The 57671-nt window shown below is 73.8% G+C and carries 30 protein-coding genes (1 of these 30 running past the window's edge); 13 read left to right on the forward strand and 17 right to left on the reverse strand.

Going from position 1 to position 57671, the window contains the following annotated elements; genetic code table 11:
- Window positions 1-112: 112 nt before the first annotated feature.
- From ACFY6U_RS05010 to ACFY6U_RS05025, 4 genes are all read right to left on the reverse strand, one after another.
- Complete coding sequence (locus ACFY6U_RS05010) at window positions 113-2107, reverse strand: ATP-dependent DNA helicase (protein ID WP_390035102.1); 1995 nt, start codon at window positions 2105-2107, stop codon at window positions 113-115.
- Window positions 2108-2309: 202 nt separating this feature from the next.
- Window positions 2310-3116: a GNAT family N-acetyltransferase gene (locus ACFY6U_RS05015; protein ID WP_390035103.1), complete on the reverse strand. Its 807-nt coding sequence runs from the start codon at window positions 3114-3116 to the stop codon at window positions 2310-2312.
- A 160-nt stretch (window positions 3117-3276) separates the two neighbouring features.
- The gene (locus tag ACFY6U_RS05020; protein WP_390035104.1) at window positions 3277-5421 is read right to left on the reverse strand and encodes an IucA/IucC family protein; all 2145 of its coding nucleotides are present in this window, start codon (window positions 5419-5421) and stop codon (window positions 3277-3279) included.
- A gap of 465 nt (window positions 5422-5886) precedes the next feature.
- The gene (locus ACFY6U_RS05025) at window positions 5887-7434 is read right to left on the reverse strand and encodes a diaminobutyrate--2-oxoglutarate transaminase family protein (RefSeq protein WP_390035105.1); all 1548 of its coding nucleotides are present in this window, start codon (window positions 7432-7434) and stop codon (window positions 5887-5889) included.
- A gap of 338 nt (window positions 7435-7772) precedes the next feature.
- On the opposite strand from ACFY6U_RS05025, the gene ACFY6U_RS05030 reads away from it, so the two are divergent.
- Window positions 7773-8996, forward strand: coding sequence for a trypsin-like serine peptidase (locus ACFY6U_RS05030; RefSeq protein WP_390035106.1), 1224 nt, complete (start codon window positions 7773-7775; stop codon window positions 8994-8996).
- A gap of 144 nt (window positions 8997-9140) precedes the next feature.
- Here the strand turns inward: ACFY6U_RS05030 and hflX are convergent, their stop codons facing one another.
- The 6 genes from hflX to miaA form a co-directional block, all read right to left on the reverse strand.
- A complete protein-coding gene (gene hflX, locus ACFY6U_RS05035) occupies window positions 9141-10634 on the reverse strand; it encodes a GTPase HflX (RefSeq protein WP_390035107.1) in 1494 nt (497 codons plus the stop codon).
- A 158-nt stretch (window positions 10635-10792) separates the two neighbouring features.
- Window positions 10793-12298 (reverse strand): M1 family metallopeptidase, encoded by a 1506-nt coding sequence (locus tag ACFY6U_RS05040; RefSeq protein WP_390035108.1) that lies wholly within the window; start codon window positions 12296-12298, stop codon window positions 10793-10795.
- A gap of 69 nt (window positions 12299-12367) precedes the next feature.
- Window positions 12368-14509: a RelA/SpoT family protein gene (locus ACFY6U_RS05045; protein WP_390035109.1), complete on the reverse strand. Its 2142-nt coding sequence runs from the start codon at window positions 14507-14509 to the stop codon at window positions 12368-12370.
- A gap of 295 nt (window positions 14510-14804) precedes the next feature.
- The gene (gene dapF / locus ACFY6U_RS05050) at window positions 14805-15668 is read right to left on the reverse strand and encodes a diaminopimelate epimerase (protein ID WP_390035110.1); all 864 of its coding nucleotides are present in this window, start codon (window positions 15666-15668) and stop codon (window positions 14805-14807) included.
- A gap of 151 nt (window positions 15669-15819) precedes the next feature.
- Window positions 15820-16335, reverse strand: coding sequence for a hypothetical protein (locus tag ACFY6U_RS05055; RefSeq protein WP_390035206.1), 516 nt, complete (start codon window positions 16333-16335; stop codon window positions 15820-15822).
- Between the two features lie 107 nt (window positions 16336-16442).
- Complete coding sequence (gene miaA, locus ACFY6U_RS05060) at window positions 16443-17381, reverse strand: tRNA (adenosine(37)-N6)-dimethylallyltransferase MiaA (protein WP_351484870.1); 939 nt, start codon at window positions 17379-17381, stop codon at window positions 16443-16445.
- Between the two features lie 183 nt (window positions 17382-17564).
- On the opposite strand from miaA, the gene ACFY6U_RS05065 reads away from it, so the two are divergent.
- Together ACFY6U_RS05065 and ACFY6U_RS05070 are read left to right on the forward strand one after the other, a co-directional pair.
- Entirely contained in the window at window positions 17565-17870 is a 306-nt protein-coding gene (locus ACFY6U_RS05065) for a hypothetical protein (protein ID WP_390035111.1), read from the forward strand.
- A 33-nt stretch (window positions 17871-17903) separates the two neighbouring features.
- Window positions 17904-18191 carry an antitoxin gene (locus ACFY6U_RS05070; protein WP_390035112.1) on the forward strand — a complete coding sequence of 96 codons (288 nt, stop codon included), beginning with the start codon at window positions 17904-17906 and terminating at the stop codon, window positions 18189-18191.
- 118 nt (window positions 18192-18309) lie between these two features.
- Here the strand turns inward: ACFY6U_RS05070 and ACFY6U_RS05075 are convergent, their stop codons facing one another.
- From ACFY6U_RS05075 to ACFY6U_RS05090, 4 genes are all read right to left on the reverse strand, one after another.
- The gene (locus ACFY6U_RS05075) at window positions 18310-19035 is read right to left on the reverse strand and encodes a class III extradiol dioxygenase subunit B-like domain-containing protein (protein ID WP_390035113.1); all 726 of its coding nucleotides are present in this window, start codon (window positions 19033-19035) and stop codon (window positions 18310-18312) included.
- 10 nt (window positions 19036-19045) lie between these two features.
- On the reverse strand, window positions 19046-19336 hold the full coding sequence (locus ACFY6U_RS05080) for a hypothetical protein (RefSeq protein ID WP_390035114.1): 291 nt from the start codon (window positions 19334-19336) through the stop codon (window positions 19046-19048).
- 47 nt (window positions 19337-19383) lie between these two features.
- The gene (gene miaB, locus ACFY6U_RS05085; RefSeq protein WP_390035115.1) at window positions 19384-20910 is read right to left on the reverse strand and encodes a tRNA (N6-isopentenyl adenosine(37)-C2)-methylthiotransferase MiaB; all 1527 of its coding nucleotides are present in this window, start codon (window positions 20908-20910) and stop codon (window positions 19384-19386) included.
- A 61-nt stretch (window positions 20911-20971) separates the two neighbouring features.
- On the reverse strand, window positions 20972-22021 hold the full coding sequence (locus ACFY6U_RS05090) for a serine hydrolase domain-containing protein (RefSeq protein ID WP_390035116.1): 1050 nt from the start codon (window positions 22019-22021) through the stop codon (window positions 20972-20974).
- 267 nt (window positions 22022-22288) lie between these two features.
- Here ACFY6U_RS05090 and ACFY6U_RS05095 point away from each other — a divergent pair, with 267 nt between their 5' ends.
- The 6 genes from ACFY6U_RS05095 (at window position 22289) to ACFY6U_RS05120 (ending at window position 29986) form a co-directional block, all read left to right on the forward strand.
- Window positions 22289-22957 carry a response regulator gene (locus ACFY6U_RS05095; RefSeq protein ID WP_390035117.1) on the forward strand — a complete coding sequence of 223 codons (669 nt, stop codon included), beginning with the start codon at window positions 22289-22291 and terminating at the stop codon, window positions 22955-22957.
- Window positions 22954-24066, forward strand: a complete 1113-nt coding sequence (locus tag ACFY6U_RS05100) for a sensor histidine kinase (RefSeq protein WP_390035118.1) — start codon at window positions 22954-22956, stop codon at window positions 24064-24066. The genes ACFY6U_RS05095 and ACFY6U_RS05100 overlap by 4 nt, the downstream gene beginning before the upstream one ends.
- 186 nt (window positions 24067-24252) lie before the next feature.
- Window positions 24253-24951 carry a histidine phosphatase family protein gene (locus tag ACFY6U_RS05105; RefSeq protein WP_390035119.1) on the forward strand — a complete coding sequence of 233 codons (699 nt, stop codon included), beginning with the start codon at window positions 24253-24255 and terminating at the stop codon, window positions 24949-24951.
- A gap of 340 nt (window positions 24952-25291) precedes the next feature.
- Complete coding sequence (locus tag ACFY6U_RS05110; RefSeq protein WP_390035120.1) at window positions 25292-26989, forward strand: ABC transporter ATP-binding protein; 1698 nt, start codon at window positions 25292-25294, stop codon at window positions 26987-26989.
- A complete protein-coding gene (locus ACFY6U_RS05115) occupies window positions 26986-28782 on the forward strand; it encodes an ABC transporter ATP-binding protein (RefSeq protein WP_390035121.1) in 1797 nt (598 codons plus the stop codon). Before ACFY6U_RS05110 ends, ACFY6U_RS05115 begins: the two co-directional genes overlap by 4 nt.
- An 85-nt stretch (window positions 28783-28867) precedes the next feature.
- On the forward strand, window positions 28868-29986 hold the full coding sequence (locus tag ACFY6U_RS05120) for an iron-siderophore ABC transporter substrate-binding protein (protein ID WP_390035122.1): 1119 nt from the start codon (window positions 28868-28870) through the stop codon (window positions 29984-29986).
- A 57-nt stretch (window positions 29987-30043) separates the two neighbouring features.
- Here ACFY6U_RS05120 and ACFY6U_RS05125 read toward each other — a convergent pair whose 3' ends face one another.
- The gene (locus ACFY6U_RS05125; protein ID WP_390035123.1) at window positions 30044-30247 is read right to left on the reverse strand and encodes an MbtH family protein; all 204 of its coding nucleotides are present in this window, start codon (window positions 30245-30247) and stop codon (window positions 30044-30046) included.
- A 52-nt stretch (window positions 30248-30299) separates the two neighbouring features.
- A complete protein-coding gene (locus ACFY6U_RS05130; protein ID WP_390035207.1) occupies window positions 30300-52139 on the reverse strand; it encodes a non-ribosomal peptide synthase/polyketide synthase in 21840 nt (7279 codons plus the stop codon).
- A gap of 323 nt (window positions 52140-52462) precedes the next feature.
- Here ACFY6U_RS05130 and ACFY6U_RS05135 point away from each other — a divergent pair, with 323 nt between their 5' ends.
- Genes ACFY6U_RS05135 through ACFY6U_RS05145 form a run of 3 tightly spaced genes read left to right on the forward strand, consistent with a single transcriptional unit; the run spans window position 52463 to window position 55495 of the window.
- Entirely contained in the window at window positions 52463-53488 is a 1026-nt protein-coding gene (locus ACFY6U_RS05135) for a FecCD family ABC transporter permease (RefSeq protein ID WP_390035124.1), read from the forward strand.
- 2 nt (window positions 53489-53490) lie between these two features.
- Window positions 53491-54582, forward strand: coding sequence for a FecCD family ABC transporter permease (locus ACFY6U_RS05140; RefSeq protein ID WP_390035125.1), 1092 nt, complete (start codon window positions 53491-53493; stop codon window positions 54580-54582).
- A gap of 4 nt (window positions 54583-54586) precedes the next feature.
- Complete coding sequence (locus tag ACFY6U_RS05145; protein WP_390035126.1) at window positions 54587-55495, forward strand: ABC transporter ATP-binding protein; 909 nt, start codon at window positions 54587-54589, stop codon at window positions 55493-55495.
- 43 nt (window positions 55496-55538) lie between these two features.
- Here the strand turns inward: ACFY6U_RS05145 and ACFY6U_RS05150 are convergent, their stop codons facing one another.
- The gene (locus tag ACFY6U_RS05150) at window positions 55539-56492 is read right to left on the reverse strand and encodes a methionyl-tRNA formyltransferase (RefSeq protein ID WP_390035127.1); all 954 of its coding nucleotides are present in this window, start codon (window positions 56490-56492) and stop codon (window positions 55539-55541) included.
- Between the two features lie 84 nt (window positions 56493-56576).
- Between ACFY6U_RS05150 and ACFY6U_RS05155 the strand changes: the two genes are divergently transcribed.
- A protein-coding gene (locus tag ACFY6U_RS05155; RefSeq protein WP_390035208.1) for a lysine N(6)-hydroxylase/L-ornithine N(5)-oxygenase family protein crosses the window boundary here: on the forward strand, window positions 56577-57671 show its 5' portion. Its footprint extends 249 nt past the window's final position; only the first 1095 of its 1344 coding nucleotides appear in the window; the start codon lies at window positions 56577-56579; its stop codon lies beyond the right edge, outside the window.

The raw sequence follows: 57671 nt of genomic DNA on the forward strand, positions 1-57671 counted from the left end.
GGCCCCGGGCCCCCGGGCCCGGGGGCCGGGGCCCGCCGCTGGCCGCCCCCGGGCACCCCCCGCCCCGGGCGGGGGGGGGGCCGGCCCGGCGCCGGGCCCCCCCAACCCCCGATCACTCCGCCTCCGCCTCCGCCTCCGCCTCCGCCTGCCGTGCCGCCGCGTCGATCGCCGCCAGCGACCTGCGGACCTGGTTGCGGTCCGTGGTGTACCAGAAGTCGGGCAGTGAGGACTTGAGATATCCGCCGTACCGCGCGGTGGCCAGCCGCTGGTCGAGTACGGCGACCACGCCGCGGTCGCCCGACGCGCGTACGAGGCGGCCGGCCCCCTGGGCCATCAGGAGCGCGGCGTGGGTGGCGGCGACCGCCATGAAGCCGTTGCCGCCGGCGTCCTCGACGGCCTTCTGCCGGGCGCTCATCAGCGGGTCGTCCGGGCGCGGGAACGGGATCTTGTCCATGACGACCAGCTGGCAGCTGGGGCCGGGGACGTCGACGCCCTGCCAGAGCGACAGCGTGCCGAAGAGACAGGTCCTGGGGTCTGCGGCGAAGTTCTTGATCAGCTCGCCGAGGGTCTCCTCACCCTGCAGGAGGACCGGGAACTCGGGAATCCGGACGCGCAGTTCCTCGGCGGCCTGCTGCGCGGCCCGCATCGAGGAGAAGAGGCCGAGCGTACGGCCGCCGGCGGCCTGGATCAGCTCGGTCAGTTCGTCGAGCATGTCGGCGCGGTCGCCGTCCCGTGCGGGGCGTGACAGGTGCTTGGCGACGTAGAGGATGCCCTGCTTCGGATAGTCGAAGGGCGAGCCGACGTCGACGCCCTTCCACTGCGGGAGGTCCTCGCCCTCCGTGCCCTCCGGGGCCAGGCCCAGGGATGCGCCGACTCCGTTGAAGTCACCGCCGAGCTTGAGGGTCGCCGAGGTGAGGACGACCGAGCGGTCCGCGAAGAGCTTCTCCCTGAGCAGGCCGGACACCGACATCGGGGCGACCCGCAGGGAGGCGCCGAAGCGGTCGTGGCGTTCGTACCAGACGACGTCCCACTCGGAGCCGTTCACGATCCGCTCCGCCACGTCGTGCACGGTCTCCACGGAGGCCAGCGCCTGCTTGCGGACGGCGTCCTCGTCCTGGACCGACTTGTCACGGGTGGTACCCAGCGCGGAGATCACGGTGCGGGCGGCGTCCCTGAGCGCCGCCAGGGCGTAACCGAGATCCTCCGGGATCTCCTCCAGGCGGCCCGGCAGGGCCAGCTCCATCAGCCGCTCGAAGCCCTCGGCGGCGGTCTGGAGCTGGTCGGCGGCCTTCTCGTCGACCAGTTTGGCGGCGCGCCGGACCGCGCGGTTGACCTGACCCGGGGTGAGTTCGCCGGTGGCGACGCCGGTGACGCGGGAGACCAGTTCGTGCGCCTCGTCCACGATCAGCACCTCGTGCTGCGGGAGCACCGGGGCGCCCTCGATGGCGTCGATCGCGAGCAGGGCGTGGTTGGTGACGACCACCTCGGCGAGCTTCGCACGCTCACGGGCCATCTCGGCGAAGCACTCGGCGCCGTAGGCGCACTTGGACGCGCCGAGGCACTCCCGGGAGGAGACCGAGACCTGGGCCCAGGCCTTGTCGGAGACGCCCGGCGTGAGGTCGTCGCGGTCGCCGTTCTCGGTCTCGTCGGCCCAGTCGCGCAGGCGCAGCAGGTCCTGACCGAGCTTGCTGGTGGGCGCGGCCGCCTCGAACTGGTCGAAGAGGCCCTCCTCCTCGTCCTGCGGCATGCCCTCGTGCAGCCGGTGCAGGCACAGATAGTTCGACCTGCCCTTGAGCATGGCGAACTCCGGGCGCCGGCGCAGCAGCGGGTGCAGGGCGTCGACGGTGCGCGGCAGATCGCGCTCGACGAGCTGTCTCTGCAGGGCGAGGGTCGCCGTCGCGACGACGACCCGCTCTCCGTGGGCGAGCGCGGGCACCAGGTAGCCGAGCGACTTTCCGGTGCCGGTGCCGGCCTGGACCAGCAGATGGGATCCGTCGTCGATCGCTTCGGCGACCGATTCGGCCATGGTCACCTGGCCGGGGCGCTCCGTACCGCCGACAGCTGTGACAGCGGCATGCAGGAGTTCAGGGAGTGAGGGCTTCGTCATAGCGCGACCACCCTACGACCCGGCACTGACAACCGGGCGATCAATGCGGGGACGAGGGGTGGGATCACGCCGAGGGCTCCTGGGCGGGCAGGCCAAGGGGGAAGGCCGGATCCGGGACCGGGCCGCCCGGATTTTTTCCGGACCACCGGGAACTCGACAGATCGCCGCTTCGTACTACATGTGTACACGCAATCACTCAGCGCTACATCAGATGACGTAGGGACCGGTCCCGGATCATGAGGGCGGCCCGTTTGGCAGGCAGGTCGACCTCGGAGGCGTAGCGGAAGCCCGCGTTGAGGAAGGCGGCCACGGAGGGGGTGTTATGGAGATCGGGTTCCGCGACGACGCGGGCGCAGGCGGGGCGGTGATCGAGTACGTGGTCGGCCACGGCTCTGAGCAGGGCGGACCCCAGTCCTCGTCCTCGGTCGGCGACATCGCCGACGAGAAGATGGACACCGGTGTCGTGCGGGCGGGCCGGATAGTGGCGGGCGAGCGGGTCCAGGTCGGCTCGATAGATCTCCCAGTAGCTCATCGGGGTGCCGTCGAGCACGCCCAGACACGGCACGCTGCGTCCGTCTCCCGCGAGCTGGGCGCGCAGATGGTCCTCCGTCTGCGCCCGTGAGCCGGCCAGCTGCCAGAACGCGGCCACGGCAGGGTCGTTCATCCAGTCGCTGATGACCGGCAGGTCACGTTCGACCTGGACCGGCAGCAGGTGGAAGACGCCGACCGGCGTCTCGGTCGGGCCCCAGGTGCCGACCTGGTCGAGCAGGTCGGGCGACCCCGGCGGGTATAGGGGGCCGCGTCTCTCGTGAACGAGCCCGGGGGCTCGTTCGTCGGTCTCGGGAGTCGTCCCGGCGATGAGGGCGAGGAGTTCGCCGGGCAAGCGGAGGTCCAGGGTGTCCTCGCAGTCCCTGATGTCCTCGGCGGTTCCGGAACGGCCTGGGTGGCCGGTGGGTCCGGGGCGGACCGGGACGGGGCCTGTGTCGGCGCTCGCGTCGGTGGGAGGCATGGTGCGCTCCTCTCAGGAGACGAGGTGGGTCATGTTCCTCGGTCGGTGGACGAAGGGCGGTGAATGCGGCTCGGTGAATGCGGCTCGGCGAATGCGGCTCGGCGAATGCAGTCGGTCGGCGAAGGGCGGTGCACGAAGGCCGGAGGCAGTGTCGATGGGGTCAGCAGGGCGCGGAGTGGAGGGGGTTGGCGATGGTGACGTAGACGGACTGGGTGTCGACCGGGCCCACGAGTTCATCGAGGCCGTGCAGCCGGGTCAGCAGGTTGGCCTTGCAGCGCAGGACGGGTGAGTCGAGCAGGCGGCCGGGCAGGGGGCTGCGCAGCCGGGCGGGACCGGTGGCCGCGTCGGTGAGGAACCGGCGGAACGCCGCGAGCAGCAGCCGCTCGTCGGCGAGCCGCTGGGAGCCGAACGCGCCGATCAGGCCGAGCACGTTGTTGATGCCGAGGTAGTAGGCGAAGCGTTCGTCGGTGACCTCGTCGGAGACGAAGGTGTCGCTGTGCTCGCCGACACCGGGCAGCCTGGCGTCGAGGTCGGCCCGTCGGGACTCGCGGAAGTAGTAGCCCTGGTTGTCGCGGTAGAGCCCGCCGGCCGGCCAGCCGTCGGTGTCCAGCAGGAGGAGGGTGTTCTGCTGGTGCGCCTCCAGGGCGATGCCGACCTCGCCGTCCAGCCAGAGCACCGGGCGGACGACCTGCTCCAGGTAGCGCAGGAACCACTCGGCGCTGACGGCGCCCACGGGTCGGCCGGTGCGTTCGGCGAGCCGGGAGACCACCCGGGCCAGCCGGGAGCGGTACGGGCGGGGCCTGCCGTTCGCCGCCGGGACGTCGAGGGGCCGGGGCGTGACCAGCCCGGCGACGCAGGACACGTCGTCGGTGGGGGCGAACGGGTTGTGCCGGATCACCACGTCGAGTCCGGTGACGGGCCGGCCGTCCAGGCCGTCGACGGCCAGCCAGGCGGGGTCGCGCACGATGTCGAAGCCGGGGTGGGCGGCCTGCCACTGCTTGGCGAGGCCGGTACGGAGCAGGCGGTGCACCTCGACGCCTCGGTGGAGTTCCTTGCGGAGGTTCTCCCGGCGGGAGTTGGTGATGCGCAGGCCGAGCGACAGCTTGAGCATGGCGGGGGCGCCGGTGCGGTGGACGGTTCGTACGGAGGAGGTGGGACACCAGGGGGCGCCGAGTGGGCCCAGGTCGCGCAGGAGCCCGGCGTCGAGGAGGGCGGCGGTCTCCTCGCGGTGACCGATCTCGCGGGCCTGCCACGGATGCAGGGGTAGGGCGGCGGCACAGCCCTCGGGCAGGGGCAGGGCCGTGCCGGCCAGGCGTTCCATGAGGTCGGGTGCGGGGACGGGACGGCCTCGCTCGGTCCAGGCCGAGTCGGTGGCGAGCAGGGAGGAGGCGACCGCGATCCAGTGCAGGGGGAAGGAGCCGCGCAGCTCCGGTGAGTAGAGCCGGGCTTCGGACTCGGTCAGGCCCTCGCGGCTCTTCGGGGTCGGGTGCAGCGGGTGCCCGAGGAGGAGTGCCTGCTCGGCGGCGAGGAAGCGGTCGGGGCCGTCGGCGGGGTGGGCGCGCCGGTCCGCGATGAAGGTGACGGTGCGACGCAGGGAGTCGGCGACCCGGGCCACGAGGTCGGCGGTGTCCGGGGTGGCCCGGGCGCTGCCGGGAGCCTTGTCGGCAGCGTGGCCGACCGTGCCTCCGGTGTGGGTCGCTGCCGTGCCTCCGGTGTGGGTCGCTGCCGTGCCTCCGGTGTGGGTGGCCGCCCTGCCTTCGCCGTGGGCCGCCGTGCTCCTGGTGCGGCCGGTGCTGCCTCCGGCGGGGCCGGTGCCGTTCTCGGCATGGCCCGGGTCGACCTCGGCGTGGCCTGTGTCGACCCCGGCCCGGTCGGCGGTGCCCGCCGGTCCCGTGGGCGTCTCGCGGGTGAGCAGGGCGGCGAGGGCGACCGCGTCCACGGGTGGGGCGGTGTCGGGGGCGCCGGCCAGGCGGGGCTGGCCGAAGCGGTGCCAGCCGGTCGGGGACCAGTGGCGGATCGGGGTGACCAGCGCCGTACCGCTGGCGGGGAGGGGGATGCGGAGGGCGCCGGTGTCGGGCGTGGGCAGGTCCGTCTCGCGTACCCAGCAGCGAAGCAGGTTCTCCACGGCGGCGGCCTGGGCGGCGATGTACGGGTCGGGGTGTTCGAGGAGGTCACCCGTGTCGTCGCGTGGCCGCTCGGGCTGGGAGGTACGGCCTCGTTGCTGGGGGACCGACTCGGCGAGCGGAAGGGGGCGTCCCTGTGGGCCTTGTTCTCCGTTGTCGTCGGGCGCGGGGGTGGCGTTCAAGGCGGGTTCCTCGGGGCTCGGGCGGTGCGGTGTTCGGCGTCGTGGCGGCGAACCGGGCTGGTCGGTTGGTGGGTCGGGTGCTGAGTGTCCTGATGAGAGGGGTGCGGATGATGTGGGGTGGTTCGTTTCGTGGGGCGGTCGGTGCGCTCCGGGGCCATCGGCCGGCCAGTTCGTCCGAGGTGCTCCGGCCGGGCGAGGTGTGCCGGCCGGCCGGGCTGCCGTCGGCGGTTCGGCGGACAGGTGCCGTCCGGATGGTCCGGACGGTCCGGACCATCCGAGCGGTGCGGGTGATCACCGGTCCGGACGGCACTGGCTGTCCGAGCCGCCCCGGCGGTCTGGACGGCACTGGCTGTCCGAGCGGCCCCGGCGGTCCGGACGGCCGCGGCGACGGATCCGCTCCGGACGGCTCGGGCGGCGGGTTCGTGTCGGGGGTGCCGGCCGACCGGGGCTTTCCCGGGGCGACGGTCAGCCGTCCGGTTCCTTGCGGCCCTCGGGGCGTCGGGGCCGGGCACCGTGGGCGGCCGGGTCGCGGGCCACGGCCGTCACGGCGTCGGCGAGGCGGTCCAGTACGGCGGCCGCCTGTTCGTCGGTGATGGTCAGGGGCGGCAGCAGTCGTACGACACCGCCGTGCCGGCCGCCGAGTTCGACGATCAGGCCCCGTTCCAGGCAGGCGCGCTGCACGGCCGAGGCCAGTTCGGGAGCGGCGGGGCTCGGCCCGGGCCGGGCTTCACCGTCCCGCCCCCTCGCCGCAGCGCCCGTAGCCGCAGCGCCCGTAGCCGCAGCGCTCCGCGCCGCCGCGACCGCATCACCGCCCTCCTGAGCCCGCGCCTCCCTCGCGCGGTCCTCGGTCTTCTCCGTGGGCTCCTCCCCCTCCGGGTCCACCAGCTCCACCCCGATCATCAGGCCCCGCCCCCGCACGTCTCCGACGCACGCGAAGTCGTCCTGGAGTCGGCGGAGTTGGGAGAGCATCCGGGCGCCGAGCCGGCCGGCTCGTTCGGCGAGGGCGTTCTCGCGGACGTGGGCGAGGGTGGCGGTACCGGCGGCCATGGCGAGTTGGTTGCCGCGGAAGGTGCCGGCGTGGGCGCCGGGCTCCCAGACGTCGAGGTCGTCGCGGTAGACGACGACGGCGAGGGGAAGGCTGCCGCCGATGGCCTTGGACAGGACCATCACGTCGGGGGTGACGCCGCTGTGTTCGACGGCCCAGAAGGCGCCGGTCCTGCCCACCCCGGTCTGGATCTCGTCGGCGATCAGCGGGATGGAGCGGTCGGAGGTGAGCCGGCGCATCCGGCGGAGCCAGTCGTCCGGCGCGGGGATCACCCCGCCCTCGCCCTGCACGGGTTCGAGGATCATGCCGGCGGGGAGGGGGACGCCGGACTTGGGGTCGTCGAGGACGGTCTCGGTCCAGCGGGCGGCGAGTTCGGCGCCGCGGGGGCCGCCGACGCCGAACGGGCAGCGGTAGTCCTGGGGGTAGGGCAGCCGGGCGACGCGGACGTCGCCGGCTCCGCCGGAGGCGGCCAGGGCACCGGTGGTCATCCCGTGGTAGGCGCCGGTGAAGGCGAGGATGCCGGTGCGGCCGGTCGCGGCCCGGACGAGTTTGAAGGCGGCCTCGACGGCGTCCGTGCCGGCGGGCCCGCAGAACTGGACGCGGGCGCGGTCGGCGAGGCCCGGCGGCAGGGTGCGGAACAGTTCGGTGATGAAGGCGTCCTTGACGGGGGTCGCCAGGTCCAGGACGGAGAGCGGGGCACCGGAGTCGAGGACCTTGCGGATCGCTTCCAGCACGACGGGGTGGTTGTGGCCGAGGGCGAGGGTGCCGGCGCCGGAGAGGCAGTCCAGGTAGCGGCGTCCGTCGGCGCCCTCGATGGTCAGGCCACGGGCCCGCACCGGCACGATGGGCAGGGCGCGCGCGTAGGTACGTGCCCGCGACTCACGCGCCGACTGGCGCCTCAGGATCCCCTCCTGTGCCTCGCGCGCTCCCCCGAACGTATCCCCGGTCACCGGTTCCGTCACGGCCACGGCTCGCTGTCCTCCCCGCTGTCCAGAGGCGAGTTGATCGGCGGGCACCGGGCACAGGCAGCCGGACCCCCACCGCTACCAACCCCGGACCGCCCGGCGGGTTACGGGTCACTTCAAGATCATTGCCGTGAGCTTGCCGTTCCCGGCCCGGCCGACGTCCGACCCGTCGGACGGGGATTCACCCGGGTCACCTGCGACGCACCGATCCCACCGGCGAACCGGGGTTGCCTCGCTGGTGGGGCCCGTAGCAAAACCGTTGCCCGTCCATCGGGAGCGCCGCACAGCGAGCGCATAGTGTGTGGCGCTGAAGTTCCTTATCAACAGGGGGAGTCACCACCATGCGATCCATCCGGCCGTCGTTCGCCCTTCGAGGTGGAGGGGGCGCGCCGCGTGCGCTGGCGGCCGTCTCCCTCGCCTCGGTGCTGGCGCTGACCGCCACCGCCTGCAGCGGCTCCGGGGACGACAACGCCGGCGGCCCGGCGTCCGCGTCCGCCACGGCCGACACCGGTGACGGCAAGATCAAGATCCCGGACGACATCAAGAAGAGGCTCAAAGAGCACGGGATCGACATCGACAAGTGGAAGAACGGCGCCTGGCAGAACTGGGACAAGGACGACTGGCTGCGCGAGGCCAACGACTTCATCAATCCCATCATCAAGGGCCTGTGGGACCCGAACCGGATGCGGGACGCCAACGACCCCGACAAGGACAAGGGCGTCGACGACAACGACCTCTCCGGTGACCAGGGGGTGACCGACCCCACGCCGGAGCCGGTCCAGGCGAAGGCGGTGCGGCCTGCGTACCACGCGAGCGCGGCCACGGCCGGGAAGGTCTTCTTCGACTCCCCCGAAGGCACGATGGTCTGTTCGGCGACGGTCGTCGAGGACCCGGCGCACCCGGGCAAGTCCAACCTGGTGTGGACGGCGGGGCACTGTGTGCACGCCGGAAAGAAGGGCGGCTGGTACCGCAACATCGCGTTCGTGCCGTCGTACAACGACAAGGGGCTGACGGGTTCGGCGCTGGCGGCGGCGACCCGTTCGGAGGTCGCGCCGTACGGCGTCTGGTGGGGCGACGGGGCCCAGACCTCGCAGCAGTGGATCGACCAGGGCGGCGAGACGGGCGGCGACGGGGCGTCGTACGACTACGCCGTGATCCATGTGACGCCAGAACAGGGCAACGGCGGCAAGTCGCTCGAGGAGACGGTGGGTTCGGCGTTGCCGGTGAACTTCGACGCGCCTGCGGTGCCGAAGGTGTCGAGCATGACCGCCACCGGGTACCCGGCGGCGAAGCCGTACGACGGGTCGCTGTTGTATCAGTGCGCGGACAGGCCGGGGCGGCTGTCGGTGGATGCGTCGGCGCCGACGATGTACCGGATCGGCTGCACGATGACCGGCGGCGCGTCGGGCGGCGGCTGGGTGGAGACGGGTGCCGACGGCAAGCCGGCGCTGGTGTCCAACACGTCGATCGGGCCGGTCGGTTCGGGGTGGCTGGCGGGGCCGCGGTTCGGTGATGTGGCCAAGGGGGTTTATGAGGGGGTCAGCAAGGAGTTTGCTGACCAGTGAGGGGTGAGATTCGCCTTCGCGCCATGGTTCGACAGGTGCGTGGGCGGGTGACTCGCCGTCGTGGTTGATCGCGCAGTTCCCCGCGCCCCCAAGACATGAAGGCCCGCCCCCGCAGAAAGGGGGCGGGCCTTCACTTGCGCGGTGTCACGCGGCCGGAGCCGGGGCGTACGGCGTCAGTTCTGCCGCCAGTTCCTCGTGGACGCGGACCTTGAGGAGGGTGCCCTCGGCGGTGTGCTCCTCCGAGAGGACCTCGCCCTCGTTGTGGGCGCGGGCGACCAGCTTGCCGTGGGTGTACGGGACCAGGGCCTCGATCTCGACCGACGGGCGGGGCAGCTCGTTGTCGATCAGGGCGAGGAGTTCCTGGATGCCCTGGCCGGTGCGGGCCGAGACCGCGAGCGAGCGCTTCTCGTTGCGCAGCAGCCGCTGGAGGACCAGCGGGTCGGCCGCGTCGGCCTTGTTGATCACGACGATCTCGGGTACGTCGGTGGCACCGACGTCCCTGATCACCTCGCGCACGGCGGCCAGCTGCTCCTCCGGGGCCGGGTGCGCGCCGTCGACCACGTGGAGGATCAGGTCGGAGTCGCCGACCTCCTCCATGGTGGAGCGGAACGCCTCGACCAGGTGGTGGGGCAGGTGGCGGACGAAGCCGACGGTGTCCGCGAGGGTGTAGAGGCGGCCACTGGGCGTCTCCGCGCGGCGGACGGTCGGGTCCAGGGTCGCGAACAGCGCGTTCTCGACCAGGACGCCGGCGCCCGTGAGGCGGTTGAGCAGGGAGGACTTGCCGGCGTTGGTGTAGCCCGCGATGGCGACGGACGGCACCTTGTTGCGGCGGCGCTCCTGGCGCTTGATCTCGCGGCCGGTCTTCATCTCCGCGATCTCCCGGCGCATCTTCGCCATCTTCTCGCGGATCCGCCGCCGGTCCGTCTCGATCTTGGTCTCACCGGGACCACGGGTGGCGAGGCCGCCGCCCTTGCCGCCGCCCATCTGGCGGGACAGCGACTGACCCCAGCCTCGCAGCCTCGGCAGCATGTACTGCATCTGCGCGAGCGAGACCTGCGCCTTGCCCTCGCGGGACTTGGCGTGCTGGGCGAAGATGTCCAGGATCAGGGCGGTCCGGTCGATGACCTTGACCTTGACGACGTCCTCCAGCTGGATCAGCTGGCCCGGGCTGAGCTCACCGTCGCAGATGACGGTGTCCGCGCCCGTTTCGACGACGATGTCGCGGAGCTCCAGGGCCTTGCCGGAGCCGATGTAGGTGGCCGCGTCGGGCTTGTCCCGACGCTGGATGACGCCGTCGAGGACGAGCGCGCCCGCGGTCTCGGCGAGGGCGGCCAGCTCCGCGAGGGAGTTGTCCGCGTCCTGCACGGTGCCCGAGGTCCACACCCCGACCAGCACGACCCGCTCCAGGCGGAGCTGTCGGTACTCGACCTCGGTGACGTCCTCGAGCTCCGTGGAGAGGCCCACGACGCGGCGCAGGGCCGCGCGCTCGGAGCGGTCGAACTGGTCGCCGTCCCGGTCTCCGTCGATCTCGTGGCTCCAGGCGACGTCCTCTTCCATCAGGGCATCGGCCCGAAGACCGTCGGGGTAGTCCTGCGCGAGGCGCCTGGTGTCCTGGGAAGGGGAAGAAGAGGAGGTCATTGGGTCCTTACGTCGATGGGAGTGCCGAAGCCGGCCTTCGACTTCTCAACGTACGAGTACCCCGGGAGATTCCCCGCGACCCGTACCGTGCCGGCCTCACGATGGTCGCACGGTACGCCCCGTCCCGGCACCGTGTTATTCCGGGGGCCGCCCCGCCGTCACTTCTTGGTGTGCTTCTTCGGGGCAGCGGCCTGCTTCCAGTCGGGGTGGCCGGGCATCGGCGGGGTCTTCGCGCCGTACAGCCAGGCGTCGAAGAAACCGGTCAGGTCGCGGCCCGCGACCGCGGAGGCGAGGCGGACGAAGTCGGCGGTCGTGGCGGTGGCGTCCCTGTGCCGCTGGACCCAGATCCGCTCCAGGCGCTCGAAGGCGGGCTTGCCGATCTCCTGGCGCAGGGCGTAGAGGGCGAGGGCGGCACCGTCGTAGATGTTGGGGCGGAAGATGCTGATCTTCTGGCCGGGCTCGGGTGCCTTGGGCAGGGCGGGCGGCCCGCCTTCGGCGCGCCAGCGGTCGGAGGCGCCGTACGCGGCCTTCATCCGGTCGATCATGGGCTGGTGGCCCTTCTCCTGCGCGTACAGCTCCTCGTACCAGGTGGCGTGGCCCTCGTTCAGCCAGACGTCGGACCAGACGCGGGGGCTGACGCTGTCGCCGAACCACTGGTGGGACAGCTCGTGCACCATGACCGACTCGATGTACCACTTGGGGTACGCGGGCTCGGTGAACAGGTTCTTCTCGAAGAGGGAGAGGGTCTGGGTCTCCAGCTCGAACCCGGTGGACGCCTGTGCCATGAGCACGCCGTACGTCTCGAACGGGTAGGTCCCGACCTTGCTCTCCAGCCAGGCGATCTGGTCCGGGGTCTTGGCCAGCCAGGGTTCGAGCTTCTTGGCGTCGGCGCTCGGGACGACGTCCCGGACGGGCAGGCCGTGCGGGCCGGTGCGGTGCAGCACGGCGGAGCGGCCGATGGAGACCTGGGCCAGCTCGGTGGCCATGGGGTGCTGGGTGCGGTAGGTCCAGGTGGTCTGGCCGCCGACCCGGGCGGAGTCGGTGGGCAGGCCGTTGGCGACGACGGTGTAGCCGTTCGGGGCGGTGATGTGGAAGGTGAACATCGCCTTGTCGGACGGGTGGTCGTTGCACGGGAAGACCAGGTGGGCGGCGTCGGCCTGGTTGGCCATGGCGAGCCCGTCGGTGGTGCGCACCCACCCGCCGTCCTGGCCCTTGGCGGAGACCGGGTCGCTGGTGTGCTTCACCGTGATCCGCGTCCAGTCGCCCCGCCGCAGCGGCTGGTCCGGCGTGACGACCAGGTCCTCGCCGGCGCCGGCGAAGGCGGCCGGCCGGCCGTCGACCTCGACGGACTCGACCTTGCCGTGCGCGAAGTCGAGGTTGAGGCGGTCCAGGTCCGCGGTGGCCCAGGCGTCGATGGTGGTCACGGCCTGCAGCGGCTTGTCGTTGCTGCCCGGATAGGTGAAGGAGAGGTCGTACGACGCCACGTCGTACCCCGGGTTGCCGAGGTACGGGAAGAGCCGGTCGCCGACGCCGAGCGGGGCCGGCGGGGCGCTCGCGCCGAGGAGGGCGACGGAGACGGCGGAGGCGAGGAGGGCGGCGGCCCGCCGGTGCCGGAGCGGTCGGCTGGCGCGCCGTGACGGGCGGGTGCGGAGGGTGAGCGGCATGGACCACCGCTACCAGCCCACTCCGCGCTCACGGCGCCGACGCGCGACCAAACCACTCGATCGGGTAGGTCATTGGTGTTGCGCTCGGCCGACGTCGTACACACCGGGCACGTTGCGCATCGCGCGCATCAGGGCGGGCAGGTGGGCCGCGTCCGGGAGCTCCACGGTGTACGTGTGCCGGACCCGCTGCTGGCTGGGAGGTTCCACGGTCGCCGAGACGATCTCGGCGCCCTCCTGGGCCATCGCCTCGGTGAGGTCGGCGAGCAGATGGGGCCGCCCGAACGATTCGGCGACCAGGGTGACCCGGCAGGCGGTGCTGTCGCCCCAGGTCACGGCCACCTCGGGGCGCCCAGTGCCCTTCATGTGCGCCACCGAGGCGCACTCCACGCGGTGCACGGTGACCACTCCGCCGCGCACGGCGAAGCCGGTGACCTCGTCGGGCGGTACGGGGGTGCAGCAGCCGGCGAGGCGTACGGTCGCGCCGGGCCGGTCGGGGATCACCGCATTCGCGGTCCTGGGGGCGGTGCTGGGGGCGGTGCCGGAGACCAGGGGGTCGGGTACGGGACGGCTGGGGGCCGGGGCCGGCGGCTCCCCGGTGCTGTCCGGGTGGGCGGCCAGCCAGCGCTGGATGGCGATCCGCGCCGCCGGGGTGTGGGCGTGCTCCAGCCACTCCCGGGAGGGCTCGGAGGCCGGGTCCTGGCCCATCAGGAGCTGGACGGTGTCGCCGTCCTTGAGGACCGTGCTGAGGGTCGCGAGGCGGCCGTTGACGCGGGCGCCGATGCAGGCATGGGCGTCCTCGCCGTACTGGGCGTAGGCGGCGTCGACGCAGGTGGCTCCCTCGGGGAGGCCCAGGGTGCCGCCGTCGGGGCGGAAGACGGTGATCTCGCGGTCCTGGGCGAGGTCCTCGCGCAGGGTGGACCAGAAGGTGTCGGTGTCCGGCGCGGCCTTCTGCCAGTCGAGGAGGCGGGAGAGCCAGCCTGGGCGGGTGGGGTCGGCGCGCTCGCCGTCGGCCGGGGCGTCGGCGGTCTCCGCCGCGGCGACGTCTGCGGCCGGGGCGTAGGGGTTGCCGAGGGCGACGACGCCGGCCTCGGCGACCTTGTGCATCTGGTGGGTGCGGATGAGGACTTCGGCGACCTGTCCGTCGGCGCGGGCGACCGCCGTGTGCAGCGACTGGTACAGGTTGAACTTCGGTACCGCGATGAAGTCCTTGAACTCCGAGACCACCGGGGTCATGCACGTGTGCAGTTCACCGAGGACGGCGTAACAGTCCGCGTCCTCGTTGACCAGCACCAGGAGCCGGCCGAAGTCGGCGCCGCGCAGTTCGCCGCGTTTGCGGCTGACGCGGTGGACGGAGACGAAGTGCCGGGGCCGGATGAGGACTTCGGCCGGGATGTCGGCCTCGCGCAGCACGCCGCGCACCTCGTCGGCGATCCCCGCGAGGGGGTCGTCGGCGCGGGCCGCGTTCTCGGCGATCAGCTCCCGGGTGTGCTCGTACTCCTCGGGGTGCAGGATGGCGAAGACCAGGTCCTCCAGCTCGGTCTTGAGCGCCTGCACGCCGAGCCGTTCGGCGAGCGGGATGAGGACGTCACGGGTGACCTTGGCGATGCGTTCCTGTTTCTCGCGGCGCATCACGCCGAGGGTGCGCATGTTGTGCAGACGGTCGGCGAGCTTGATCGACATCACCCGGACGTCGCTGCCGGTGGCGACGAGCATCTTCCGGAACGTCTCGGGTTCGGCGGCGGCCCCGTAGTCGACCTTCTCGAGTTTCGTCACCCCGTCGACCAGATAACGGACCTCCTCGCCGAACTGTTCCCGCACCTGGTCGAGCGTCACGTCGGTGTCCTCGACGGTGTCGTGGAGCAGAGACGCCGTCAGGGTCGTGGTCTCGGCGCCGAGTTCGGCGAGGATCAGGGTGACCGCGAGGGGGTGGGTGATGTACGGCTCCCCGCTCTTGCGCATCTGGCCGCGGTGCGAGGACTCGGCCAGCACGTACGCGCGGCGCAGGGGTTCGAGGTCGGCGTCGGGGTAGTGGGCGCGGTGCGCCTCGGCGACATGCCCGATGGCGTCGGGGAGTCTGCCGCGGGCGGCGTTGCCGAGCAACGCGGCCCGGCCGAGCCGGCGCAGGTCGATCCGGGGGCGGGCCTTCCTGCGGACCGCCGCCGCGGGCGCTGCGGGACCGGGCGTCGCAGGGTTCGTGGCCTCCGCACTCATGGGCACCTCCGGCTCGTGGACCGGCGGACGGGGCCCCAGGGCATACGAGGCTCAGGGATTGGCGACGTTCCCCCGTCCGTGCCGGTGCTTGATGCTATCGAGCCCATCACCCCCGATTGACCGGCTCCCGCCGAGCGTGAAACGGATCACCCAATCGAGCGACGATTTCGAGGTTTACGATTTTGCGCCACCTGTTCGGGGGGTGGCCGACGTTTCTCGCCACTCACGGCAACGCGGGCCGTGGATCCGGGTGTTGGAGCACCTCCCGGACCACGGTTTACGACCCGCAGTCAGCTCAACGGCCAGCGTTTTCCAGCCACTCGGCGTCGATCTCGCCCGTGGCGACAATCACTGCGGGGCCGGTCATCTCGATCTCGCCGTCGGGCCGCTCGGTGATGACGAGCCGTCCGCCGGGCACGTCCACGGTGTACGTCGCCGGGGCGCCGGTGACCGAGGGGTCGGCGCCGTCGCGGCGGGCGGCGGCCACGGCGACCGCGCAGGCGCCGGTGCCGCAGGAGCGGGTCTCGCCGGAGCCGCGCTCGTGCACGCGCATCGCGACATGGCGGGGGCCGCGGTCGACGACGAACTCGACGTTGACCCCTTCGGGGTAGGCCGACGGGGGGCTGAAGGGGGGCGGGGTGTAGAGGTCGCCGGCGTCGGCGAGGTCCGCGACGAAGGCGACGGCGTGCGGGTTGCCCATGTTCACGTTCCGCGCGGGCCAGGTGCGGTCGCCGACGCTGACGGTCACGTCGCCCTCGGGGAGGCGGGCGCTGCCCATGCCGACGGTGATGTCCCCGTCCTTCGCGATGTGCACGGTCTTGGTGCCGCCGCGGGTGGCGACCGTGAGGTCGCCCTGTGTGGCGTGGCCGGCGTGCTGGAGGTAGCGGGCGAAGACGCGGACGCCGTTGCCGCACATCTCGGCGATCGAGCCGTCGCCGTTGCGGTAGTCCATGAACCACTCGGCGTCGGCGGCCATCCCCTTGGCCTCGGGGTGCGCGGCGGACCGTACGACGTGCAGCACGCCGTCGGCGCCGATGCCGGCGCGGCGGTCGCAGAGGGCGGCTACTGCGGCCGGGGTGAGGTCCAGGGCGTTGTCGGGATCCGGGACGATCACGAAGTCGTTCTCGGTGCCGTGGCCCTTGAGGAAGGGGATGCTCATTCTTCGAGGGTAAAGGAGGGGTGCGGGGCCGTGCGGATGGTGGTCCGGGTGCGGCCCGGTGGGGGCTGGTCGCGCAGTTCCCCGCGCCCCTTTCGGGGCGCTCCGGTGAGGGGCGCTTCCAGCGCGGCCCCGCTTCAGTACAGCGACTACTTCAGCGCAGGCGCGCTACGCGCCAGACCGCCAGGACGGCGACGATCGCCACCAGGATCACGTAGCCGAGCACCACCCGCCAGTCGGGCCTGCGGCCCGCGCCGCGGGGTGGGAGGCCGGGCCATGTGTAGCCGACCTTCCTCGCCGCCATCATGCCCCAACCCGCCGCGCAGGAGCAGATCAGCAGGCCCAGCATGGCGATCACCGCGCCGCTGTCGCCGAAGTCGAAGGCCAGCGGGAAGGCGAACATCAGGGAGCCGACCGCGGCCAGGCCGACGATGGGCGCCAGCTGCCACAGGCGCAGGCGGCGCTGCGGGCGGAGCTCCACCTCGACCTCGGGGCCGCTCGCGAACATCTCCTCCGGCTCGGGGCCGTCGGCGGTGACGCCGCCGCCCACCGTGTCGTCCGGACCGTCCGGCGAGAGTCGCCCCTCACCCTCCTCGACGTCACCCGGTTCCAGGGCCTCGACGGCGACGTGCTCGGTGTCGTGTGCGGTGTCGCGAGGGCCGGCCTCCATCGCCACGCGCCCTCCCAACCTAGGACTCCACTTGCGATCGAAGCTCGATGATGGCACGGCGCCGGAGCCCTCGATGACCGGTGGCGCATCCCGATGCCATGACGTGATCAGGCTGTGACCGGTCGTTCGACCAACGCCAGGGCCTGCCGCGGAAGTTCTTCGCGGTCCGCCGAGGCCCCACTCAACCAGTGCACCCGGGGGTCGCGCCTGAACCATGAATCCTGGCGGCGCGCGAAGCGCTTGGTGGCACGGACGGTCTCCGCCCGCGCTTCCGCTTCCGTGCACTCGCCGGCGAGCGCCGCCAGGACCTGCTGGTAGCCGAGGGCTCGCGACGCCGTGCGTCCCTCGCGCAGCCCTTGCGCCTCCAGTGCGCGCACCTCGGCCACCAGCCCGGCCTCCCACATCCGGTCGACGCGCAACGCGATGCGCTCGTCGAGTTCGGGGCGGGCCACGTCGACGCCGATCTGGACGGTGTCGTAGACCGAGTCGTGGCCGGGCAGGTTGGCGGTGAAGGGGCGCCCGGTGATCTCGATCACCTCCAGCGCGCGGACGATACGGCGGCCGTTGCTGGGCAGGATCGCGCGGCCCGCCTCGGGGTCGGCGGCGGACAGCCGGGCGTGCAGGGCGCCGGAGCCGCGCAGGGCGAGCTCGTCCTCCAGGCGGGCCCGCACCTCGGGGTCGGTGCCGGGGAACTCCAGGTTGTCGACGGCGCCGCGGACGTACAGCCCGCTGCCGCCGACCAGGATCGGCCAGCGGCCCTCGGCGAGCAGGGCGTCGATGCGGGCGCGGGCGAGCCGCTGGTACTCGGCGACGGAGGCGGTGACGGTCACGTCCCAGATGTCGAGCAGGTGGTGCGGGACGCCGGCGCGCTCCTCGGGCGTCAGCTTGGCGGTGCCGATGTCCATCCCCCGGTACAGCTGCATGGAGTCGGCGTTGACGACCTCCCCGCCGAGCCGCTGGGCCAGGAAGACGCCGAGGTCGGACTTTCCGGCCGCGGTGGGGCCGACGACGGCGATGACACGGGGGGCGGGGGGTGCGCTGCTCACCGCACCAGTCTCGCAAACCTCGGAGGCGGCTCTCGAACGAGTTACGTGACGGAGCGTGTCCGGCTTCGTTGCCCGTTGGGAGGTTCCCGCCACCGCCGCCGAGAGGCCGCGACCGGTCCGGCGCAATCGGACGCACCGGGGTCACGCGGGATTTCGCTCGCACGAGTAACGTATGGAGTGGATATGGGCGTTTTTGCACGGTTCCTTGGGAAGAAGCAGAAGGCGTCGGAAGAGCCGAGGACGTCGGAAGAACCGGAGGTCACGGCGCCGTCCGGTGCCGAGCCCGGCGGGCCGGGACCGGAGAACGCCGCGGAGGAGGCGGCCGAGGCCGGGACCGGGGCGAAGGGCTCCGGGGAGGACGACGGCCGGGGCGCGGACGCGAGGACGGAGACGGAGCGCGCCGCGGCCGCCGCCGACACCGAGATTCCCCAGCAGCAGTCCGCCAAGGAGGCCGCCGACAACGAGGCCGGCGAGGGCGCCCGCACATAACGGCCCGCCAGGGAAGCCATAGGGAAGGTAACCATGGGTCTTTTGGACAATTTGAAGGCCAAGCTCGCCCCGGCCAAGGACAAGGCCTCTCACTTCGCGCAGCAGCACGAGGACACGGTCGACAAGCTCCAGCACGGCATCGACAAGGCCGCGCGGGTCGTCGACCAGAAGACCAAGGGCAAGTACAGCGACAAGATCCAGACGGGTACGGGCAGGGCCAAGGGCGCCATGGACCGGTTCGTACACCCGGACGCCATGGGCGGTACGACGCCCGACCCCACCGCCCCGACCCGGCCGGAGGGGCCGCCGCCGGCTTCCTGAGCCGGGCGGGTCCCGGAAGAGAACGGCGGACGGCCGAGAGTCACCCGACTCCCGGCCGTCCGCCGTTTCGGCACGCGTCCGGCACGGGGGCGCGGTGCGGCCGACGCTCAGGACCGGGTCAAGACCAGGTCGCCACCAGGTAGCAGACGCCGTACGGTGCGTCGTCGTAGAGGAGGGCCCCGGCGAGGTCCGCGTCCTCGGCCGCGCCGGCCAGGACCTGCCAGGGGGCGCGGCCTGCGGCCTTGAGCCGGTACGCCAGGTCGGCGTCGAGGGCCTTGAGCGCCTCGATGTCGGCCGCGCCGAGCGCCCGGGCGACCTCGGCGTCGAAGGGGGCCGCCCGCTCGTCGAGGTAGCCGGGTGCCTTGAGGGTGCGGCAGGCGCTGGCGTCGCCCATGACCAGCATCGCCACCCGCGCAGCCCGGCCGGCGATCTCCCGGCCGGCCTGGACGCACCGCTCGGCCTCCAGCGGCTCGCCGACGCCGAGCCCCTCGACGGGCGCGTCGGCCCAGCCGGTGCGCTCCAGCAGCCAGGCGCCCACGGCGAGCGACGGCGGCAGCTCCCGCCCACCGGCCGCACCCGGGCCGCCTGCCGGAACGCCGCCCAGCCGTACGTCGACCTCGGCCCCGAAGCCCCGGAAGGTGCCCGGGCTGCCCTGCGGGAACACACCCCGCCCCGGCTGTTCGGCGGGCCCCACCACGACCAGCAGGTCGGGCCGGGCGGCGGCGAGCACCCCGAGCGCGTCGGTGCAGGCGGCACGCGCGGCGTCCAGCTCGGGCGCGGCCCCCGCGGCAACCTCGGGGACGAGGACCGGCGGGCAGGGACAGACTGCTGCTGCGACAAGCATGATCGGCAGCCTACTGCGGGTACACGGGCGCGGGACCGCTGCTCCACGCCAGTTCCGCCAGCCGGTAGAACACGCGGTGCGTGGACATCAGGCCGTCGATGTGGACGTAGTACTCGTCCCCGTCCCCCACCCGGAACACCTCACGGCGCTGCTGGCGCAGGCCCGTGCGCGGACGGTGGGTGCAGGCGACCTCGTACAGGGTGGCCCGGGCCTGCTCCGGGGTGCTCTCGAAGCGGGTGACCTCCTCGACCCTGTAGTACTCGCCGTTCCCGAACTGCACGACAACCACCCAGCGCGCCATGCTCCGCCCCCCCGGCCTCTGATCGACGTGAGGAGTATGGCGCGTGTTCAGTGCGCCGCACAGCCTCCGATGGCCGCCGGCAGCGGCTCCGGCACGCCGATCTTCGGCAGCCCCAGCAGCACGCCCGCGGGCTTGGCCGCCTCGGCCGCGTTCCGCTTCTCCCAGGCATCGCCTGCACGGGTACGGCGGACGGCGAGCGTCGGGCCCTCGGCGAGGAGGTGGTGCGGGGCGGCGTAGGTGATCTCGACCGTGACGACGTCGCCGGGGCGGACGTCCTGGTCGGGCTTGGTGAAGTGGACCAGACGGTTGTCGGGGGCGCGGCCGGAGAGGCGGTGGGTGGCGCCGTCCTTGCGGCCCTCGCCCTCGGCGACCATCAGGTCGAGCGTGCGGCCGACCTGCTTCTTGTTCTCGTCCCAGGAGATCTCCTCCTGGAGGGCGACGAGACGCTCGTAGCGCGCCTGGACGACCTCCTTGGGGATCTGGTCCTCCATGGTCGCGGCGGGGGTGCCGGGCCGCTTGGAGTACTGGAAGGTGAAGGCCTGCGTGAAGCGGGCCTCGCGCACGACGTGCATCGTCTGCTCGAAGTCCTCCTCGGTCTCGCCGGGGAAGCCCACGATGATGTCGGTGGTGATCGCCGCGTGCGGGATCGCGGCCCGCACCTTCTCGATGATCCCGAGGTAGCGCTCCTGCCGGTAGGAGCGGCGCATCGCCTTCAGGACGGTGTCCGAGCCGGACTGGAGCGGCATGTGCAGCTGCGGCATCACGTTCGGGGTCTCGGCCATGGCCGCGATCACGTCGTCGGTGAAGTCACGGGGGTGCGGGGAGGTGAACCGGACCCGCTCCAGGCCCTCGATGCTCCCGCAGGCCCGCAGCAGTTTGCTGAAGGCCTCGCGGTCGCCGATGTCGGAGCCGTAGGCGTTGACGTTCTGGCCGAGCAGCGTGATCTCGGAGACGCCCTCGCCGACCAGGGCCTCGATCTCGGCGAGGATGTCGCCGGTGCGGCGGTCCTTCTCCTTGCCGCGCAGGGCCGGGACGATGCAGAAGGTGCAGGTGTTGTTGCAGCCGACGGAGATCGACACCCAGGCCGCGTAGGCGCTCTCGCGCCGGGTCGGCAGGGTGGAGGGGAACGCCTCCAGCGACTCCGCGATCTCCACCTGGGCCTCTTCCTGGACCCTGGCGCGCTCCAGCAGGACCGGCAGCTTGCCGATGTTGTGCGTGCCGAAGACGACGTCGACCCAGGGGGCCTTCCGCACGATGGTGTCGCGGTCCTTCTGCGCCAGGCAGCCGCCGACCGCGATCTGCATACCGGGGCGGGACGCCTTCCTGGGCGCGAGCCGGCCGAGGTTGCCGTAGAGCCGGTTGTCGGCGTTCTCCCGGACCGCGCAGGTGTTGAACACCACCACGTCGGCGTCGCCGTCCGCCCCCTCGGGGGCGCGCACGTAACCGGCGTCCTCCAGCAGCCCGGACAATCGCTCGGAGTCGTGGACGTTCATCTGGCACCCGTAGGTGCGCACTTCGTAGGTCCTGGGTGCCTGAACGTCCACTACCGGGCTCCGGTCGCTGCTGCTGGTCATGGGTCAAGGGTAGGCGGTCCCCGGACACCGCCGCCCCGGCCCTTGCGGCGGGGGCTGACCGTCAGGCGAAGGCGAGTGAGCGGAACGCGTCGCGGACGTGGCCGAGAGGTTCGGGGTCCCTGGCGTAGTAGAGCTCGTTGGTCAGCAGGACCGCCCAGCGGCCCTGCTGCGGAGAGAGCCATGCGCCCGCTCCCGTGGAGCCGTCGGGCACCCAGATGTCGTCGGTCCCGGCAACGGTTCCCGGGGCCGGGTGCCAGAACAGTCCGCCAGCGGGCGAGAGGTCGCCGGTCCGGATCCGCAGCGACTCCCGGACCCAGGCGGGGCCGAAGCCCGGTTGTCCGCCGTCCTGGCCCGGCTGCAGCACGTGGCGGAGGAAGGCCGCGAGGTCGGGGAGGACGGAGAACACCCCGGAGCTGCCGCAGACTCCGCCCAGCAGCCGCGCCTGCGAGCCGTGGGCGGTGCCCCTCAGGCGGGTCCCCGTGCTGTCGTCGAGTTCGGTCGGCGCGCAGCGGGCGGCCGCTTCGTCGGGCAGCGGGCCGTAGCAGGTGCGTGTCATGCCGAGCGGCTGCCACACGCGGGTGGCCGCGAGGACGTCGAGGCTCTGGCCGGAGAGCTCCTCGGCCAGGAAGCCGAGGACGAGTGCGGCGCGGTCGGTGTACTCCACGGCCTCCCCGGGCGGACAGCGGAGGTCTTCGTGGAGGACGCCGTCGCGGATGTCCCGGGGGTGGGTGCCGTACAGGTCCCCGAGGTCGGTGAGGGGCGGACCGCCGGCGGTGTGGGTGAGCAGGTGGCGGGTGGTCACCCGGCCCAGGGGGTGGCCGCGCACCTCGGGCCAGAAGACGCCCAGCTGCTCGTCGAGGTGCAGCTTGCCGTCCTCGACGAGGGATCCGACGGCCGACCACACCGCGAGGATCTCCGTGAGGCCGCCGACGTCGAAGACGGTGTCGTGCCGCATCGGCTCGTCGGGCCGGTCCGGATCCAGGACGCCCGGGGTGCCGATGACCATGTTCGAGCGGTCGCCGACGGCCCAGACGGCGCCGGGGTAGACCTTGTCGCGGACGCCTTCGCCGACGAGCCGGCGGATGCGGTCGATGTCTAGGTCGAGGGCCATGGTCTCCCGATCTGTCCGTCCTGGGCCGTGTGGTCTCCCGTCGCTCAGCGTAGTGAGGCGAATGCGGAGGGTGTGGCTGCGCCACGGGCGGGCCTTGCGCGCCGTTCGCCGAGCCGGCGCGTCTGCCGCCACGGCGTTGCGCGGAGGGCGGGGCGCCGCCGACCGGCTGAGGTCGCGCCGCCAACCGGCGGGTTCTCCGTGCCGGTCGCCGGGAGGACGGCTCCCACGGGGTACGCCTCGACAGGGCATGCGACGAGCGGAGCGCACGTGATCCGGGTACTGGTGGTCGACGACGAAGCCCTGATCCGCACGGGCTTCACGCACATTCTCGAAACGGCGGACGACATCGAGGTCGTCGCGGCGGTAGCGGGTGGTCAGGCCTTGCGCACGGTGCGGGAGCTGCGACCCGACGTCGTCCTGCTCGACATCCGCATGCCGGACGTGGACGGGCTCACGATTCTGGCCGACCTCCGCCGCATGCCGCAGGCTCCGGTGGTCGCCATGCTCACCACCTTCGACACCGACGAGTACGTGGCGACCGCTCTGCGTTCGGGCGCCGCCGGATTCCTGCTCAAGGACACCGACCCCGAGCAGCTTCCCCATCTGGTGCGCACCCTGGCCGAGGGCGGGACCGTACTGTCGTCCAAGGTCACCCGCCTGGTGGTGGGCGGCTACCTCGACAACAGCGTCCGTGAGCCCGCCGCCGTCCGTCTCACCGCCCGGCTTACCGAGCGGGAACGTGCCGTGCTCGTCCTCATGGCCGAAGGACTCGCCAACACCGAGATCGGCGAACGGCTGCACCTGAGCACCGGCACCATCAAGGGCCATGTCGCCAACGTCCTCGGCAAGCTGCGGGTGAGCAGCCGTGTCCAGGCGGCTCTGATCGCCGAGCGCGCGGGCCTGCTCGCCTCCTCGCAGGACGAGGGCGTCCGGTGAGCTCCCGGCAGCCGTCGGCCGTGCTCCTCGACATCGGCTTCGTCGGGGTCGCGCTGGCGGACGCCTGGTCTCACGTCGGAGTCGGGGACCAGCCGGCCGCCGCGTGCGCGCTGCTCGGCGCCGTTGCCCTGATGCTGCGGCACCGGCTGCCCCTGACGACCTTCGTCCTCACGCTCCCCACCGCCCTGGTCACCGACGCGGTGGTCGCCCCCATGGCCGCGCTGTACACGCTCTCCTCCCTCAACCGCCACCGTTTCCTGCTGGCCGGCTGCGCGCTCACCTACGCGATCATCGACTTCCTGCCGTGGCCGTGGTCGTCCCTGGACGCCACCGAGCTGTCCCAGACGAACAACCTGTTCCACCTCAGCTACACCCTGGCCACCGCCGCCGCTCCCGTCTTCCTCGGCCAGCTCGTCCAGGCCCGGCGCGAACTGTCGCTGCGGCTCGCCGACATCTCCGAGGCCCGGGAGCAGGAGCGGCTGCTGACCGCCCAGAGCGTACTGGCGAAGGAGCGCGCCCAGCTCGCCCGGGAGATGCACGACGTGGTCTCCCACCAGGTCAGTCTCATCGCCGTACAGGCCGGAGCGCTCCAGGTGAGCGGCCGGGACGCCGAGACGAGACAGGCCGCGGCCACGATCCGCCGCCTGAGCGTGCAGACCCTGGAGGAGCTGCGGCACATGGTGGGCGTGCTGCGGGCCTCCGGCAGCAGGCCGACGGAGCTCACCCCGCAGCCTTCGCTCGCCGACCTGGAGCACCTGGTCGGGGCCAGCGGCATCGAGGCGAAGCTGGAGACCGACCTGCCCGAGGAGCTTCCGCCGACGGTGCAGCGCGCCGTCTACCGCACCGTCCAGGAAGCGCTGACCAACGTCCGCAAGCACGCCCCCGGCGCCGCCGCGACCGTCCGTGTCAGGCACCGGGACGGTGTCCTCCGTGCCACGGTCACCAACACCGCCCCCACCCGGCCGGCCTTCGCCCTGCCGAGCGCCCACAACGGCCTGGTCGGCCTGGCCCAGCGTGCGGAGCTCCTCGGCGGCACGGTCGCATCGGGCCCCACGGCCCAAGGGGGCTACGAGCTCCGCCTCGAGCTGCCCGTCGAACGGAACCGGTGACCGGTGCCGGTCCGCCCGGACCGGCACCGGGGCAGGCCGGCCAGTCGGCGGGGTGGTTCCGGCCACCTGGCGGATGGTCCGGCCGGGGGCCCGGCACCGACTCTGGAGCACGTGAGACACCACGTGGCCTCGGCAGGGGTCCCTCACCGTCCGAAGCCGTCCCGGGCCAAGAAGGAGGCCGGTCCCATGTCGATCCACCTGACGCTTCTGTGCGCGCCCGGCGGTGACGCCACCCTGGACCCGCTCCTCGGCGACGCACCACTGAGCGAGCCCGGCCTGCGACTGGCAGGCGCCGCGAGAGCAGTGCTCTCTCCCTGCGAGCAGGCCGTCCGGGCGCCCTCGGCCCGTTGCTCGCAGACTGCCGACGCCATCGGCCTTGCGGCGGTGTCCGAGCCCGTGCTGCGCGATCTCGACGTGGGCAGATGGTGCGGTCGCACCGTCGGTGAAGTCGCCGCGAGCGAACCCGACGGGTTCAGCGCCTGGCGCACGGATCCGGATGCCGCGCCCCACGGAGGGGAGTCCGTACGCCAGCTCTGCCGCCGGTCGGCGGACTGGCTGAGCGGCATGACGCCCGGCACGGGCCACGCGGTGGCGATCACCGAGGCGGCCGTCGTCCGAGCCGCGCTCATCCATGCTCTGGCCCTGCCGGCGAGAGCTTTCTGGCATCTGGCCGTGCCGCCCCTGTGCACGGTCTTCCTCACCTGGCGAGGCGACTGCTGGGACGTCCAGTCGGGCCGCGTCCTTCCCCAGGAGCCCCGGCGACGGGTGCTCTCGCGGCCCCCGGCGCCCGCAGCCGCCGACAGCGCCCGGCCGACGGCGCTCCGCCCGGACGGCGGGACGGTCTCCGGGTGCCTGCCGGAATCGGCCCTCACCGGCTGCGGCTAGCGGCCAGGACCCGGCCGGCGCGGTCGGGGACGCCGGGCTGCCGGACGGTCCGCTGCCGGCGGCCGCCGCGCAAGCCCTCCAGCGCTCCGCAACCGGGCTGTTTCCCGGCCCGCCCGCCCCGCCCACACACCGGCCGAACGACCCGTCCGGTCCCGGCTGACCCGCCCGGTCCCGAGCGACCCGTCCGGTCCCGAGCGACCCGCCCTGCGCCCGCCAATCGCCCGCCGCGCAAGGGGAGTCGGGCCTCGGCGGGCCCGCTCCGGATCGTGGGCGGGGATTGACGTGACGGCATTTACTTAGAGTAGCCTTGCCTAAGTTGACCGTCTCCGGAGGGTGGCCGGTGGGAACAGGGGAACTGTCGGGGCGGGATGTCCTGTCGCGCTCGGTCGGAGGGCAGCGGCGGCGGGTCGCTCTCGGCGCGGCGCTCGGGAGCGTGCACCAGCTCGGGGAGGCCCTGGTCCCCGTGCTCATCGGTGTCGTCGTCGACCAGGCCGTGGCCGGCCGGGACGCCGGGCGGCTGGTGCTGTGGCTGGCGGTGCTGGCCGTTCTGTACGTGTGCCTGAGTTGGAGTTTCCGGCTGGGGGCGCGGGCCGGGGAGCGCGGGGCCGAGGAGGCCGCCCACGAGCTGCGGCTGGCCGTCGTGCGCCGGGTGCTCGACCCTCGGGGCGGAGCCGAGGCGGACCGGCTCTCCGGCGAGCTGGCCAACGTCGCCACCGAGGACGCCAAGCGTGTCGGGGCGGTCAACATGGCCCTGATGAGCGGGATTTCAGCCGTCGTCGGCATCACCGTGAGCGCCGTGGCGCTGCTGCTGACGTCCGTGCCGCTCGGTCTGATCGTGCTGCTGGGCACTCCCCTGCTGCTGTGGCTCGGGCATCTGCTGAGCAGGCCCCTGGAGCGGCGCAGCGAGGCCGAGCAGGACCGGGCCGCGGGCGCCGCCGGGGTCGCGGCCGATCTGGTGGCCGGACTGCGGGTGTTGAAGGGGCTGGGTGCGCAGCGGGCCGCGGTCGAGCGCTACCGCCGGACCAGCCAGGTGTCCCTCGCGGCCACCCTGCGCGCGGCGCGGGCCGAGTCCTGGCAGACCGGGCTCGTGCTGGCCCTCACCGGCGGGTTCATCGCGCTGATCGCCTGGGTGGGCGGACGGCTTGCGCTCGACGGCTCCCTCACCCTGGGCCAGTTGGTGTCCGCCGTCGGCCTGGCGCTGTTCCTCCTCGGGCCGTTGGAGACGTTCGCCTGGGTCAACGCCGAGCTGGCGCAGGGCCGTGCCTCCGCCGCCCGGATCGCCCAGGTGCTCTCCGCCGGGCCCGCCGTCACGGGCGGCCACGAGCCGGTTCCGGACGTGGTGCGCGGGGAGCTGAGGCTGCGCGGGGTGCGCCTCGGCGGCCTGGACGGCGTGGATCTCGACGTGCCCGCCGGGCGGCTGACCGGGATCGCGGTGACCGATCCGGCCTGCGCCGAGGCCCTGTTGAGCTGCCTGGGCCGGGAGAGCGACCCGGAGTCGGGCTCGGTCGAGCTGGACGGGGTGCCGCTGACCCGGCTGGACCCGGCCCGGCTGCGGGCCGCGGTACTGGTCGCCGCGCACGACGCCGCGCTGTTCGAGGGATCCCTCGCCGAGAACGTGGCCCCCGCGGACGCGGCCGACGACGTGCTGACGGCCCGCGCGACGGCCGCCGCCGACGCCGACGAAGTGGTCCGCTCGCTGCCGCACGGCGCGGCCACCGACGTCGGCGAGGGCGGGCGTTCCCTGTCCGGCGGGCAACGGCAGCGCGTCCTGCTGGCGCGGGCCCTGCGGGCCGGGCCCCCGGTCCTGGTCGTGCACGATCCGACGACCGCCGTGGACGCGGTCACCGAGGCCCGGATCGCCACGGGACTGCGGGAGTTCAGGCAGGGCCGTACGACGGTCGTGGTGACCAACAGCCCGGCGCTGCTCTCCGTCACCGACCGGGTGGTGCTGCTGGACGGCGGCCGGGTGCACGCCGAGGGCACCCACGCGGAGCTCGCCCGGACCCATGAGACCTACCGGACGGCGGTGCTGGCATGACGGACCCCACCACAGAGCCGGACAGCGCCGAGAGCCGTCTGCTGCCGACCGCCACACCCGCCCGCACCCGCGCGGCCGTCCGCGAACTCCTGCGCCCCGACCGGAAGCTGGCGGCCGCCGGCTTCGGCACCCTGGTGATCGCCACGGCCGTCGGACTGCTCACCCAGCCGCTGCTCGGGCACATCGTGGACGTGGTCACCGAGCACCGCTCCCCCGACGCGCTCACCTGGCCCGTCCTCGCGCTCGGCGGGGTCGCCGCGGTGCAGGGCGTCACCACCGCGCTGGGCATGTCCCTGGTGTCCCGGCTCGGCGAGACCGCGCTCGCCCGGCTGCGCGAACTCTTCGTGGAGCGCGCCCTGTCGCTGCCGCTGGAGCGGCTGGAGCGGGCGGGCTCCGGCGACCTCAACTCCCGGGTCACCCGGGATGTCTCACGGGTCGCCGACGCGGTCCGCACCGCCCTGCCCGAGCTGGCCCGCTCCGGGCTGTCGATCGTGCTGACCCTGGCCGCCCTCGCCCTGCTGGACTGGCGGTTCCTGCCGGCCGCGCTGCTCGCGGTGCCCGTGCAGGCCCACACCGCCCGCTGGTACGTGCGCAACGCCGTGCCCCTGTACGCGAAGGAGCGGATCGCCGCCGGGGCCCAGCAGCAGCAGTTGCTGGACAGCATCGGCGGGGCGCGGACGGTGCGGGCGTACCGGCTGCAGGAGGACCACACCCGCCGGGTCACCGAGCGGTCCCGGGCGGCGGTGGAGCTGACGATGCGCGGGGTGCGGCTGGTGCTGCGCTTCTACAGCAGGCTGCACATCGCCGAGTACGTGGGCCTCGCCGCCGTGCTGGTCACCGGGTTCCTCCTGGTGCGCTCCGGCTCCGCCTCGGTCGGTACGGCAACGGCCGCCGCGCTCTACTTCCACAGCCTCTTCGGGCCGGTCAACACCGCGCTGGTGCTCCTCGACGACGCCCAGTCGGCGACGGCGGGACTGGCCCGGCTGGTCGGGGTCGTCGACGAGCCGGCGCCCGCGGCCGACGAGCACACGGACGGCCGTACCACCGGTGGGGCGGGTGATCCGGCCGTGACGCTGACCGGGGTCTCGCACGCGTACGTGCCGGGCCGTCCGGTGCTGCGCGGCGTCGACCTGGAGGTACGGCCCAAGGAGCGGGTCGCCCTGGTCGGCACCACGGGTGCGGGCAAGACGACCCTGGCGCGGCTGGTGGCGGGACTGCACCGCCCGGAGGCCGGCCGGGTCGACATCGGCGGCGCCGAACCGGACGGCTCCGGCCGCCTGGTGGGCCTCGTCACCCAGGAGGTGCACGTCTTCGCCGGGCCGCTCGCCGCCGACCTGCGCCTCGCCCGCCCGGACGCGAGCGACGAGGAGCTGCGGGACGCGCTGGCCACGGTGGGCGCCCTCGGCTGGGCCGAGGCCCTGCCGGAGGCGCTGGACACGGTCGTCGGCGAGGGCGGTCACCGGCTCACCGCCGACCAGGCCCAGCAACTCGCCCTGGCCCGGCTGCTGCTGGCCGATCCGCCGGTCGTCGTGCTCGACGAGGCGACCGCCGAGGCGGGCAGCTCCGGCGCCCGGCTGCTCGACCAGGCCGCCGAGCAGGCGCTGCGCGGCCGTACCGCGCTGGTCGTGGCGCACCGCCTCAGCCAGGCCGCCGCGGCCGACCGGGTGGTCGTGCTGAGCGACGGCCGGGTGGTGGAGGAGGGCACGCACGGCGAACTCCTCGCCGCCCGGGGCCGGTACGCCGCCCTGTGGCAGGCCTGGTCGGACCACCGCTCCCCCGCCGCTCCCCACTGACTCCCCTCCCCCTCCCCCCCCAAAAAAAAGAAGAAGCCAAGCCGCCCCCCGCCGGACCCATCGCCAAGAACAGAAGGATCAGCCGATGCCCCGCGTCACCAGAGTGTCCAGGCTCACCGGCCTGCTCGCCTCCGTACTCCTGCTCACGGCGACGGCGGTCGCCTGCGGCTCCTCCGACTCCGGCGACGGCTCCGGCTCGTCCTCGTCCTCGTCCTCGTCCTCGTCCTCGTCCTCGTCCTCGTCCTCGTCCTCGTCCGCGGCGAACGGCTCGTCCGCCGGCGCGTTCCCCGTGACGATCGCCCACAAGTTCGGCAGTACGACCGTCAAGTCCGAACCCGAGCGGATCGTGACCGTCGGCCTCACCGACCAGGACGCCGTCCTCGCCCTCGGCAAGGTGCCGGTCGGCACGACCGAGTGGCTCGGCGGCTACAAGGGCGCGATCGGCCCCTGGGCCCAGGACAAGCTGGGCAGTTCACCGGCGCCCACCGTGCTCAAGGACACCGGCACCGGCCCCCAGGTGGAGAAGATCGCCGCGCTCAGGCCGGACCTCATCCTCGCCGTGTACTCGGGGCTGACCAAGGCCCAGTACGAGAGCCTGTCGAAGTTCGCGCCGGTCGTGGCGCAGCCGAAGCAGTACAACGACTACGGCGTGCCGTGGCAGCAGCAGACCGAGGAGATCGGGCAGGCGCTCGGCAAGGCGGACGAGGCCAAGACGCTGGTCTCGGGTGTCGAGGCCAAGTTCGCGGCGGCCAAGAAGGCGCATCCCGAGTTCGCGGGAGCGACGGCGGTCATGGCGACGCCGTACGAGGGCACGTTCGTGTACGGCAGCGAGGACCCGCGGTCCCGGCTCCTGTCCGACCTCGGCTTCGCGCTGCCGAAGGACCTCGACAAGGTGATCGGGGACCAGTTCGGCGCCAACATCAGCAAGGAGCGCTTCGACCTGCTCGACCAGGACGTGGACGTCTGGATCGTGCCGGACACCGCCTCGGCGGTCACCAAGCTGCACGGCGACAAGGTCTACGCGGACCTGAACGTGGTGAAGCAGGGCCGGGAGGTCTTCGTCAAGGAGACCAGCGACTACGGCAACGCGGTGTCCCTGTCGACCGTGCTGAGCATCCCCTACGTCCTGGACCGCCTGGTGCCGCAGCTGGCGGCGGCGGTGGACGGCAAGACGTCGACGAAGGTGGAACAGCCGGCGTCCTGAGCGCAAGAAGAAGGGGGCGGTCCGGTACCAGACCGGACCGCCCCCCTCCGTGTGCCGTCAGGAGCCGTCGACCAGGCTCTTGGGCCGCATGTCCGTCCAGTGCGTCTCGATGTGGTCCAGGCACTCCTGCCGGGCCGCCGGGCCGTGGACGACGGTCCAGCCGGCCGGTACCTCCACGAAGTCGGGCCACAGGCTGTACTGGCCCTCGTCGTTGACGAGGACGGAGTAGACGCCTTCGGGGTTCTCGAACGGGTTGCTCATGTCAGCGGGTCCTAGCCTCTCCGGTCTGATGAACGTTCTGGGTGGGGTCAGGTCAGGTCAGTTCGTCGGCGCGGCGCACCACCGCCTCCAGCGCCCGGAACCAGGTCTCGGCCAGCTCCCGTACCGCCTCCTCGGTGAGCAGTCCGGCCGCGTACGCCCAGTGGGCGCTGAGTTCCGGCCCCTCGGGGCGGTCCTCGGTGAGGGCGTTGAGGGTGAGCACGTGCGACATCGGCATGCCGGCGTCGGCGTCGAGGTCGGCGGCGTCCTCCTCGGCGGCGTAGGACCAGTCGGCTGCGGCGGGGCGTTCGAACCGGCCCATGTAGTTGAACTCGATCTGTGGTTCGGCGAGTTCGGCGAGGAGCGGACCGGTGGCCGGGTTGAGCCGGCGCAGCAGGCCGTGGCCGATGCCGGCCGTCGGGAGGGCGCTGAGGTGGTCGCGGATCAGGGCCACGGCCGCGTCCAGCGCCGGACCGCCGGTCAGGGCGTCGGGCCCGGACGCACCGGGGTCGAGCCGTACCGGGACGACGCTGGTGAACCAGCCGACCGTGCGGGACAGGTCGGCGTCGCCCGCGAGTTCCTCCTCGCGGCCGTGCCCCTCCAGGTCGACCAGGACCGGTCCGCCTGCGCGCTCCGCACCCAGGGTCCGGGCCCGCCAGTCGCCGACGGCGAGGGCGAACGCGGTGAGCAGCACGTCGTTCACACTCGCTCCGAAGGCGGCCGGGACCCGGCTCAGCAGGGGGCCGGTGACGGCGGCCGGCAGGGAGAGGGACAGGTGGCGGGTGGTGGCGACGGTGTCCTGTGCCGGGTCGAGCGGGCGGGCCAGGGGCAGGTCCGCGCCCGCGGCGAGGGCGGAGGTCCACCAGGGCAGCTCGTCCTCGGCGGCCGGTTCGCCCGCCCGGGTGCCGAGCAGCCGGGACCAGCGGGCGAACGACAGCTCCACGGAGGCCAGTTCGGGGGTACGGCCGCCGCGGACGGCCGCCCAGGCGGTGGCCAGGTCGGGCAGCAGCACGCGCCAGGAGACGCCGTCGACCACCAGGTGGTGGACGAGGAGCAGCAGCCGTCCGGGCCGGTCGGGACCGGCGTCGAACCAGACCGCCCGCACCATCGCCCCGGCCTCGGCGTCGAGCCCCGCCAACGCCCTCGGGGCATGGCGGGCGATGGCGTCTCGCAGCGCGCTCTCGTCCGCGGCCGCCTCGCGTACGTCGACCCGGGCGAGCCACGTCCGTACGTCGGTGCCGCCCGCCGCCGGTACCGACAGCGCGGCCTCCGGGGTGCGGACCAGCCGGGCCCGGAGCATGTCGTGCCGTGCGGCGAGGGCGCCGAGCACGGCGAGCAGGCCGGGTTCGGTGAGGTCCGCCGGGGTGCGCAGCAGGGCCGCCTGGTGGTACGCGGCGATGGGGCCGCCGCGGTCGAGCAGGGCGCGCATGATCGGGGTGAGCGGGACGGTGCCGGTGCCGTCGTCGTGCGCGGCCTGCCGGTCGCCGGCGCCCAGCGGGACGGCGACGGCGGCCAGGGCGGCGACCGTGCGGTGCTGGAGGACCTGGCGCGGGGTGACCCGCAGGCCGCCCGAGCGGGCGCGGGCGACGAGTTGCATGGCGACGATGCTGTCCCCGCCGAAGGCGAAGAAGTCGTCGTCCGTGCCGACCGCCTCGGCGGGCAGGCCGAGGGCGTCCGCGAACAGGTCGCGCAGCACGCGCTCGGTGTCGTTCTCCGGCGCCCGGCCACCGCCCGGCGCCGCGAAGTCCGGGGCGGGCAGGGCGGCCCGGTCGAGCTTGCCGTTGGAGAGCAGCGGCAGCCGCTCCAGGACGACCACGGCGGCCGGGACCATGTAGTCGGGAAGGCGGGCGGCGACATGGGCGCGCAGCTCGGCGCCGGCCGTGCTGCCGGAGACCGCGTAGGCGATCAGCTGCCGTACGCCGGGCCGGTGTTCGCGGGTCACGACGACGCTCCGCGCGACCGCCGGGTGGCTGTCCAACGCGGCCTCGATCTCGGCGGGTTCGACCCGGTAGCCGCGGATCTTCACCTGGTCGTCGGTGCGGCCGGCGAACTCCAGGAACCCGTCCTCGGTCCAGCGGGCCAGGTCGCCGGTGCGGTACATCCGCTCCCCCGGCATCCCGAAGGGGTCGGCGACGAAGCGTTCGGCGGTGAGGCCGGGCCGGCCGAGGTAGCCGCGGGCCAGGCCGGGCCCGGACAGGTACAGCTCGCCGGTGACGCCCGGCGGGACCGGGCGCAGGGCGGTGTCCAGGACGTAGGCACGGGAGTGGTGGACGGGGCGGCCGACGACCGGCCGGGCGCTGTCGCCGACCCGGCCGACCAGGGCGTCGACGGTGGCCTCGGTGGGGCCGTACAGGTTGACCGCGGCGGTGTCCCGGAGCGCGGCGAGCCGCTGCCACAGGGCGTCGGGTACGGCCTCGCCGCCGAAGCCGACCACCGCGAGCGGGCAGTCCCCGCCGGGCCCGATCAGGCCGCTGTCGGCCATCCGGGCGAGCAGGGACGGGGTGACCTCGACGAAGTCGATGCCCCGGTCGCGGATGAACGCGGCGAGGAGTTCGGGGTCGCGGCGGGTGTCGTCGTCGGCGATGTGCAGGGCGTGTCCGTCGAGGAGCCAGAGCTGTGGCTGCCAGGAGGCGTCGAAGGAGAAGGACCAGGCGTGCCCGACCCGCAGGTGCCGCCGTCCGGTGCGCGCCTTGGCCGGGTCGTGCAGGTCGTGGCGGTGGCTGTGGAAGAGGTTGGCGACTCCGCGCTGGGTGACGACGACGCCCTTGGGGCGGCCGGTGGAGCCGGAGGTGTAGATGACGTAGGCGGGGTGGTCGGGGCCGGGGGCGACGGGTTCGGCCTGCGGCAGGCCGTCCGCCGGGGTGTCGAGGAGCAGGACGGGCGTGCCGGTGGCGGGCAGGTCCCCGGCGGTCTCGGCGGTGGCCAGGACGAGCACCGGGCGGGCGTCGGCCAGCATGCCGGTGAGGCGGGCCGCGGGCAGGTCGGGGTCGAGGGGCAGATAGGCGGCGCCGGCCTTCATCACGGCGAGGATCGCGGCGATGTGGTCGGCGGTGCGGGGCAGGGCGAGTGCCACGATCCGCTCGGGCCCGGCGCCGTGCCCGGCCAGGGTGCGCGCCAACTCGGTGCTGCGGGCGTCGAGTTCGGCGAAGGTCCAGGTGGTACGGCCGTCGGTGACGGCGACCGCGTCCGGGGTGGTGGCGGCCTGGGCGGCGAACAGCGCCGGTACCGTGCCCGGGCGCTCGGCGGCCGGGAGGGCGTTGTCGTTCCAGGTCTCCAGGACGGTGTACCGGTCGGCGGAGCCGAGCAGGTCCTGTCGGCCGACGGGGCGCCCCGGGTCGGCGGCCATGCCGGTCAGCAGGCCGGTCAGGGCGTCCGCGATCCGCCGTACGGTGGCCGCCTCGAACAGGTCGGGGCGGAACTCGGCGGTCACCCGCAGCCGTTCGGCGGGCTCGACCGCCCAGGCCAGCGGGTAGTGGGTGGAGTCCGCGTGCTCGCGGACCGTGACGCGCGGTGCGGCACCCGTCTTCTCGCCCGCCCCCTGGTCCGGCTCCGCCACCGGGTAGGACTCGAACACCACGAGTGTGTCGAAGAGTTCACCGAGTCCGGCGGTGCGCTGGATGTCGGCGAGGCCGAGGTGCTGGTGGGCGATGAGCCGGGACTGCTCGTCCTGGAGCCGCTCCAGGAGGGCGGCCGTGCTCTCCTCGGGGCGGATCCGCACCCGGACCGGGACCGTGTTGATGAACAGGCCGATCATCGTCTCGGATCCGTCGAGTTCGGGCGAGCGGCCCGCGACGGTGGCGCCGAACACCACGTCGTCGCGTCCGGTGAGCCGGCCGAGCAGCACGCCCCAGGCCGCCTGGACGAGGGTGTTGACGGTGACGCCCGCGCGCCGGGCGAACGCCTCCAGCTCCGCCGTGCGGCCGGCGTCCAGCTCCACGGTGTGGGTGTGCGGGACGGCGGCGGCCCGGTCGGGGTCGGCGGGCGCGAGCCGGGTGGGTTCGGCGAGGCCGGTGAGCGCCTCGGTCCAGGCGGCGGCGGAGGCGGCCGGGTCCTGGGCGGCCAGCAGTCGCAGGTGCTCCCGGTAGGGGGCGGGCGGGGCCGGGGTGCGGCCCTCGTAGCGCGCCCACAGCTCGGCGGCGAGCAGCGGCAGCGACCAGCCGTCGAGGAGCAGGTGCTGGTGCGAGAGGACGAGGCGGTGCCGGTCCGGGCCGGTGCGGGCCAGCAACAGGCGCAGCAGCGGCGGGCGTTCGGGGTCGAAGCGGCGCCGCTCCTGTCCGAGCAGCCGGGTCCAGGCCTGCTCGTCGCCACCGGTGAGATCGAGCAGCCGCCAGGGCAGCACGGCGGTGCGCGGTACGACGGCCACCGCACGGCCGGAGGACAGGTACCGGAAGCCGCTGCGCAGGTTCTCGTGGGCGTCGAGCAGGTCCTGTGCGGCGGCGCGCAGGCGGTCGGCGTCGACGCGGCCTTCGAGTTCGTAGGAGATCTGGACGGTGTAGACGTCCGGTCCCTCGTCGCCGGAGTCCAGGGCCGCGTGGAAGAGCAGTCCGGCCTGGAGCGGGGAGAGGGGCAGCACGTCGGTGCCGGCGGGCAGGGCGGCGACCTCGGCGCGTTCGGCGTCGGTGAGGTCGAGGAGGACGGTTTCCCCGGCCCGGTCCCCGGACGTGGCGGTCGTGGTGACGGCGGCCAGTCCCGCCACCGACTTGTGCCGGAACACGTCGCGCGGGCTGAACGCCAGCCCGGCGGCGCGGGCCCGGGCGGCCAGTTGCATGGCGACGATGCTGTCCCCGCCGAGGGCGAAGAAGTCGTCGTCCACACCGACCCGTTCGAGGCCGAGCACGTCGGCGACGAGGGCGCCGAGGGTCTCCTCCAGCGGGGTGCGCGGCCGGGTGCCGGTCACCTCGGCGGCGAAGTCCGGGGCGGGCAGGGCCCGGCGGTCGAGCTTGCCGTTCGGGGTGAGCGGGAGGGCGTCGAGGGTGACCAGGGCGGCCGGGACCATGTACGCGGGCAGGGCGGCCGCGGCGTGGGCGCGCAGGGCGGCGGAGTCGAGCGTCGCCGGCCCTGCGGCTCCCGGGGCCGGGACGGCCGCTTCGGGGGCCGGGACGACGTAGGCCACGAGCCGGTCGTCGCGGACGACGACGGTGGCGTGCGCGACGGACGGATGGGCGGCGAGCACGGTCTCGATCTCGCCGGGCTCGATCCGGAAGCCGCGCAGCTTGACCTGGTCGTCGGTGCGGCCGAGGTACTCCAGCTCGCCGTCGGCCGTCCAGCGGGCCAGGTCGCCGGTGCGGTACATGCGCTCGCCGGGCGCGCCGAACGGGTCGGCGACGAACCGTTCGGCGGTCAGGGCGGGGCGGCCGAGGTAGCCGCGGGCCAGCTGCACGCCCGTCAGGTACAGCTCGCCCGCGACACCGGGCGGGACGGGGCGCAGGCCCGCGTCGAGGACGTAGGTGCGGGTGTTCCACACCGGGCGCCCGATCGGCACGGCGACCGGGTCGGCCGGCACCTCGTGGGCGGTGACGTCGACGGAGGCCTCCGTCGGGCCGTAGAGGTTGTGCAGCCGGGTGTCCGGCAGGACGTCACGGAACCGGGCGGCCAGGGGCGCGGGCAGGGCCTCGCCGCTGCACATCACCTGGCGGAGGCCGGTGCAGTCGGCGGCGGTGGGCTCGTCGAGGAAGGCGCGCAGCATGGACGGCACGAAGTGGGCGGTGGTGACGCGCTCGCGCCGGATCAGGCCGGCCAGGTAGGCCGGGTCCTGATGCCCCTCGGGCCGGGCGACGACCAGCGTGGCGCCGGTGATCAGCGGCCAGAAGAACTCCCACACCGACACGTCGAAGCCGGCCGGCGTCTTCTGCAGCACCCGGTCGTCGGCGCCGAGGCGGTAGGTGTCCTGCATCCACAGCAGGCGGTTGACGATGCCCGCGTGCGGGACGACGACACCCTTGGGACGGCCGGTGGAGCCCGAGGTGTAGATGACGTAGGCCGGGTGCCGGGGGTCGTAGGAGGTGGGCAGCGGGGCGTCGGCCGGGTGCTCCGGGGTGCCGTCGGCGGTCACCGTGAGGCGGGGCACGCCGGTGTCCGGGACGGCCGCGCCCTCCCCCGTGACCAGGCAGGCCGGGTGGGCGTCGGTGAGCGTGTACGCGAGCCGCTCGGCCGGGTGGCCGGGGTCGAGGGGCAGGTAGGCGGCGCCCGCGCGGTGCACGGCGAGCAGGGTCACCACGAGGGCGAGCGAGCGCGGCAGGGCGACGGCGACGGTCGTCTCGGCGCGGGCGCCGTGCGCGGCGAGGGTGTGGGCCAGCCGTTCGACGCGCCGGTCGAGTTCGGCGTAGGTGAGCCGGGTGTCCTCGAGGACGACGGCCGTGGCGGCGGGCGTCCGGGCCGCCTGGGCGCGGAACAGCTCGGGGAGGGTGAGGTGCGGGACGGGCCGGGCGGTGTCGTTCCAGCCGGTGAGGACGAGGGCGCGTTCGTCCTCGCGCAGCACGTCGAGGGTGCCGACGCGGCGGCCGGGGTCGGCGGCGACCTGGGCCAGCAGGGACTCCAGGCGGCGGGCGAGGAGTCCGGCGGTCCGCTCGTCGAAGAGGTCGGCGCTGTACTCGATCCAGCCGTCGATGTGCTCGCCCTGCTCGACGAAGTCGAAGCTGAGGTCGAACTTGGCGCCGTCCTGCCCGACGGTCTCCCGGCGGGCGGTCAGGCCGGGCAGCTCGGGACCGCCGCCCTGTCCCGCGAGGTGGACGACCATCACCTGGAACAACGGGTGCCGGGCGAGGGAGCGTTCGGGGTTGAGGGCCTCCACCAGCCGTTCGAAGGGGAGGTCCTGGTGCTCGTAGGCGGCCAGGTCGGTGTCCCGGACCCGGGCGAGCAGGTCGGCGAAGGTGGGGTCGCCGGACAGGTCGGTGCGCAGGACCAGCGAGTTGACGAAGAACCCGACCAGGTCTTCGAGGGCCTCGTCGGACCGTCCGGACACCGGGGCGCCGAGCGGGATGTCGTCCCCGGCGCCGAGCCGGTGCAGCAGCGCGGCCACCGCGGCCTGGGCCACCATGAACATGCTGACGCCGTGGGCGCGGGCCAGCCCGCGCAGGGCGCCGGCCAGGGCGGGCGGCACGGTGAAGCCGGTGGTGCCGCCGCGCCCGCTGGGCTCGGCGGGGCGCGGCCGGTCGGCGGGCAGGTTCAGCTCGGCGGGCAGCCCGCGCAGGGCCTCGGTCCAGTGGTCGAGCAGGTCTGTCTCGGTCGCGGCCAGCAGGTCGCGCTGCCAGAGCGTGTAGTCGGCGTAACCCGCGGGAAGCGGCGTCCAGTCGGGGGCCAGGCCCGCGGTGCGGGCCGCGTAGGCGGTGGAAAGGCCGGCGAGCAACGGCCGGTCGGACCACTCGTCGGTGGCGATGTGGTGCAGCAGGAGCAGCAGGACGTGCTCGTCGGGGCCGGTCTCGAACAGGGTGGCGCGGAGCGGGAGTTCGCGCTCCAGGTCGAAGACGTGCGCGGCCCGGTCGGCGAGCGCGTCGAACGGGGCCGTCTCCAGCGGGACTCGGACATCCTCCAGGATCCGCTGGTACGGCACCCCGTCGACCGCCGGGAAGACGGTCCGCAGCGGAGTGTGCCGGGCGGCCACGTCGTTCAGGGCGGCCTGGAGGGCGTCCCGGTCGAGTGGGCCGGTCAGCCGCCAGGCCGAGGGGAGGTTGTAGGCCGTGCTCGCGCCGTCGACCTGCGCGAGCAGCCACAGCCTGCGCTGCGCGGAGGACAGCGGCAGCCGTTCGGGACGCGGGCGCGGAGCGGCGAGCGCGGGACGGGCCGCGCTGCCGGAGGTGCCGGTGCGGGCGGCGAGCAGGGCCACCGTCGGTGCCTCGAAGACGGCGCGGACCGTCAGTTCGGTGCCGAGCGCGGTGCGGACGCGGGCGGCCAGGCGCATGGCGAGCAGCGAGTGCCCGCCCAGCGCGAAGAAGTCGTCGTCCACGCCGACCCGTTCGCGGCCCAGGACGTCGGCGAACAGGGCGGCGAGGATCTCCTCGCGCGGGGTGCGCGGCGGGTTCCCGTCTCCCGTGCCCGCGGTGAGCTCGGGGGCGGGCAGGGCCTTGCGGTCGAGCTTGCCGTTCGGGGTGAGCGGCAGCGTGCCGAGGGTGACGTAGGCGGCCGGCACCATGTGGGCGGGGAGCACGGCGGCGGCGTGGGCGCGCAGGGCGGTCGCGTCCACCACCGGGCCCGCGGCGGGGACGACGTAGGCGACGAGCGCCTGGCCGTGCACGGCGACCGTGGCGTGGGCGACGGCCGGATGGGCGGCGAGCACCGTCTCGACCTCGCCGGGCTCGACGCGGAAGCCGCGCACCTTCACCTGGTCGTCGGTGCGGCCGAGGTACTCGACCGTGCCCTCCGCGGTCCAGCGGGCGAGGTCCCCGGTGCGGTACATCCGGCTGCCGGCCGGACCGTACGGGTCGGCCACGAACCGCTCGGCGGTCAGGCCGACCCGGTTCAGGTAGCCCCGGGCCAGCTGGACGCCCGCCAGGTACAGCTCGCCCGGGACGCCGGGCGGCACCGGGCGCAGGCCCGCGTCGAGGACGTACAGGCGGGTGTTCCACACCGGGCGGCCGATGGGGACGGCGGTGGCGCCGGGGCCGATCTCGATCGCGGTGACGTCGACGGACGCCTCGGTGGGGCCGTAGAGGTTGTGCAGCCCGGAGTCCAGCACCTCGTGGAAGCGGCGGGTGAGGGCGGCCGGGAGGGCCTCGCCGCTGCACAGCACGCGGCGCAGGCCGGTGCAGCCGGCGGCCGTCGGCTCCTCCAGGAAGAGCTGGAGCATCGAGGGCACGAAGTGGACGGTGGTGACGTCCTGTTCGCGGATGAGCGCGGCCAGGTAGACGGGGTCGCGGTGGCCCTCGGGCCGGGCGACGACCAGCGTGGCGCCGGTGATCAGCGGCCAGAAGAACTCCCACACCGACACGTCGAAGCCGGCCGGCGTCTTCTGCAGCACCCGGTCGTCGGCGCCGAGGCGGTAGGTGTCCTGCATCCACAGCAGGCGGTTGACGATGCCCGCGTGCGGGACGACGACACCCTTGGGACGGCCGGTGGAGCCCGAGGTGTAGATGACGTAGGCCGGGTGCCGGGGGTCGTAGGACGTCGGGAGCGGCGCCTGCGGGCCGGTGGGCAGGGCGTCACGGATCACGTACACCGGGCGGGCGTCCTCGGCCATGAGGGCGAGCCGGTCGGCCGGGTGGTCCGGGTCCAGCGGCAGGTAGGCGGCACCGGCGCGGTGCGTGGCGAGGAGGGCCACGACGAGGTCGACCGAGCGCGGCAGGGCGACGGCGACGGTCCGCTCCGGGCCCGCGCCGAGACCGGCCAGGACCCGGGCGGTGTGCTCGACCCGTGCGTCCAGCTCGGCGTAGGTGAGCCGCTGCTCCTCAAAGACAAGGGCGGTGGCGTCGGGGGTGCGGGCGGCCTGGGCGCGGAACAGCTCGGGGAGGGTGAGCTCCGGGACGGGACGGGCGGTGTCGTTCCAGCCGGTGAGGAGACGGTACCGCTCGTCCTCGTGCAGGAGGTCGAGGTCCCTGAGCGGGGCGTCGGGAGCGGCGGCGGCGTGCGCGAGGAGCCGGGCCGCGCGGTCGGCCAGGGCTTCGGCCGTGCCGTGGTCGAAGAGGTCGGTGGCGTACTCCAGGAGCAGGACCACGCGGTCGGACTCGTCGACGTAGGTGAAGTGCAGGTCGAACTTGGCCATGCCGGTGTCCATGTCGAACCACTCGGTGGCCAGGCCCAGCACGTCGGGGTCGCCGTCGGGCCGGTGGTGGTAGCCGAGCATGACCTGGAAGAGCGGGTTGCGGCCGGCCACCCGGGGCGGGTTGAGGGCCTCCACCACCCGGTCGAAGGGCAGGTCCTGGTACTCGAAGGCGGACAGTGACGACTCCCGGACCCGGCCGAGGAGTTCACGGAACGTGAGTCCGTCGCCGGTGAGGTCGGTGCGCAGCACCAGGGTGTTGACGAAGAAGCCCACCAGGTCGCCGAGGGCCTCGTCGGTGCGGCCCGCGACGGGCGCGCCGAGGGGGATGTCGTCGCCCGCGCCGATCCGCTGCAGCAGGGCGGCGGTGGCGGCCTGGAACAGCATGAACATGCTGGTGCCGGTGGCCGTCGTGAGGTCGCGCAGGGCGCGAACGGTGGCGGCCGGCACCTCCAGGCGGACCTTGCCGCCGCGGCCGGTCGGCTCGGCGGGGCGCGGCCGGTCGGCGGGCAGCGTCAGCTCGTCGGGCAGGCCGCGCAGGGCATCGCGCCAGTGGTCGAGCTGGATCTCCCCGTCGGCGGCGAGCAGCTCCCGCTGCCACAGGGTGTAGTCGGCGTATTGCACGGGCAGCGGCGCCCGGTCCGGGGCCGTACCCGCGCGGCGGGCCGCGTAGGCGGCGTCGAGGTCGGCGAGGAACGGCCGGTCGGACCACTCGTCGGTGGCGATGTGGTGCAGGACGACCGCCACCACGTGATCCTCGTCGGCCAGCCGGAACACCTCGCAGCGCACCGGGAGTTCGGCCGTGAGGTCGAAGGGGCGGCGCTGGGCCGCCTCGATCAGCGCGGGCAGCGCCTCCTCGGCGGCGTCGGCGACGGTCAGGGCGGGGTGCGCCTCCGCGGCGGGGACGATCCGCTGGTACGGCTCGCCGTCGTGCGCCGGGAACACGGTGCGCAGCGCCTCGTGGCGGGCGACGACGTCCCGCAGGGCGGTGCGCAGGGCCTCGGTGTCGAGGTCGCCGCGCAGCCGGAAGACCAGCGGGAAGTTGTAGGCGACGCCGCTGCCGGTGATCTGCTCGACGAGCAGCAGCCGGCGCTGCGCGGGGGACAGCGGGATCCGGGCGGGCCGGTCGGTGACCGGGGTGACGGGCGGCCGGGCGGGGCTCGCCGCGCCGACCCGGGCGGCGAGCCGGGCCGGGGTGGGGGCCTCGAAGAGGTCGCGGATGGCGAGTTCGGCGCCGAGTTCGGTGCGGGCACGGCTGACCAGCCGGGTGGCGAGCAGCGAGTGGCCGCCCAGGTCGAAGAAGTCGTCCTCCGCACCGGCCGCGGGCAGCCCGAGCACCTCCGCGAACAGGCGGCAGAGCACCTCCTCCTGCGGGGTGCGGGGGCCGCGGCCGCCGCCGAGGGCGACGGCGGGCTCGGCCTCGGGCAGGGCGCGCACGTCGAGCTTGCCGTTGGCGTTCATGGGCAGGCCGTCGACGGTGACGAAGGCGGCCGGGACCATGTACTCGGGCAGCTCCCGGCCGAGGTCCTCGCGCAGCCGCCGGACCAGGGCGCCGGTCTCGCGGGCGGCGGTGGGGTCGTTGGCGTAGGGGGCGGTACCGCCGCCGGGGCGGAACAGGCCGCCGGTGAGACGGTGTTCGGCGCCCAGGAACACGGCGTCGTAGGTTCCGGCCCCCGGCGACCAGGTGGTGAGGACCCGGTGCCCGGCGTCGGCACCGAGCGCGTGCAGGGTCTCCGGGTCGACGCCGTCCTCGCGGATGCGGCCGTCGGGGATGCCGGTGACGCGCAGGGCGGCGGGCTGCCCGGTACGCGGGCGTCCGCCCACGCGGGCGATCAGCTCCCCCGCGTCGCGCAGGAGTTGTCCGACGGCGCCGGACGTCAGGCCGCCGCGCGCCAGTTCGCCCACCGTGTGGGCCGCGCTCCACTCGACCGTCGGCGCGTCGTCGAGGCGGACGTCGGGCTCACCGGCGTACAGGACGACGTCGTAGCGGTGCCGGGTGAGCTCGTTGTGGTGGCGGCCGCGCCTGGTGCGCAGGTCGACGCCGTAACCAAGGGTGGTGAAGTAGTCGGGGTCTACCAGGAGTTCCTTCTCCAGGCGCAGCCCGCGCTCCACCGCCCGCTCCAGGCCGGCCTCCGCCGTCCCCCGGGCGCGCTGGATCTCGGTGTGGAAGGTGCGGGCCAGCCGCAGGTTGCGGACGTCGCCGACGAACAGGGCGCCGCCGGGCGCGAGCAGTTCCATGGCGCCGTCGATGACGGCGGTGAGGTACTCGATGCTCGGGAAGTACTGGATGACGGAGTTGATGACGATCGTGTCGAAGTGCCCTGCGGGCAGGCCGCTGAGATCGTCGGCGGGCCGGCAGCGGAGTACCACCCGGGAGGCCAGCTCGGGGTCCCGGTCCCGCAGTTCCGCGCCGATCTTGCGGATGACCGGGGCGGCGAAGTCGGTCGCCCAGTACTCCGCCGCGTCCGGGGCGAGCCGGGACAGCAACAGGCCGGATCCGACGCCGATTTCGAGGATGCGGCGCGGGTTCAGGGCGCGGATGCGGGCGACGGTGGCCTCGCGCCACTCGTGCATCTGCTCGAAGGGGATGGGCCGGCCGTCGTAGGAGCTGTCCCAGCCGTCGTACTGCTCGGTGAAGACGGCGGTGCCGATCTCCTCGTACTCGTCGGAGTAGATCTCCTGCCACTCCCCCACCTGCGCGGCCTCGGCGGCGGTGCGGTCGGCGGGGTCGGCGCCGGAGGGCACGACGTAGCCGACGAGGCGTTCGTCGCGGACCACGACGGCGGCCTGGGAGACCAGCGGGTGGCGGCTGAGGACGGTCTCGATCTCGCCGGGTTCGACGCGGTAGCCGCGGATCTTGACCTGGTCGTCGGTGCGGCCGAGGAAGTCGAGGTTGCCTCCCCCGGCCTCCGGCCGGGGGGACCCCCAGGGGCCGCGGCGCATCAGGTCGCCGGTGCGGTACATGCGCTCGCCGGGCGCGCCGAACGGGTCGGCGACGAACCGCTCGGCGGTCAGGCCGGGCCGGTCGAGGTAACCGCGGGCCAGGCCGATGCCCGCGATGTACAGCTCGCCGGGGACGCCGTCGGGCACCGGGCGCAGCCACGCGTCCAGGAGGTGGGCGCGGGTGCCGCGGATGGGCTTGCCGACGGTGGGCGTGTCGGAGTCGAGGGTGCCGCCGCCGAGGGTGTTGATGGTGTACTCGGTCGGCCCGTACAGGTTGTAGCCGTAGGTGCCCTCGGTGTCGCGCAGCGCCGCCCACACCGTCTCCGGGACCGCCTCGCCGCCGAGCAGCACCAGCGGCGGGACGTGGCCCTCCAGCAGGCCCTGCTCGATCAGCAGCCTGGCGTAGGTGGGCGTGACGTTGACGACGTCGATGCGGTGCTCTTCGCAGTAGGCGACCAGGGCCTCCGCGTCGCGCCGCAACTCCTCGTCGCAGACGTGCACTTCGTGGCCCTCGACCAGCCAGAGGAGCTCCTCCCACGACATGTCGAAGGCGAAGGACACGGTGTGCGCGATCCGCAGCCGCCGGCCGCCCGCCGCGGCGATGGCGGGTTCGAAGATCTCCTTCTGGTGGTTGAGCTGCATGTTCGTCAGTCCCCGGTACGGCGTGACGACGCCCTTGGGGCGGCCGGTGGAACCGGAGGTGTAGATGACGTAGGCGGGGTGTTCGAGGCTGAAGCGGCGCCGGACGGGGGTGTCCGGCAGATCGGCCAGCTCGTCCTGGACGGCCGGGTCGTCGAGCAGGACGCGCGGCAGGTCGGCACCGTCGAGGGTCGCGGAGACGGCGCTCGTGGAGAGCAGGAGCAGCGGGCGGGCGTCGGCCAGCATCAGGGAGAGCCGGTCGGCCGGGTGGTCCAGCTCCAGGGGCAGGTACGCGGCGCCGGTGCGCAGGACGGCGAAGAGCGCGACCACCATGTCGAGGGAGCGGCCCAGGCCGAGCGCGATCACGCGTTCGGGACCGGCGCCGCGCTCGATGAGCAGCCGGGCCGTCCGGTTGACGGCCGCGTCCAGTTCGGCGTACGTCAGCGCGCGCTCGCCGAGGACGAGGGCGCGGGCGTCCGGGGTGCGGGCGGCCTGGGCGGCCAGCAGGTCGGCGATGGTCTTCTCCGGGACCTCGACCCGGCCGGCGGCCCGCTCCTCGCGCAACGCCGCGTGCTCGGCGGGCAGCAGCGGGTCGAGTGAGCCCACGGGTGCGGTGAGGTCCGCGGTGAGCCGGTCGACGAGGAGGGTGAAGCGGTCGAGCAGGGCGCGGGCGCGGTCGGCCGGGACCTGGTCGGGCCGGTGGGTGAGGGTGACCGCGATCCGCTGCCCGGGGGTGACGACGAGGTTGGCCGGGTAGTGGGTGGCGTCGACGTTGGCGACGGCGGTGGCGCCGTGCCGGGTGCGCAGCTCTTCCAGCCGGTCCTCGGTGTCGTTGTTGCGCAGCACGAACAGCGTGTCGAACAGCTTGCGGTGCCCGGTCTCGGCCTGGAGCACGCCGAGGCTGAGGTGCTCGTACGGCATCAGGTCGAGGCGTTCGCCCTGGATGCGGCGGAGCAGGTCGAGGACCGGCTCGGCGGGGTCGAAGGCGATCCGGGTGGGGACGGTGTTGAGGAAGAGGCCGATGATGTTCTCGACGTCGTGGACCTCGCTGGGCCGGCCGGCGACCGTGGTGCCGAACACGACGTCGGTGCGGCCGGTGGCGGAGGCGAGGGTGAGGCCCCAGGCCGCGTTGAGCAGGGTGTTCAGGGTGAGGCCGTGGACGCGGCCGGTCTCCCGCAGCCGGTCGCCGAGTTCGGCGGTGAGGCGTACGTCGAGCTGGTCGGGGATGACCGGTTCGAGCCCGTCGGCGGCGGTCGGGGCCAGCAGGGTGGGCTCCTCCAGGCCGGCCAGCGCGGTCCGCCAGGCGGCGGTGGCGGTCGTGTCGTCCTGCCGGCCCAGCCAGGTCAGGTAGTCCCGGTAGCTGCCGGGGACGGGCAGCGCGGAGGCGTCGCCGCCGGTCTCGTACAGAGCGAACAGCTCGTCGAGGAAGAGCCACGCCGACCAGCCGTCCCAGAGGATCAGGTGGCGGCCGATGACGAGCCGGTCGCCGCGCTCGGCACCGAGGCGCAGCAGGAGCAGCCGGAACAGCGGGGGCACGGACAGGTCGAAACGGCGGTTGCGCTCGGCTTCCGTCGACTCCCGCACTCGCGCGTCCTGTTCGGCGGCCGGAAGGTGGGAGAGGTCGACCTCGTCGAGCGGGATCTCCGGGGCCTCGACGATGAACTGCACCGGCTGGTCGAGGCCCAAGCTGGTGAAGCCCGCGCGCAGGCCCGGGTTGCGGTCCAGGAGCGCGCGGGCGGCGGCGCGCAGCCGGGCCGCGTTCAGGCCGGTGGCGAAGTCGAAGGTCTCGTGGACGGTGTAGACGTCCAACGCGCCCTGGTCGTAGGCCGAGTGGAAGAACAGGCCCTCCTGGAGCGGGGCCAGTGGCCAGACCTCGGAGACGGCGGCCGGGGCGGCGAGGGCGCGGATCCGGGCGTGTTCGGCGTCGGTGAGGGTGACGGCGGCAGCGGGGGTGGGCTCTTCACGCGTGACGGTGCAGGCGGTGGCGGCGAGGGCGGCGGGGGTCCGGTGGGTGAACACGTCACGGGGGCCGAGGTCCAGGCCGGCCGCGCGGGCCCGGCCGGCGACGCCGATGGAGCTGATGCTGTCGCCGCCGAGCCGGAAGAAGTCGTCGTCCGGGCCGACGTCGGCGAGGCCGAGGACGGCCGCGAAGATCTCGGTGAGCCGCCGCTCCAGGGGTCCGGCGGGCTCGCGGCGGGCGGCGCGTTCGGCCTCGGGGGCGGGCAGCGCGGCCTGGTCCAGCTTGCCACTGGGGGTGAGCGGGAGGTCGGCGAGGACGAGGTACGCCTCCGGGACCAGGGGCGCGGGCAGCGCCCCGGCGAGGGCGGTACGCAGTTCGGCGGGGTCGGCCACGGCGCCGGCCGCCGGGACCGCGTAGGCGACCAGGCGCTGGTCGCGGACGACCACGGCCCCGCGCGCCACCGCCGGATGCCGGGTCAACGCGGCCTCGATCTCGCCGAGTTCGATCCGGTTGCCGCGCAGCTTGACCTGCCGGTCGGTGCGGCCGAGGTAGTCGAGGGTGCCGTCCGTACGACGGCGCACCAGGTCACCGGTGCGGTACATGCGGGCGCCGGGCGCGGCCGCGTACGGGTCCGCCACGAAGCGGTCGGCGGTGAGCGCGGGGCGCCGGTGGTAGCCGCGGGCCAGCTGGACGCCGGTCAGGTACAGCTCGCCGGGCACCCCGTCGGGCACCGGGCGCAGGCAGGAGTCCAGCACCCGCAGGCCGGTGTTCCAGACGGGCCGCCCGATGGGCACGGTGGTGCCGGGCGCCCCGTCGTAGGCGTGGTGGGTCACGTCGACGGCTGCCTCGGTGGGGCCGTACAGGTTGTGCAGCGGTACGCCGGTCAGGCCGCGCCAGCGCCGGGCCGCCGTACCGGAGAGGGCCTCGCCGCTGCTGAAGACGCGGCGCAGGCTGCCCGCCCACGCGGGATCCGCGGTGACCTCGTCGGCGGCGAGGAACGCGTCCAGCATCGACGGCACGAAGTGCGTCGTCGTGACGCCCTCGGCCCGGATCAGCCGGGCCAGGTAGGCGGGGTCGCGGTGCCCGTCGGGCGTGGCGAGCACGACCGCGGCGCCCTCGTGCAGCGCCCAGAAGAACTCCCAGACGCTGACGTCGAAACTGGCCGGGGTCTTCTGCAGCACCCGGTCGTCGGCGGCGAGTCCGTACGCGCCCTGCATCCAGGCGAGCCGGTTGCCGATGGCGCGGTGGGTGACGACGACGCCCTTGGGGCGGCCGGTGGAGCCGGAGGTGTAGATGAGGTAGGCGGGGTGGTCGGGGGTGAGGGGCGTGGACCGCGGTACGTCCTGCGGCTCCTCGTCCTCCTCGTCCTCCTCGACGTACAGGATCTCCAGCCCGGCCGTGTCCGGCAGCCGTACGGCGTCCCGTGCCGTGCTGACGACGGTCCGGGCGCCGGAGTCGGCGAGCATGTACGCGATGCGGTCGGCCGGGTAGTCGAGGTCGACCGGCAGGTAGGCGGCGCCCGCCTTGAGCACCCCGAGCAGGGCGACCATCAGCTCGGCCGAGCGGGGCACGGCGACGGCGACGAACCGCTCGGGCCCGGCGCCGCGGGCGCGCAGCCGGCGGGCCAGCCGCTCGGCACGGGCGTCGAGTTCGGCGTAGGTGAGGGCGGTGCCCTCGTACACGACGGCGGTGGCGTCGGGGGTGCGGGCGGTCTGCGCGGCGATGGCGGCGGGCAGCGTGGTCGCGGGTACGGCGCGCCGCTCGCCCTCGAGGTGTACGTGCTCGCCGTCGACGAGCAGGTCCAGGGCGGCCACCGGGCGTGCGGTGTCCTCGGCGAGGGCGTCCAGGACCCGGGTGAGCCGGTCGGCGAGCAGCCGCACCGCCTCGCCGGAGATCCGGTTCAGGTGGTGCTTGAGGCGCAGGTCGAGCCTGCGGCCGGGCTTGACGATCAGGGCCAGCGGATAGTGCACGGCGTCGTGGAAGGCGTGCCCGGTCAGCCGGACCGTGCCGGTGGGGTCGGCGAGGCCGGGTTCGGCGGGGTAGTTCTCGAACACCACCAGGGTGTCGAAGAGTTCACCGTCGCCCGCGTGCCCGGCGGCCCGCTGGATCTCGGCGAGGCCGAGGTGCTGGTGGTCCAGCAGGGCGCTCTGCTCCTGCTGGAGGCGTTCCAGGACGGCGCCGAGGGTGTCGGCGGGGGCCCAGGTCAGCCGGGTGGGCAGGGTGTTGATGAAGAGGCCGGCCATCGACTCGATGCCGGGCACGGCGGCGTCGCGGCCGGAGACGGTGGTGCCGAAGACCACGTCCTGGCGGCCGGTCAGCCCGGCGAGGAGCAGGCCCCAGGCGGCCTGCACGACCGTGCCGAGGGTGACGCCGTGTTCGCGGGCGCGGGCGGTGAGCCGGGCGGTGGTGCGCTCGGGCAGCTCGACGCGGAGCTGGGCGGGTTCGATCGGCCCGGCGGCGGCGGTCCCGACCAGGCGGGTGGGCTCGTCGAACCCGGCGAGGGCGGTGCGCCAGGCGTTCCGGGCGGTCTCGCGGTCGGCGCGCGCGACGTGGGCCAGGTAGCCGCGGTACGGGGCGACTTCGGCCGGTGGCGTGGGCGTATCGCCGTAGAAGGAGAGGAGTTCGCGGTGCAGGACCGGCAGGGACCAGCCGTCGGCGACGATGTGATGGAAGGTCAGGACCAGGCGGCTGCGGTCCTCGGTGAGGCGGACCAGGGCGCAGCGCAGCAGCGGCGGGTGGGCGAGGTCGAAGCGGCCGGCGCGTTCGTCGGCGGCGACGGCCTCGGCGAGGCCGGTACGGATCGCGGGGTCCTGGGCGGACAGGTCGACCTCGCGCCACGGCACGTCGAGGCCGGTGACGACGAGCTGGGCGGGGCGGCCGTCCGGGAGCTGGCGGAAGCAGGCGCGCAGCGGGGCGTGCCGGTCGAGGAGCCGCTGGGCGGCCTGGCGGAGGAGGCCGCCGTCGACGGGTCCGGCGAGTTCGATCACCTGCTGGACGACGTAGGCGTCGTGTTCGGCGCCGTCCACGAGGGCGTGGAAGAAGAAGCCCTCCTGGAGCGGGCCGAGCGGCAGGACCTCGGCGACCGCGAGCGGGGCGTCGCCCTGGAGCGCGGCGAGTTCGCCGGCGGTCGGCGAGGCCCAGGGGACGTCGGCCGGGTCCTCGCCGGCGTCGGCGGTGCGGGCGACGCCGGCGAGCCGGTCGACCGTGCGGTGCCGGAAGACGTCGCGCGGGGTCAGCTCCAGACCGGCCCGGCGGGCCAGGACGAGCAGCTGGATGGCGACGATGCTGTCCCCGCCGAGCGCGAAGAAGTCGTCGTCGACGGTGACCGAGGGCACCCGCAGGGCACGTGCGTACAGGTCGCACAGCAGGCGCTCGCGTTCGGTGCGCGGGGGGCGGCCCGAGCTGAGCAGGCCGTGGTCCGGGACCGGCAGGGCGGCGGAGTCGAGCTTGCCGCTGGGGGTGACCGGGAGCCGGTCCAGCGGGACGAGGGCGGCCGGGACCATGTACTCGGGCAGGAACTCTGCGGCGTGCGCGCGCAGTTGGGCCATCAGCGCGGTGACGTTGCGGAACGGCGCCGGGCGGTTGGCGTGCGCGTGGGGCCCGCCGGGGACGTACAGCGGGCCGAGCGGGGTGTCGTCGCCGCGCGCGAACACCGCGTCGAGGCTGCCGTCCTCGGCGTCCGCGGTCCAGGTGAGCGCGGCCCGGTAGCCGTGCCGGGCGGCGGTCTCGTACAGGGTCTCCGGGTCGACGCCTGCGCTGCCGGTGCGGCTACTGTCGTCGAGGGCGCCGAGTGCGGCCAGGTCGGGGGCGAGGCGGGCGTTGGGGATGCCGGTGACGCGGAGGCGGGCGGGGCGGTCCGGGGCGGCGAGCCGCTCGGCGAGGGCGTCCGTGGTGCCGAGCGCGGACCAGGGCACCGGGGCCGAGGCGTCCGGGGCCGGTGCGGTGCCGGGGCGCAGCACGACGTCGTACCGGTAGCGGGTCAGCTCGTTGTGGTGGGCGCCGCGCTTGACGCGCACGTCGGCGGTGAAGCCGTCCAGGGTCGCGAAGTAGTCGGGGTCGAGGAGGAGTTCGCCCTCCCAGGCCACGGCCCGGTCGACGGCGGCGCGCAAGGCCTCCTTGTCCTCCCGGTGGCCGCGGCCCGACTCGATGGCTGTGGCCAGCGTCCGCAGCAGCCGCAGGTTGCGGACGTCGCCGACGAACAGCGCGCCGCCGGGAGCGAGCAGCCGGGCGGCCGAGCGCAGGACGCCGGTGAGGTAGTCGGCGCCCGGGAAGTACTGGATGACGGAGTTGACGACGATCGTGTCGAAGTGGCCCTCGGGGAGCCCGTGCGGATCGTGTGCGGGCCGGGCGTGCAGGGTGACCCGGCCGGCCAGCTCCGGTACGGCCTCGACCTGGGCGCGCAGGGCGCGGACCGCTTCCTCGGAGAGGTCGGTGCCGACGTACTCGGCGCAGTCGGGGGCGATCCGGGAGAGCAGCAGGCCGCTGCCGACGCCGATCTCCAGGACGCGGCGGGGCCGCAGTTCGCGGATCCGGGCGACGGTCGCGTCCCGCCACTCGCGCAGGTCGGCGAGCGGGATGGGCAGGCCGTCGTACATGCTGTTCCAGCCCGCGAAGTTCTCCTCGAAGCCGTCGGATCCGGCGGCGGAGTACAGGAGTTCGTGCAGGTCCTTCCAGTCGGACACGGCCTCGTCGGCCTCGGCGGTGCCGTCCGGGGAGTCCAGGGCGGGCACGACGTAGGCGGCGAGGCGGCGGTCGCCGGGGCGGTCCTCGCGGACCACGACGGCGGCCTGGTCGACGGCCGGGTGGGCGCGCAGCACCGACTCGATCTCGCCGGGCTCGATGCGGAAGCCGCGGATCTTGATCTGGCTGTCGGCGCGGCCGTGGAACTCCAGGCGCCCGTCGGACTTCCAGCGGACCAGGTCGCCGGTGCGGTACAGCCGTTCGCCGGGTGCGCCGAACGGGTCGGCGACGAACCGCTCGGCGGTCAGCGCGGGGCGCCCGAGGTAGCCGCGGGCGAGTCCGGCGCCGCCGAGGTACAACTCCCCCACCACACCGGCCGGTACGGGTCGCAGCCGGTCGTCGAGGACGTAGGCGCGGGTGCCCGGGTCCGGGACGCCGATGGGCACGATGGTGCCGGCCGGGGTGTCCGGGTCGCAGAGGCCGAGGGTGGAGTTGGTGGTGGCCTCGGTGGGCCCGTACGCGTTGAACATCACCCGGCCGCGCGCGTAGCGGCCGACCAGCTCCGGCGAGACCCGCTCGGTGCCGGCCAGCAGGGTGGCGGCGGGCGGGAGTCGCACGTCGTCCGGCATGGCGGCGAGGAGAGCGGGCGGCAGGATCATGAAGGTGATGCCGTGCTCGTTCGCGTAGTCGGCGAGGGGCGCGCCGGGCACCCGGCGGTCGGCGGGCACGACGACCAGCCGGCCGCCGGAGAGCAGGCCGAGGCACAGGTCCCAGAAGGCCACGTCGAAGCTGGGCGAGGCGAACTGCAGGACCCTGCTGTGCGGGCCGATCCCGAACCGCTCGCGCTGGGTGGCCACGAGCCCCGCGACTCCGGCGTGCGAGAGCACCACGCCCTTGGGGCGGCCGGTGGAGCCGGAGGTGTAGATGACGTAGGCGGCGTGCGTGACCGTCAACGCGTCGGCGGTGGCGGGGTCGTGGGCCGGGTGGCCGGCCAGCTCGGCGACGGTCTCCGGGGCGTCGAGGACCAGCGTCGCCGGGCCCGGCGGCAGGTCGGGGACCGTGCCGGCGGTGGTGACGAGGCAGACCGGGCGGGCGTCGTCGAGCATGTACGCGATGCGGTCGGCCGGGTAGTCGGTGTCGACGGGGAGGTAGGCCGCGCCCGTCTTCAGTACGGCGACCTGCGCGACGATCATGTCCGCGGAGCGGGGTACGGCGAGCGCCACGACCTGCTCGGGACCGGCGCCCCGGGCGACCAGGGCGTGTGCCAGCCGGGCGGCGCGGGCGTCGAGTTCGGCGTAGGTGAGGCGGACGTCCTCGTGGACGAGGGCCACTGCGCCGGGGCGGGCGGCGACCTGGTCGGCGAACATGCGCGGCCAGGTGAGCGCGGGCACGTCGTGCGCGGTGTCGTTCCAGTCGGCCAGGATCCGCCGCCGCTCGTCGACGCCGAGGAGTCCGAGATCGGCGACGGGGATTCCGGGCCGGTCCAGGGCGTCGGCGAGGAGCGTGGCGTAGTGGCCGAGGATCCGGTCGACAGTGGCGGGTTGGAAGAGGTCGGCGGCGTAGTCCGCGCGCAACGCCGTGCCGCTCAGGGACAGCGCCAGGTCCAGCGGGCCGCCCTCGTCCCAGGGCGCGGGGCCGAAGCCGACGGCGGACACCAGGCTGCCGCCGCGGCCGGGTTCGGGCGCGAGCAGCCGGAGCAGCTCGGCGGTGGGCAGCCGGTGGGCGGCGGCCTGCGCGCGGGCGCTCGTGACGTGGTCGCGCAACTCGGCGAACGTCATGGCGCCGTTCACCACCAGCCGCAGCGGCAGGCCGTCGTGAGCGACCGTCAGGTCCTGGCCGGTGCCGCCGCCGTAGCGGTGCAGCAGGGCGGCGAAGGCGGCGAGCAGGCTGGATTCGTCGGCCGTCACGCCGAGTTCGGCCGTGCGGACCTCTCGCGGCCGCGGTTCCCGCGGGCGCGCCGGGTGCGGGAAGTCGAACGGCAGTGAGGTCTCCGGTGCCGGTGCGGCGAACCGTTCCCGCCAGTACTTCTCCGTGGATGCCGTCCGCGCCGTCGAAGCCGAAGCCGAAGCCGCAGAAGAAGGTGCGGAAGAACGCGTGTTGCCCGACACAGCTGCCCGTGCCTCCCCATAGGTGTGGAACGGCTCAGCGGAGCCGCGACCGCTCGCATAGTAAGGTAAGGATTGCCTAACCCAACAGGGTCAACATGACTTTCGGCGGCCCAAGTCACAGCAGCTGAGGTTATGCTCACCTAACCTGCTCTCAGGACTGTTCGCGATCCCCCGGACGACGGCATGGAGACCGGCAAGTGGCTTCAGGCAGAAGGCTTCGCACCACGGTGCTGGTGACAGTGATCGTCGCGCTCCTGGTCCTCCTGTGCCTGCTCTCCGTGGCACTGGGCGCGCTGAGCGTCCCGCTCGGCCAGGTGGTGCGCTCGGTCCTCGGACATCCGCCGAGCCGGCTCGTGGACAACGTGATCTGGTCGGTGCGCATCCCCCGGACCCTGCTCGGCCTGACCACGGGCGCCGCGCTCGGCATGTCCGGTGCGCTGATGCAGGCCCTGACCCGCAACCCCCTTGCCGACCCCGGCATCCTCGGGGTGAGCGCGGGCGCGTCCTTCGCGATCGTCGTGTCGGTCGCGGTGTTCGGGGTCGGATCGCTGTACGGCTATGTGTGGTTCGCGTTCGCCGGGGCGCTCGCCGCGAGCGTGCTGGTCTTCTTCCTGGGCCGGCTCGGCCGCTCCGGGGCCACCCCGGTGAAGCTGGCGCTCGCCGGAGTGGCCGTCACCTCGCTGCTGTCGTCGCTGACCAGTGCGGTGGTGCTCACCGACCAAGACGCGCTGGACCGTTACCGCTTCTGGTCCGCCGGCACCCTGGCCGACCAGGACTCCGGCGACCTGGTGCGCATCCTGCCCTTCCTCGCCGTGGGCGCCGTACTGGCGCTGTCCTGCGCGCCCGCCCTCAACAGCCTTGCGCTCGGCGACGACGTGGCCGCGTCCCTGGGACGTCGGCTCGGCCTGGTACGGCTCCAGGGGGTGATCGCGATCGTGCTGCTGACCGGCGCGTCGGTCGCCGTCATCGGTCCGGTGGTCTTCCTCGGCCTGGTCGTCCCGCACATCGCCCGGCTGCTGGCGCAGTTCGCCGGCATCGGCCCCGACCACCGCTGGCTGCTGCCGCTGTCCGCCGCGCTGGCGCCGGTCCTGCTGCTGTCCGCCGACATCATGGGCCGGATGGTGGCCCGGCCCACCGAGATCCAGGCCGGGGTCCTCGTCGCCTTCCTGGGCGGCCCGTTCTTCATCGCCCTGGTCCGCCGCCGGAAACTCGCGGAGGTGTGAGCGTGCCCGCACAACCCTCTCCTGCTCCCGCTGCGGCTGCCGCCCCGCCCGTGCTGCGCGACCGGCCGTTCCGGCTGGCCGCTCCCCCGGTCTCCGGCATCCTGCGGCCGCGCCTGGTGCTGACCGGAGTCCTCGTCGGCGCGGGCGCGTTCGCGCTGTTCTGCTGGGGCCTGGCCCTCGGCGACTACCCGGTGAGCCTGCCCGACGTCGTCAAGGCCCTCTTCGGCGTGGGCGACCCCGGCACGCTCGTCGTCGTACGGGACCTGCGGCTGCCCCGCGCCCTGACCGGCCTCCTGGTCGGCCTCGCCTTCGGCGTCTCCGGTGCGGTGTTCCAGACGATGACCCGCAATCCGCTGGCCAGCCCCGACATGATCGGGCTGACCGAGGGCGCCGGCACCGCGGTGGTCGCGGCGGTGGTCCTCGGCCGGGCCGGCGGCCTCGGGCTGTCCACCGTCGGGCTGCTCGGCGCCCTGGCGACCGCGCTGCTCGTGTACGCACTGGCCTGGAAGGACGGGGCCACCGGCTACCGCATCATCCTGGTCGGCATCGGCGTCTCGTGGATCTGCACCAGCGCCACCGACTTCCTGGTGGCGCGGGGCAACCGGTTCCAGGCCGAGGAGGCGCTCGGCTGGCTGGTCGGCAACCTCAACGGCCGTACCTGGGGCCAGGTGGACTCCCTGGCGATCGCCCTGGCCGTCCTGTTGCCGGTCGCCCTGGGCCTGGGCCGCTGGATGCGCACGCTCCAGCTCGGCGACGACGTGGCCGCCGGGCTCGGCACTCCCGTCCAGCCGGTCCGGCTGGCGCTGCTCCTGACCGGGGTGGGCCTGGTCGCCTTCGGCACGGCGGCGGCCGGGCCGGTGGCCTTCGTCGCCCTGGCCGGCCCGCAGATCGCCCTGCGGCTGGCCGGCACCCCGGCACCGCCCCCGCTCGTCTCCGGTCTCACCGGCGCGTTCGTCGTCCTCGGCGCCGATCTCCTCGCCCGCGAGGCGGTCCCCGGGACGGAACTGCCGGTCGGGGTCGTCACCGGCGCCCTCGGCGCGCCGGTCCTGCTGTGGCTGCTCGTCCGCGCCAACCGCGCGGGATCTGGAGGCTGATCCCATGTCGACCACCGCCCCGCGCACCCCGGGTACCCTCGAACAGTCCTCTCCCGGACCCGAGTTGCGGGCCCGCGGCCTCCACCTCGCCTACGACGGGCGGACGGTGGTGGCCGACCTCGACCTCACCGTGCCCACCGGCCGGATCACGGCCATCGTCGGTGCCAACGCCTGCGGCAAGTCGACCCTGTTGCGCGCTCTCGCCCGGCTGCTGGCCCCGCGCGAAGGCGTCGTGGAACTGGACGGCACCGCGCTGCGCTCCATACCCACCCGCGAGCTCGCCCGCACGCTCGGCATCCTGCCGCAGACACCGGTGGCGCCGGAGGGGCTGACCGTCGCCGACCTGGTGAACCGCGGACGCTCCCCGCACCAGACCTGGTGGCGGCAGTGGTCGGCGGCGGACGAGGAGGCGGTGCGGGCCGCGCTGGCGGCGACCGGCCTGACCGAGCTCGCGGACCGGCCGGTGGACGAGCTCTCCGGCGGCCAGCGGCAGCGCGCCTGGATCGCCATGGCCGTCGCCCAGGGCACCCCGGTGCTGCTCCTGGACGAGCCGACGACCTATCTCGACCTCGCCCACCAGATCGACGTCCTGGACCTCGTCACGGACCTCAACCGGCGCGAGGGCCGCACGGTGGTGATGGTGCTGCACGACCTCAACCAGGCCTGCCGGTACGCCGACCACGTCATCGCCATGAAGGCGGGCCGCATCGTCGCCCAGGGCGCACCGGCCGACGTGGTCACCGAGGCGACCGTCGAGGACGTCTTCGACCTGCGCTGCCGGATCACCCCCGACCCGGTCAGCGGCACGCCGATGGTCATCCCGCTCGGCCGCCACCATCACGACGGCGACGCCCGCGACGGCGGCACGCGAGACGCCGAGGGCCCAGTCCCGGCCCCGGCCGCCGTCGACTGAACCGGCGGCCGGGTCGGAACCGCCCCTGACGACGGGCCTGCCCTCAGGGACGGGACGTCAGGTAGCCCCCCATGGTGCGGAAGTAGTCCGCCGCCGCGTACTCCGTGCCGTCGTCCGTGCGTACCCGCCGGACCAGCAGCCCCCGGCAGCGCCCGGTGTGGGCGTCGGCACCCGCCACGACGACCACGCCGTCCCCCTCGCGGATGAAGATCCGGCCCGGGGTGCCGCCGTAACGCCCCTCGGAGACGGCGGCGGAGACGATCCTGAGCCGCTCGCCGCGGTGGTAGGCGTAGGCGTTCGGGTACGGGTCGGACTGGGCCCGCACCAGGCGCTCCAGGCGTTCCGCGGGCCAGGTCCAGTCGATGCGGCTGTCCTCCAGGGACCGCTTGTGGAAGAAGCTGGCGCGGGTGCGGTCCTGCGGCACCCACTGGCCGGTGTCCCGGCCGGCGGCGATCAGGTCGAGGGACTCGCGCACGATGGGCGCGATCAGTCCGACGGTCCGGTGGAAGAGGTCGGTAGCGGTGTCGGTGGGCCCGACCGGCACCGAGCGCTGCACCAGGACGTCCCCGGCGTCGAGTTCGGCGTTCATGCGGTGCGCGGTCACCCCGACCCGCTCCTCGCCGTTGATCAGCGCCCAGATGATCGGGGAGAACCCGGCGTAGGCCGGCAGCAGTGAGTCGTGGATGTTGAGGGTGCCGTGCGGGGGCAGGTCGAACAGCTCCGGGGGCAGCCAGGTCCGCCAGTTGTTGGCGACGATGATGTCCGGCCTCGACTCCCGTACCGCGGCCAGGAGTTCGGCGTCGTCGGGGCGGTTGCGCAGCAGCACCGGTACGTCGTGCTTCTCGGCCAGCTCGGCGACGTTGTCGTCCCAGATCTTCTCGTAGGCGTGCTCGCTCCTCGGATGGGTGACGACGAGGACCACGTCGTGGTCGGAGTCCAGCAGCGCCTGCAGCGTGCGGTGACCCCAGGTCTGGTAGCCGAGCATGACGACCCGCATGACGGACCTTCCCTTCACAGACTCCATTGCTAGGTAAGCCTTACCTTATCTAGCATGGGTCTGCCTGAGGGAGGCGATGCCAAGGTGAAATCACCGGTCATGGGTTCCGACGTCGTCCACGACATCATCGGAATCGGTTTCGGCCCGTCAAATCTCGCCCTGTCCATAGCGGTTGAGGAGCACAACACGGGTCTGGCGGCGGGCAGCCGTCTCAACGCCCTGTTCCTGGAGCGGCAGCCGCGGTTCGGCTGGCACCGGGGCATGCTGATCGACGACGCCACGATGCAGGTCTCCTTCCTCAAGGACCTCGTCACCCTGCGCAACCCGACCAGCGACTACAGCTTCCTCTGCTTCCTGCGCGAACAGGGCAGACTGATCGACTTCCTGAACCAGAAGACGCTCTTCCCGCTGCGAATGGAGTTCCACGAGTACTTCGAGTGGGCCGCGGCCCGGGTCGCGCACCTGGTGTCGTACGGCAGCGAGGCGATCGCGGTGAAGCCGGTGCGGGACCACGACGGCCGGGTGGCGTTCTTCGACGTCACCTGCCGGGACACGGCCCGCCCGGGGACGACCGTGACCCACCGCACGCGCAACATCAGCGTGGCGACGGGACTCGAACCGCATGTGCCGCCGGGGCTGGAGCTCGCCGAACGGGTCTGGCACAACAGCGAGTTGATTCCGCGGGCCGAGCAACTGGCCGCGGCGGGAGCGCCGGTGCGGAGGGCGGTCGTGCTCGGCGCCGGGCAGAGCGCCGCCGAGACGGTGGACTACCTCCACCGCACGTTCCCGGACGCCGAGGTCTGCTCGGTCTTCGCCAAGTACGGCTACACGCCCGCGGACGACAGCCCGTTCGCCAACCGGATCTTCGACCCCGAGGCGGTCGACGTCTACTTCTCCGCGCCGTCCGCGGTCAAGCAGTCCCTGCTGGACTACCACCGCTCCACCAACTACTCGGTCGTCGACATGGACCTGATCGAGTCGCTGTACGCCACCACGTACCGGGAGAAGGTGGCGGGCCGGGAGCGGTTGCGCTTCCTCAACGTCTCCCGCGTCCGCGACGTCGTGCCCGGCGCACCCGGAGCGGACGGCACGGCCGGCGGTCTGGACGTCACCGTGGAGTTCCTGCCCACCGGCGAACAGCAGACGCTGCCCGCCGACGTCCTGGTGCTCGCCACCGGC

Origin of the sequence: Streptomyces sp. NPDC013157, assembly GCF_042899865.1 — a bacterium.
Taxonomy (GTDB): Bacteria; Actinomycetota; Actinomycetes; order Streptomycetales; family Streptomycetaceae; genus Streptomyces.

Excerpts from the sequence above, each read along its gene's own strand:
- ACFY6U_RS05010 (WP_390035102.1), bottom strand. The coding sequence starts at position 2,107 with ATGACGAAGCCCTCACTCCCTGAACTCCTGCATGCCGCTGTCACAGCT.
- ACFY6U_RS05015 (WP_390035103.1), bottom strand. The coding sequence starts at position 3,116 with ATGCCTCCCACCGACGCGAGCGCCGACACAGGCCCCGTCCCGGTCCGC.
- ACFY6U_RS05030 (WP_390035106.1), top strand. The coding sequence starts at position 7,773 with ATGCGATCCATCCGGCCGTCGTTCGCCCTTCGAGGTGGAGGGGGCGCG.
- hflX (WP_390035107.1), bottom strand. The coding sequence starts at position 10,634 with ATGACCTCCTCTTCTTCCCCTTCCCAGGACACCAGGCGCCTCGCGCAG.
- ACFY6U_RS05040 (WP_390035108.1), bottom strand. The coding sequence starts at position 12,298 with ATGCCGCTCACCCTCCGCACCCGCCCGTCACGGCGCGCCAGCCGACCG.
- ACFY6U_RS05045 (WP_390035109.1), bottom strand. The coding sequence starts at position 14,509 with ATGAGTGCGGAGGCCACGAACCCTGCGACGCCCGGTCCCGCAGCGCCC.
- dapF (WP_390035110.1), bottom strand. The coding sequence starts at position 15,668 with ATGAGCATCCCCTTCCTCAAGGGCCACGGCACCGAGAACGACTTCGTG.
- ACFY6U_RS05055 (WP_390035206.1), bottom strand. The coding sequence starts at position 16,335 with ATGGAGGCCGGCCCTCGCGACACCGCACACGACACCGAGCACGTCGCC.
- ACFY6U_RS05065 (WP_390035111.1), top strand. The coding sequence starts at position 17,565 with ATGGGCGTTTTTGCACGGTTCCTTGGGAAGAAGCAGAAGGCGTCGGAA.
- ACFY6U_RS05070 (WP_390035112.1), top strand. The coding sequence starts at position 17,904 with ATGGGTCTTTTGGACAATTTGAAGGCCAAGCTCGCCCCGGCCAAGGAC.
- ACFY6U_RS05075 (WP_390035113.1), bottom strand. The coding sequence starts at position 19,035 with ATGCTTGTCGCAGCAGCAGTCTGTCCCTGCCCGCCGGTCCTCGTCCCC.
- ACFY6U_RS05080 (WP_390035114.1), bottom strand. The coding sequence starts at position 19,336 with ATGGCGCGCTGGGTGGTTGTCGTGCAGTTCGGGAACGGCGAGTACTAC.
- miaB (WP_390035115.1), bottom strand. The coding sequence starts at position 20,910 with ATGACCAGCAGCAGCGACCGGAGCCCGGTAGTGGACGTTCAGGCACCC.
- ACFY6U_RS05090 (WP_390035116.1), bottom strand. The coding sequence starts at position 22,021 with ATGGCCCTCGACCTAGACATCGACCGCATCCGCCGGCTCGTCGGCGAA.
- ACFY6U_RS05105 (WP_390035119.1), top strand. The coding sequence starts at position 24,253 with ATGTCGATCCACCTGACGCTTCTGTGCGCGCCCGGCGGTGACGCCACC.
- ACFY6U_RS05115 (WP_390035121.1), top strand. The coding sequence starts at position 26,986 with ATGACGGACCCCACCACAGAGCCGGACAGCGCCGAGAGCCGTCTGCTG.
- ACFY6U_RS05120 (WP_390035122.1), top strand. The coding sequence starts at position 28,868 with ATGCCCCGCGTCACCAGAGTGTCCAGGCTCACCGGCCTGCTCGCCTCC.
- ACFY6U_RS05125 (WP_390035123.1), bottom strand. The coding sequence starts at position 30,247 with ATGAGCAACCCGTTCGAGAACCCCGAAGGCGTCTACTCCGTCCTCGTC.
- ACFY6U_RS05145 (WP_390035126.1), top strand. The coding sequence starts at position 54,587 with ATGTCGACCACCGCCCCGCGCACCCCGGGTACCCTCGAACAGTCCTCT.
- ACFY6U_RS05150 (WP_390035127.1), bottom strand. The coding sequence starts at position 56,492 with ATGCGGGTCGTCATGCTCGGCTACCAGACCTGGGGTCACCGCACGCTG.